Below are 55,404 nucleotides of genomic sequence, written 5' to 3'. Positions count from 1 at the left end.
GAGCAAGCTCCACTATCTCCGCTCGACTTGCATGTATTAGGCACGCCGCCAGCGTTCGTCCTGAGCCAGGATCAAACTCTCCATTATAGAGTAGTATTGATTGCTCAATAGTTGCTGGCGCATCGCCGTCTCGAAAGACGCGCGATTCGCTTGATCTGCCGAAGCTGATCAGTAAGTTTGCCGCGATCACTCGCGGCTGTATTGTTGACGTTTTGCTGTTCAGTTTTCAAGGTTCAAAAATAATGTTGGAGCGGGTGAAGGGAATCGAACCCTCATCATCAGCTTGGAAGGCTGAGGTTTTACCACTAAACTACACCCGCATATTATATAGAAGATAAATGGCGCGCCCGAGAGGACTCGAACCTCTAACCGCTTGATTCGTAGTCAAGTACTCTATCCAATTGAGCTACGGGCGCAAGTAATTGAATATGTATGGTGCGGCCGAGAAGAGTCGAACTTCCACGGGATTTCTCCCACTAGGCCCTCAACCTAGCGCGTCTGCCATTCCGCCACGACCGCAAATAATATATTTTTTTGAGACAAATTCTATTATATAACTTCAGTTCTTCTTTGTCAAGAACTAATCGTTCAAGTTGAAGTTCGTCTCAGTAACCCTAAAATTGGCTGGGGTACCTGGATTCGAACCAGGGCATGACGGGATCAAAACCCGTTGCCTTACCGCTTGGCTATACCCCATTGAAAAAATGGCGGTCCCGACCGGGATCGAACCGGCGATCTCCTGCGTGACAGGCAGGCATGTTAACCGCTACACCACGGGACCATTTGGTTGCGGGGGCAGGATTTGAACCTGCGACCTTTGGGTTATGAGCCCAACGAGCTACCGAACTGCTCCACCCCGCGACAATAATAATATTTTCAATTGTACCGCACACAAGTATTATATTAGAAAAAGTAATTCAATATATGTATGGTGACCCCTACGGGATTCGAACCCGTGTTACCGCCGTGAAAGGGCGGTGTCTTAACCGCTTGACCAAGGGGCCAATTAAATGGCTCCGAAGGTAGGACTCGAACCTACGACCATCGCATTAACAGTGCGGTGCTCTACCACTGAGCTACTTCGGAATAATGTTTAAGTACTTGTCGACTTTTTCTATTATAAAGAGCCTTACAAGAATCGTCAATACTTTTATTCATCATTTTATATTTTAATTTGAGTTCAGTGTTTCGTTTAGCAATATACTTCAAACGATTAAGCTCAGAGAACAATTAGTTGGCCCACTTTACTAGTTTGCCGAAAGACTCTGAACGGCCGAGAACCTATGAAGGTTTGATTAGAATGAACGGCGGGTGACCCTTGCCCCCGTTTACCCTTCTTCTATATGAATACGAATCACAGTATTTTCTTTTGCTCATTTCCGTCTAGTGTAACTTTACCGCAAGCTGCTAGACATAAAAGAAGAGCCGCTTCATCAGCGGCTCTTTCTTTTATAAACTCTTTTCTCTTTTCACCCGCAGCTTGCCGCTACAGCGTCCGCATCTGTACTTGGCAGTGTTCATACGGATCTTTCTTGGAAATTCCGTTTTGCAAGAGATGCATTCATACAGATGAAAGCCAGTTGTCTTCCGCCGCTTCTCTACAAGAAGAGAACAAAAGCGCGGAGCCCCTGTCTCTTGTAGCAACTCTCGGAAATCCTTGTCCCGATGCTTGTATCCTTTTCCTTCAAGGTGGAGGTGATAATGGCACAGCTCATGCTTAATGATGCCCGTCAGTTCATCACCGCCGAACTTCTCATATGAAGCCGGGTTGATTTCAATGTTATGTGAACCCAGTAAGTAACGGCCCCCTGTTGTCCGGAGGCGTTTGTTGAACACGCCTTGATGGCGGAATGATTTTCCGAAGGTGTCGCGGGAAATCTCTGCAATCAACTTCGTCAATTCTTCGTTCGTCATCTTATCTCTCCTGAAAATCCGGTTGTTGTTCTTTTGGCGGCAGCATCGTCAAAGCGATCCGGCCTTTTTGTTTTTCGACCTGATCGACCCATACGGTAACGATATCTCCGACTGCCACGACATCAAGCGGATGTTTAACAAACCCCTTTTTCAATTTAGAGATATGGACCAACCCATCCTGTTTCACGCCAATGTCGACGAAAGCTCCGAAATCGACGACGTTGCGCACCGTTCCTTGCACTTCCATGCCGGGAGTTAAGTCTTCCATCTTTAAGACGTCACTCTTCAGCAATGGTTGAGGGAACTCATCTCGCGGGTCGCGGAAGGGTTTCTTCAACGCATCCACAATGTCTTTGAGTGTCACTTTGCCGACTTCCCACTCCTGGCTTAATGTCTCTAGGTCCAAGTCTTCCAGCTTCGCGAGAATTTCTGGGCGGCCAATCATTTTTTTGTCCGCATCGATCAACTTGAGGATCCTCTCAGCAGCTTCATAACTTTCTGGGTGAATGCCGGTAGCGTCGAGCGGATTCTTCCCTTCTGTTATGCGCAAGAAGCCGACAGCTTGTTCATAAGTCTTGGCGCCGAGGCGAGGGATTTTCTTTAATTGGACACGGGAAGTAAAACGGCCGTTCTCATCACGCATTTTAATGATGTTCTCAGCAACGGTCTTGCTGAGTCCGGCGACGTATTGAAGGAGAGAAGCTGAAGCAGAGTTAACATTTACACCAACTTGGTTGACTGCGGTCTCAACAACGAAGGTCAATTGGTCTGCCAGCTTTTTTTGCGAGACGTCGTGTTGGTATTGCCCAACGCCTACTGCTTTCGGGTCAATCTTCACGAGTTCCGAAAGCGGGTCTTGGAGACGGCGGGCGATAGAAGCTGCACTGCGTTCTTCGACTTGTAAGTCCGGAAACTCTGCGCGGGCTACATCGGAGGCCGAGTACACACTGGCACCTGCTTCGTTGACGATGACATATGACGCTTTGTTCGCAGTTTCCCCAAGAAAATCGGCAACGAATTGTTCGGTTTCACGTGACGCGGTGCCATTTCCGATTGCCATGATTTCAATTGGGTAGTTGTCCGTTAGACGCTGTAAGATTTTCTTCGCGCCTTTTTGATCGGATTTTGGGGGATGCGGATAAATGACCGCCACTTCCAATAGTTTCCCGGTCTCATCTATCACTGCCAATTTGCAGCCTGTGCGGTACGCTGGGTCAATACCTAACACCATTTTATCTTTCATGGGAGGCTGCAATAACAGATTGCGAAGGTTTTCCGAAAAAATGTGTATGGCCTGCGTTTCACCTTTTTCACTTAGTTCCGTACGGATTTCGCGTTCAATAGATGGCTGGATCAGGCGTTTGTAGCTGTCTTCTATGGCTGCTTCGACTTCTTTCGCGGCAGGGCTTCCTGTTTTCATCCATTTATCTTTCATTAAACGAATGATTCGGTCGACTGGAGGTGTGACCGTTACTCTCAACACACCCTCTTTTTCGCCGCGGTTGATGGCGAGTATACGGTGCGGGACAATCTTTTTGATCGCTTCGCTGTATTCATAATACATTTGAAAGACTTGTTTCTCGTCTTCGTGGCCTTTTTTGGCGGCCGTCTCCAGCAAACCATTATCGCGAGTCATGCGACGAGCTTTTTCACGGATATCCGGATCATCCGCAAAAAGTTCAGCTAAAATATCCTGTGCTCCTGCAAGCGCTTCTTCCGCTGTTTCAACACCCTTTTCAACACTGATATACTGTTTCGTTACCGTTTTGATCTGCTCTTTTCCTGGTTTCAAAAGCCAATCTGCCAGTCCCTGCAGCCCTTTTTCTTTTGCGATGATCGCTTTCGTGCGGCGTTTTTGTTTATATGGGCGGTATAAATCTTCTACTCTTTGAAGCACGGTGGCTCCTTTGATGGCTTTTTCAAGCTCGGGAGTCAGTTGTTCCTGTTCTTCAATTGAACGGATTACATCTGTTTTTCTTTGCTCCAAATTCTGGATATATGTATAACGATCTTCTACTGCCTTTATCTGGACTTCATCCAATGAACCAGTCGCTTCTTTTCGGTAACGAGCGATAAAAGGCACCGTGTTGCCACCTTCAAGAAGTTCAATGACTTGTTTTGCCTGATCTGGTTTAACGCCGGCATCCTTGGCGATCAATGCGTGCAATTGCTGAGTATCCATTGTATGCACTTCCTTTCTGCTTCTCTATTTTAACATGCCTGTTGATAATGGGAGAAACAAGCCACTACATTGCTTTTTCCATAAAAAAGAAGCCTCTCCCTAATGGAGAAGGCTTCCTGAAATTAATGTAGCATCGTCGCCTGTTTGAATGGATGCAAGAATATCTTCGTACAGCCGTTTCGGTGCTCCCGCTCTTCTCATCATCGCTTTTGGATTACGCAAATCCACGCCATCTGAGTGAATCAGGAACAAATCATTTTCCAAATACGTGTAAAGCTGGGTTTTCAGCTTTTGGGGCCTTCCCGAGAGATAGCCCATTACAGGTAGCGGATAAATCACTTCGTCAGTTTCTCTTCTATAAAGATAGAAACGGATATTGCCGACACAACTGTACTCCAAGGTGCGTTTCTTAAAGTCTACTTTAAAAATAGCGACCGCTGCGCCACGTTTTTGCATCATTAAACCATTGAAGCGGTTCATCAATTGATCGATTGTCTCATGATGATATTCTTTCAGGATTTGCGGGATGACCTGTGACGATTCGCGTGCTACAGGCCCACTTCCCAAACCATCGGCTACGGAGCAAATAAAGTATTCATCCGTCAATACAGTGAAATAACTGTCGCCAGATTCGTAATTCCCTTTTTTTGCTGCGTTGTAGGCATAGGCTTCCACATTCTCATGGCGAATTTCTTCCACTAGGAAACCCCGCCGGCGGCCAAAATGGCTTCCTGAAGCTTTTTGATGGCTTTTCGTTGAAGGCGCGAAACGTGCATCTGGGAAATACCCAGGCGGTCGCCCGCTTCCTTCTGGCTCAGCTGCTCTATGTAGGTGTATTGGATGATCTGCTTTTCCCGATCGGAAAGGACATTCATCGCTTCCGCCACGAGCATGCGCTGATCCGCTTTTTCGTATCCATCATCTTCTTGGCCGACTACGTCAAACAATGTAACCGTACTGCCGTCCGAATCCGCCTCGAGAGAATGGTCCATGGAAAGCGCTTGATAGCTTTTGCCCATCTCCATCGCTTCCAAAACGTCGTCTTCATCAACATCCAGATATTCAGCGATTTCCCACACTTGTGGGGAACGCTGAAGTTCTGTTGTCAACACTTCAACCGTCGCTTTGATGCGCGGCCCCAGTTCTTTTATGCGGCGCGGCACATGGATAGCCCATGTTTTGTCACGCAAAAAGCGCTTGATTTCGCCGATGATGGTCGGCACCGCGAAAGCTTCGAAGCTACGGCCATAGGATGGGTCATAGCGCCGGATCGCACCGAGCAAGCCAAGCATGCCCACTTGTGCGATGTCTTCGTGGTAAGATTTGCCGTTTGAATACTTACGGGCAATCGATTCCACGAGACGGCGGTAATTAAGGACAAGGTTTGTCTGTGCTTCCTCGTCCTCTGTTTTTTGATAAGCTTCAATCCATTCCAGTACCTGTTCTTTCGTTGGCTGATTAGGATGAGATTGTTTCGACATCCTCTTCCACCCGCTCTCCTTCAACATGCTTGGTCATAAAGACAGTTACGCCTTCCTGATGATGTACTTTCACTTCATCCATAAGCGTTTCGATCAAATACAGGCCGAGACCTCCTTCGCGCAGGAACGCCCCTTCTTCCTGATCGTGATAAGGGCCTACTTTTGCTTTGGTTTCTTCAAAGTTGAAGCTTTGGCCGTGGTCGGCTACCATAATTTCAATTTTATCTTCATATAATGCACACCCGATGACAACTTCACCTTCTTCGCCTTCTGAATAAGCGTGTTGGACGGCGTTTGTCACTGCTTCACTTGAAGCGATCTTCAAATCTTCAATATCATCAAATGAAAACCCAATGCGGCTTGCAAGGCCTGAAATCGTCAGACGGGCAACGCCTACGTACTGGGATTTGGCCGGGACTCGCATCTCTACATAATCGAAAGGACGCATGATTAATTCCCACCCTTCCCGACTGCTGCTTCAATATCCATAATGTCGCCTAGGCCCGTAATATCGAAAAGGCGCTTCAAGCGGCTCGAGAGGCCAGTGAGTTTCAAATGGCCGCCTTTTGCATTGATGGATTTATAGAACGCGACAAAAACGCCCAAGCCTGTACTATCCATGTAGTCGACACCGGATAAGTCCAATTCGGCATTCAAGCCCTCTTGCGCCTGGTACGCTTCTAATTTTTCGCGGAGTACCGGTGCTGTATGCGCATCGATTTCCCCGTGAATATCGCCTTTTAATTTATTGTCATTTTCTGTCAAATTAACTTGAATATTCATCTCTATATGACACCCCGTTTTGTATGATTCAATTCGGCTGAAAAAAAGCCATTCTAAGCTTTCTTACCCGCTATCCAATGACTTTAAACATCGAATTAAACCTTCTTGTAAACCACTAAAGTGAAATCATCCTGTAGTTCTGCATTTTGCATTCGTTCAAGTTCATCGTAGACATGTTGGACAATCGCCTGAGCCGGTTGCTCTTTCTTTTGCTCAATCAATTTATAAATGACTTCGCGCTCGATAAAGCCTTCTTCCGTACGGCCTTCTGTCACGCCGTCCGTCATCATGATGACCATATCGCCTTTTTCCAAGGTGACGGAATGCTCTTCATAAACCGCGGCCGGAGAAACGCCGAGCAGCAAACCTTTTGCTTCGAGTTCATCAAATTCCCCTGTATTTGCACGATAAAGAATGGCAGGTTCATGCCCGGCCGACCCGTAAGTGAGGCTGGCTGCTCCTGCATCGTAATTTGCATAGAACATCGACACGAACATCGAGTCGTCGACACTTTTTTCGACGATCCGGTTGATGACGCCGAGCACGTCTTTTGGCAGGGCATGTGAGCTGTTCAAGCTGTCCATTCCGAATTTGATCATCGACATGCAAAGAGCTGCCGGCAGGCCTTTACCGATGACATCGGCAACGGCTACGCCGGCGTAGCCATCGTAATCACTGACAAAATAAATATAATCCCCGTTCATCTTTTTGGCCGGGATCGACAGTAAGCCGATATCCAGCCCGTCAAGCGACGGCAATTTTGTCTTGAGCAATGTTTCCTGCACATTGGCTGCCAAGTCCATTTCCACTTTCAGCTCTTCCTGGCGCTTCAGCAAACTTTGGCGTTCTTGCAGGGCCAATCCGTAATTGATCATCATTTCGATCAGGAAATCGAATGAATGCCAAACAACATCCGGGAGATCGCTATAGAGCTCCCGGATGGCTGCTTTGTGCATACTGATCACTTCTTCCGGAGAAATGTTCTCCAGAATCAGTTGCCTGCTGAAATTTTGGCCGACGTACAAATTTTGCTCCGTCTGCTTTTTTACATATTCGTTCAGAATTTCCTGATACTGTGCTTCAATGTGTTGAGGCATTTAGCGTTCCCCCTAGCGGAGCCACTTCGTAGCCCGTATATCTGTCCCTTCGCCTTGGATCGTTTCGATTTTGAAATCGTCCATCAAGCGCTTGACACCCGGCAGGCCTGCACCCAATCCTCCTGATGTCGTAAAACCGTCTTCCATTACTTTTCTGACATCAGGAATTCCCGGACCGCTATCGGCCGCGATGATCAAGATTCCCTTCATGCCATTTTCGGTCAGTTGCTGGATTTCAATCCTGCCCTGGCCGGCGTATAAATAAATATTGCGGGCAAGCTCGCTGATGGCTGTCGTGATCCGCGCTTGGTCCACTGTGCCGAAGCCGAGCTCTTTGGCGACATTGCGCCCGAGCTGCCGTGCCGCTACAATATCCCATTCCGTTAAGATTTCCACTGAGGATTGGTCGCTCATCTTCAAGCCTCCAATTCCAGTTGAAGTTTCTCCAAGCCGTTCTCTAGGTCAAGTGCCGTCATAACATCTTCAAGTCGAATTCCGAGCTCGATCAAAGTGATGGCAACTGCCGGCTGGATACCGGTAATAACCACTCTTGCCCCCATCAGGCTGGACATGCTGATGACATCCCCCAGCACTTTGGCAATGAATGAATCAATAAAGTCAATGGACGTCAAATCAATGACCACCCCGCGGGCGCTGGTTTCGTGCAATTTAGTCAAAAGATCTTCCTGGAACTGCAAAGCTGTCTGGTCATCCAGTTCCCATTGGATCGAAACAATTAATGTATCTTTCGGTTTTAGAATTGGGATTCTCACATTCATACTTCCTCAACCTCCACAATTTTTCGGTTTGTCCAAGCCAACGCTTGTTCTACCCCGCGCTGCAATGTGCTTGTTGTCGTAAAGTCGTTCAAATTGATGCCGAGCGTTACGATTGTTTGGGCAATTTCCGGGCGGATCCCGACGAGCATGCATTTCGCCCCTACTAAGCGTACGGCATCTGCGGCTTGGATAATGTGGTGAGCCACCATCGTATCGACGACCGGCACGCCGGTAATATCCAATAACACCACTTCTGCACGATGTTTGACGACACCGTCGAGCAGGTTTTCCATAATCAATTTCGCCCGTTCCGTATCAATCGTTCCGACGAGCGGCATGACAGAAACTTTGTCGAAAACCGGGATCAAGGAAGCAGACAGTTCCTGCAATGCAATCTTCTGCAGGCTGACCGTCCGCTCCCAGGTTTTAGAGTACGTGTCGATCATACTGTTGCGGATCGGCGTGGCCCAATTCGCAAATTCATGGATAAATCCATCCATGTTGTTTGGATGGATGGTACCGGCATCACGCATTCCTTCGTAGACGATTTCAGCAAAATGATCGATTGCTTTCGTCATGAACGTGATGGACCAGCCAAGGCGAACCACTTTCTCGGCAAAATCCTGCAAGCGGTTTTCATAGACCTGATGGCTTTCGAGAAGACTTGAAGTCATCAGCCCAGCGAATTCACGGCTCGTCTGGTTCACCATCTCTTCCGACATCACCTGGAAAGAAGGTTCGTCCTTCTCATCTCTCATCATTTGCTGCCATTCGGCAATGATGTCGGTCATGTTTTCTTGTATATATGTAGCCATTTGTTTGTTCATCTTGTCGTAAAACCCTCCCGGTGACCCTTGCAGCCACAATTTCATACTTGTCTATCCATTGTATCGGAAAACGAAGCATTTCACATCTTTTTTGATGAACCGTCCCAATTACGATGATTTTCTATACGAAAACACCCCGAGAAAAGCCATCTCGGGGTATTTCCATGGAGTATGTATGCTAAAATTTTACAAGTCCGACACTGATTTCCAAGGCTTCGTCCACCTTTTCCATCAACGCATCGTCCAGCTGTGTAATCTTATCGGTCAGACGCGATTTATCAATCGTCCGCAATTGTTCAAGCAAAATAACAGAATCACGCTCAAAGCCGTATTTTTTGGCGTTGATTTCCACGTGCGTCGGCAACTTGGCTTTCTGGATCTGGGCGGTGATCGCCGCAATGATCACTGTTGGACTAAACCGGTTCCCGATATCGTTTTGTATCACCAAGACCGGACGGGTCCCGCCTTGTTCGGACCCGACGACCGGTGATAATTCTGCGAAAAAAACATCCCCGCGTTTTACAATCAAGTTGTCACCCTCCGCTTACGAGTTGCACTGTCGTGTGCTCCGCTTCGTACTCAGCGTGCGAACATTCGCAGGCAATCGACAGGTTGATCTGCGACATTTCCACGTAGCCCTTGATCATCGCTTCCCGAATATGATATGAATCGTAGACATTTTTTGTTACCCGTTGAGTGGATACGTAGATGAATTCACCGTTCTCCTCAATGCGTTCATCTGAATGGGCAGTAAGCTCCGACATGAATTGCTTCGGCAACTTGACCACCACTTCTTTCGTCTTTGACTTCTCGTACACAGCCGACACCTCCGAAAATCCCGATCTCTGTCTAGTTTACCTTCTCATCTTACCATTGAATCGTTCGACTGAAAAGGCGATCCGGCATTTTTGGTGCCATTCACATAGACGCGCGGAACCCGCTTTGTCAAAATACAAGGGATCTCATAGGGGATTGTGCCCAGCTTTTCGGCCCATTCGTCGATCAAGACTTCCTCTTCCCCTTGGCGGCCGATCAATTGGACCGGTTCTCCGACCGGAAGCTGTTCTTTCAAGCGGATCATGCATTGATCCATGCAGATGCGCCCGACAATCGGTGCCCGCTCGCCGCGCACCAGCACTTCCTGTCCTTGCAAACCGCGCAACATACCGTCCGCATAGCCAACAGGAAGCGTGGCGATCCACTCTTCTTCTTCACTCCGGTAAGTAGCGCCGTAGCTGATCGTCGCACCCGGCTGTACTCTTTTTATGTGGACGATTTCCGTTTCCAGACCCAGTGCCGGCTCAAGCGCGATCGGCGAATGTTCGCCGACATAAGGCGAGGGCGCGATGCCGTAGAGCGAGATGCCGATCCGTACAGCATCGCAAGCGACAGATGGATGCATGAGTGCGGCCGCGCTGTTCGACACATGAACCATGACGCCTTCCGGCAATTGCTCCAAGACGCCATTCATACGTTCAACCTGCTGCTCAAAAAGTGTCGGGTCCTCATCGTCTGCTGCAGCGAAATGAGTGAAGATGCCATCGAATGAAAACTTTTCCGAAGCCAGTTTGGCAAATGCCACCTGCGCTTCCTCAGGCTGTATGCCAAGACGCCCCATTCCGGTATCGACTTTCAAATGGACGCGCAGCGGCTGCCCTGATACAGCGGATTTTTCAGCCGTCTCGATCCACTCGAGCGACAGAGCGGTAACGATGATATTTTCGCGCTGCGCGACAGGCACGAATGCAGCAGGTACTGCCCCCATTACGAGGATATCCTGTTCAATTCCCGCACGGCGCAATAACACCGCTTCGTCTGGCGTCGCGACCGCGAGCATGCGGACGCCGTGTTCAATGGCGGTGCGGGCAATTTCTTCTGCCCCGTGGCCATAGCCGTCCGCTTTGACGACTGCGATCACTTTGGCGTCGCCAGCACGTTTTTGGAATGCCGCCAGATTATTGCGGATCGCTTCTAAGTTGATAACTGCTTTTGTCGGTCGATACATTTCCATAGTCTACACATCCTGTTCATTCGGTTTGCAAAACAACTTGCGCGGCGGCAAATTCTTTTGAATGGGTGATCGAAACGAACCCGCATTCCGCACCGCGGAAAAACATGCCGGGTTTGCCATTTTCATCTTTTCTGATTTCCATATCCGAAAAAGGGCATGCTGCGCCGATTCCGGTGCCACGGGCTTTGGCGAATGCTTCTTTCGCCGCAAAACGCCCCGCCAAAAATTCGATTCTGCGTTTATTCTTCAATAGAAGATATTCGGCAAGCTCCGATTCGGTCAGGACACGCTCGCGGAATTTCGAAGATCTTTCATCGAGCTTGCGGATTCTCTCCAGCTCGACAATATCAAGACCGATTCCTGTTATCATAAAGGTTTCTCCTTTCATTCGCAAATGGGTAACGGGTATAATAAAGCTATGAAATTGAGGTGACCTTATTGTTTATCAGAAGAGAAAGCTTTTCACAGTACCTAAGAATGTATCCCGTCGTCTCGACCTTGATTGCGTTGAATGTCCTCATTCACTTGCTGACATTTTTGCCGATGCTTGGCGAATACATTTACTATTATGGGGTGGGGTCGAACTTCCACATCGCAAACGGCGAATGGTGGCGCTTCGTGACGCCGATCTTCCTCCACGGCGGATTTATGCATTTGCTGTTCAATATGTTCTCGCTGTTCCTGTTCGGGCCGGAACTTGAGCGTTTGACCGGCAAGATGCGTTTCATCACCATTTATATGCTGGCCGGGCTTTTCGCATCGGCAGCCACATATTTCCTGCAGCCGCTCGATTATGTACATGTTGGAGCAAGCGGCGCGATTTTCGGGATCTTCGGTGCATTCGGTGCGCTCGTCTATTACGGCGGCCGTGCGTTGCCGCAGCTCAAACAAATTATACTCCCGATTATCGTCATTAGTATAGTCATGACATTTGTGACGCCGAACATCAATGTCACGGCCCACATCGCCGGCATGATTACCGGTTTCCTGATCGGCCTTAGCTATTTCCACCCAAAACGCATCGTCAGCTGGCGCGCAAAAAACCGCCGCTGATTCTCACAAAAAACCGCCGCTGATTCTCACAAAAAACCCTCAGCCGAGTTCATTCGGCTGAGGGTTTTTCGCTGATTGCTGATCCATTGCCTGGCGCTGCCTGGACGGTTCATACCAGGCAAGAATGTGTTCGGCATCTTCCCGCGCCAAATTCGGCACGAGCGCCGTGGCTCCGAGCATGCCAGATTTGATCGTTGCATGGACAGACGCGACATCGCGGCGGCGCTGGAAAATGGTCCGCGTCACCGCAACCACTTGGATGCGTTTTTTCAGCATATAGAAGCGGTGCAGACTAATGCCGCGGAACTGCGCCGTCAATTGGCGGCCAGAGATGGCATAACCCGCTGAACGGTGCTGCCAGAGGCCAATGGCAATGATGACCGGCACGACCGCAGTAGCCCATAGGCCATAAGGATAGAAGAAATAGCCGAGCGCCGCGAATGCCGGAACGAGCCAGCCGATCGACAGACGGTAAAAGAACGGGCGGCTTCTTTTCGGCAAGCGGGTCAATTCGGGAGACCAGTCGAAATCGGGGAACAGTTCATCCAGGACTGGCTTCATCTTCTCTTGCTTCACCAGCGGGAACAAACGGATTTTCTCATCTTTATCGGCCAATGTGCCCCCCGCACTTTCGACCGTGACGTTGACATAGCCGAATAATTGGCGCAGCGGGTTTTGCGTCATTTTAATGCCTTGCACGCGGTTGAATGGCACAGAGACTTTTTTCTTCTCCAATAAGCCGCGTGTAATGTAGATCCGTTCATCATCAGCATGGATGGTGAATTGATAATTGGCAATGAGTGTCATGGCCACCGAAATGACCCACGCAAGCAATAGCCCGGCAAATACGGTCAATGCAACGACTAGATAGCCGAAACGCATGAACAGCATGACTTCTTCGTAGATTGCGTCGTAAGGAATCAATTCAGCAAACTGCGACAGGAATAAAGCGACACCGGAAATGACGACGCCGATCCCCCCGGAAGTCGTGGCGAGCACCAATAATTCCTTCATGCTCATCCGGTACAAGACGCGTGCCGGTTCTTCAGCGACTTCTGCTTGCAGCGGCTCTGCTTCGGCCGGCCCGTAGAGTTTTTCATCCCCCTGCGCCGCGTAGCCCCGCTTCGCCATATGCATTTCCTGTTCGATACGGTCGGCTTCCGCACGGTAAATGGCGGTCAGTTCTGCCTCCGACTGCCCCGCTTTTCCGGATCCTGCCGTTTCGACTTTGACTTTAACAAGCCCAAGCGGCCGGTGGAAAATCCCTTCCGTATAATTCAGGCTTTGAATGCGCTCAAACGGGATGTAGCGTTTCTTTTTGACGAACAACCCGTATTCGATCCGCAGCTCCCCATCTTCAAACCAATAGACAAAGCGTTTCCATTTGATGATGCCCGCAATCAGCATGAACAACAGCACCACGCCACCGATGAGCAGCGGCAATAAACCTTGCCAGCCTTGGTTGAACATGCCCGAGATCCCGTCCTCGCGGAATAAGTTTGCGCCGAAGATGATAACAAAAGGCAAGATCAATTCTTTTAAGCCTTTCAAGAAATTAATGAGTGCTGAAATCGGATGCAGTTTATAGCGCGTCTCAGACATCATCTTCCGCCACCCTTGCGAGCACGGAAATACGGGAGCGCAGTTCATCCGCTTCTTCTGTAATCAATGCTGGAATGGTATGGGTTGTCGCCGCAGTCGAAATGGAGATCTCCGACAGGTCGTATTTGCGGAGAATCGGTCCTTGTTCGGTGTCGACATGCTGGACGCGGACCATTGGCACAAGCGTCCGTTTGACGATGAACAAGCCGTGCTGCAATTCGATTTCCTGGTCGCGCACTTCGTAGCGCCACCTTTCCCAACGGATTTTCGGGAATAAATAAACGAATAGAAAAGCAAACAGCACTAATAATCCGCCCGCTGCGGCATAGATCCAATTTGGCCAGTCGAAAAAATATGTAAGAGTGCCTACACCGGCCAACAGCACTGCGACGACCACTGTCTCGATCATTCCATAGAGGCGCCAGACAGTCAGCCCTTTTCGAGAGATCCGGTTTTTCGGTTGATGGTTCATTATGTCATCTCCAATCAAGAGTACTCTCTTCATCTATACGTTTCATGAACCGGAACGTTTCATTTCATTGTACCTTATTCCGAAACGACAAAAAAGACGGAGAATCGACAGTTGCTGCCGGTTCTCCGTCTTGTTATCTTATTGATTGGATTTTAGGATTCGTGACGGCGAGTGCGTCCTGGACGCCCTCCGCCTGAAGGACGGCTTGAGCTTGATGACTCGCGACGGCCTTTGTAGCCACCGCCAGACGAGCGTCCGCCGCCGCCTTTGCCTTTATATCCGCCGCCGGATGAACGTCCGCCGCCTTTACCTTTGTAGCCGCCACCGCCACGTGATGGCAATGGGCGCTCTTCAGTAATTTGGACTGGAGCATCTTCCGGATCTTTCGTTAGCGTTTTAAGTGCTGCTGCAATCAAATCAACTGCATCGTGCTTGTCCAACATTTCTGTTGCAAGTTCACGATAGCTGCCAAGATTGTTTTTCTCAGTCATTGTTTCCAATTGTTCCATCGCAACACGCTGAAGTCCGATAACCGCTTCGTCAGCAGTCGGAGGAACTAGAGCTTCCATTTTCTTCTTCGTCGTTCTTTCAACGATTGACAAGTAGCCCATTTCGCGTGGTGTAACGAACGTTACTGCTACGCCTTTTTTGCCTGCACGGCCAGTACGGCCGATACGGTGAACATAGCTTTCAGGGTCTTGCGGGATATCGAAGTTGTATACGTGTGATACGCCTGAGATATCAAGACCGCGTGCTGCTACATCAGTTGCAACAAGGATGTCGATTTTGTTTGCTTTGAATTGCTTCAAAACAGACATGCGTTTCGCTTGGCTAAGGTCGCCGTGGATTCCTTCTGCAAGGTAACCGCGGAGGTTCAAAGCTTTCGCCAATTCGTCGACGCGGCGCTTCGTACGTCCGAAGACGATTGCAAGTTCCGGCTGTTGAACGTTCAACAAGCGGGAAAGGATGTCGAACTTCTCGCGTTCTACGGATTTCACATAGAACTGCTCGATGTTCTCGACAGTCATTTCTTTCGACTTGATTTTAACGATTTCAGGTGTCTTCATGAATTTTTCTGCGATGCGGCGAATCGGATCCGGCATTGTTGCAGAGAACAGAAGCGTCTGACGGGTTTCAGGGACATTCGACATGATTGACTGAATGTCTTCGATGAAGCCCATGTTCAGCATTTCATCAGCTTCATCCAACACGAGTGTATTGACGTTTTCAAGCTTCAGCGTGCGGCGGTTGATGTGGTCAAGCAAACGACCAGGCGTGCCGACGATGATTTGAGGGCGGTTTTTCAAAGCGCGGATCTGGCGGCCGATTTCCTGGCCTCCGAATACGGACAAGATGCGCACGTTTTTGTCTTTACCTAGGTTGTAAAGTTCTTCAGAAACTTGGATCGCCAATTCGCGTGTCGGTGCAATGACCAAACCTTGCACATTTCCGTCGCGTGTGTCGATTTTCTCGATCAACGGAATACCGAAAGCGGTTGTTTTACCAGTACCTGTTTGTGCTTGCCCGATAATGTCTTTGCCTTCCATGCCCAGGCGGATTGTGCCTTCCTGGATAGGTGTCGCTTCCTCAAAGCCCATACGTCTTACGGATTTCAATGTTGTTTCGCTGATGTTTAATTCTGTAAATTTAACCAAATTTTTTCAATCTCCTTTTGTCTTCATCTTATTTACAAATGGTACACATTTTAGATGAATTTATGACAAGGTCGAGCCTTTATTAAGAACTTTCACGTCGAAAATCATGCTCTGGAGTTTTAAGTCAGAGGGGATGTGTGAACAGGAAAAGCTCGGTCGTTGCCGAGCGGTCTGCACAGCGGGGGTTGTCTTCCCCATTAAGTAGAACAAACCGTTTATGCTCAAAAAAAACCTCTTCACGAAGGAAGAGTGTCTCAAAAATGTATCCATTGCTCTAAACAGAATAACACGCTTTACCTGCACATGCAATTGATATGCAAAGGTTCCAATTATCAGTTTACTGTCCCTGACGCATGAATTCCAAGGCTTTCGGAAACCATTCGGCAGCATCGTCGCTATAGCAGATCAAATGCTTGCCGGTCTCCGAGTGATAAAGATGCTTTTCTTTTGAACCGAGGTGATCGTATATATGCTGAGCCGCGGACGGCGGGACGACACTGTCCTTTTCGCCTTGGACGATAAATGCCGGTACATCGATCAAATGATAATAAGGTTCTACGGTCTTGACGACGCGCAGGAATTCAATGGTCGACCGGATCGGGGTATTGCGGAATTTGTATTCATAAAGATGGAACAGCGCATTTTGATTGATGCGCCTGCCGAGCACATCACGTATCGCTTCCCGAACTTCTTCCCGGATCTGTATCGGGCTGATGTATTTCACGGCCGCACTCAATAACACAAGCCGGTCGATTTTATAACGCATCGACAAGTAAAGCGCGATCAGCCCGCCCATCGAGAAGCCGACGATGATGACACGGTCAACTTTCGCTTTCAAGCGTTTCAGTGCCAGCTCCGCTTCCATCATCCAAACTTCCGCGCTTTGTGCACCGAGTTCGAGCTTTTCGCCATGCCCCGGCAATGTCGGAATCTCAATGACCCAATCCGTTTGCTCGTTCAAGTAATCGGCAAACGGCTCGACTTCAAACGGCCCGCCAGTAAACCCATGGATGCACAAGACGCCGGTTTTCATTGGCCGGTGAACGGTTCGATGACTTTTTCAAGCGCCATGCCACGCGAACCTTTGACGAGAACAGCTGTATCTTTCTTGACGTTTTTCTTCAAAAGGTCGATGATCGGGCCGTAATCGTCTTCGCTCCACAATAATTTCCCTTCATAAGAAGTGGCCAGTTTGTCATACAGCCATTTCATGCGCGGGCCATACAAGCAGACGCCTTCGAGTTCCGGACCGATCGAATTTGCCAGCTCCTCGTGGAAGCGCTGTTCGTGTTCGCCAAGTTCCAGCATATCGCCGAGCACTGCCCATTTCGTTTCTTTCATTGTCGTCTCACGGATGAAGTTCAGTGCCGCTTTTACGGAAGTCGGCGCCGCGTTGTACGCATCATTGATGAAGACCGCACCGTTATCAGCTGGGACCAGCTGCATGCGCATATCGGTCAGCGCAGCATTTTTCAACGAGCGGCGGATTTCTTCTTCCGTCAATCCAGCTTCTAGGGCAATTAAGATCGCAGGCAAGGTGTTTTTTACCTGATGTTCGCCAAGCACAGGGATGGCGAACTTCGCGTCGATGATGCCATTGACCAAGAAACTGCTGCCGTCTTCGGTCGCTTTAATATCAGTCACGCTCAATTCATTGTCCGGCCCGAAGCCGAACGATACCGCTTGTGTGAAATCTTCGACAAACGGCAGTAATAGCGGCTCATCGCCGTCGTAGAAAAGCTTGCCATGCTGTTCGAGCCCGGCGACGATTTCGAACTTCGCTTCGGCGATGCCTTCTCTCGATCCGAGGTCCTGCATATGCGCTTCGCCGATATTGGTAATGACCGCATAGTCCGGGCGTGCAAGCTCCGACAAGAACTGAATCTGCCCGAAGCCGCTCATGCCCATTTCGAGGACCACATATTTGGTGTCTTCATCCAACGACAGGATCGTCAGTGGCAGCCCGAGTTCATTATTAAAATTGCCTTGCGTTTTCTGGACTTTATAGTATGGCTTCAAGACGCTCGCGACCAGATCTTTCGTCGAGGTTTTGCCGTTGGATCCGGTAATGCCGATCACGGTCGCCTTCAATTCATTGCGGTAAGCGCGCGCCATTTCCTGCAATGCCTTTTCGCAATCGTCAACGATCAATAAAGGCAAATCGGACGGCGGCTCCGGTTCGTCGCTCTGCCATAATGCAGCAGCAGCCCCCGCTTCGATCGCATAGCGGACATATTTATGCCCATTGGCATTTTCGCCGCGGAACGGAATGAACAAATCGCCCGGCTTCAGCGTCCGCGTATTGATCGACACGCCAGTCACTTCAATCCCTTTTAAATTCGTCTTGATGTCCAGCCAATCGGCTATCTGTTCAATCGTTTTTTTCATAGGTTCTCCCCACTCAATCCATTTTAAATTGCAATAATTGTTTTTCTTCAAAACGTTCAATAGCAAGCGCGATAAGTTTCTCGATTAAGTCTGGATACTCAAGGCCGGTATGCTGCCACAACAATGGGAACATGCTATACGGCGTAAAGCCCGGCAAGGTATTGACTTCATTGATGATGATTTCATGTGCATCTGTCACGAAAAAGTCTGCGCGCATGAGTCCCGTACAGTCGAGGATCTTGAAAGCTTTTTTGGCGGAATCGACAAGTTCTGCATAAACCGCTTCCGGCAGTTCTGCAGGGATGATCATCGCCGTGTTGCCGTCTTTGTATTTTGCCTGATAGTCATAGAAAGCTTTCAACGGTTTGATTTCGCCTGCCACCGAGCATTCCGGCTCATCGTTTCCGAGCACGCCGACTTCGATTTCACGGCCGACGACGCCTTGTTCAATGACGATTTTTCGGTCGAATTTTAGTGCTTCCTCCACCGCGGCAATCAGTTCTTCGCGCGATTCGGCTTTGCTGATGCCGACACTTGAACCGAGGTTTGCCGGTTTGACGAATACTGGCCACGTTAACTCCTGCTCGACCTTATCCAACCACTGGTCCTGGCTGTTTTTCCAATCGCGGCGCAGGAAATAGACGTAAGGCGTCTGGTGCAGACCGGCTTGTTCGAACAATTGCTTCATGACCACTTTGTCCATGCCAGCGGATGAAGCAAGAACGCCGTTTCCGACATACGGTAAATTCATTACTTCAAGCAAGCCTTGTACCGTGCCGTCTTCTCCGTTCGGCCCATGGAGCAGCGGGATGATGACGTCGAGCGCCGGCTCTTTGCCAGTTGGAAGGAAACTGGAGATATCATTTTTACGTTCCGCTTCCCCTTCGATTTGAAGCTCTTCTATAGAAGAAACAGGCCCAGCTAAAGGAGTACCTTTTCGCCATTCGCCTTCTTGTGTGATGTAGATCGGGTAAACTTCGTATTTATCAAAATCAAGCGCTTTTGAGAATGCGCTCGCTGTTGTCAACGACACTTCGTGTTCAGCGGATTTGCCGCCGTATAAAAGCCCAATTCGTTTTTTCATTAGTGACCCTCATTTCGTTTTGCATATTGCTTAGTTTATCACGAACGTTGTCAGCCGAAAAATCTTTTTGTCAGCGGCTGTAAAATCGCACTGAATTAAGTTAGGTTGTAGAATTAGATAGCGTAAAAGAAAGTAGTTAAATCGCTCTAGGCGGACGCTTTCGGGCCCACAGGATGCGGGTCATGCAGCTGGTGCGACAGGACGTCGCGCTTCCAGCTGCCAGGGCATGGACTCAGCCTCTTTTTTCGCTAATGGTTTACTTTAAAACTCAGCTATTCCCTCAGCTGCTCTCACATTTGCGAGCAAATGCGTCGCAAATGAACAAGCTCAAGTACCTTTCGCTTATTCATTAGTCGCCGCCTTCCACTCTTTCGTCTGACCTATTTGAATAGGCATGTCACGAATCCTTTTAACTTTGGCAAATAAAAATGATACCCGCGTCTTACCAGGTATCATTTCCAGCCTTTTTGTTTTCGGTCGTAGACAATCCGTCCCGATAGCGGCTTGCCGATCGTTTCCCCGAGATCTTCCCAGAACTCATCCATGAAATCGATCTCGCCGACGGTCCGGACGTGGAGTTCAATCGTATTTTTCGTTTTTTCAGGGTCAGCCAGCGACAGCAGCACCCCTTCGCCCATGTCCATGCGCAATTTATGGAATTGCTCTTTCGGCAACTCCGGTATCAAGTCCTTCATCCGGCGGCGGAAAAAATGTTGGCCGTTCGTTTCTTTGCGGATGATTTGCGTAAAATGATTGGCGATCAATGCACCGAGTTTTTCCATGCGCCGGAAATAGATCTTGGTCCATTCCTTTTCCTCGCCCGCCAAATATACATACTCGTTTTGCAGCGTTGTGAAGAATGGGCTTTTCACCGGTTCTTTTTTATGCCCTAAGTAGAGAAGTTCCGCCTGCTCCTGCGCAGTCAGTGAATTCAATTGCTTTTCACTTCGAAAATCCACCCAGCAGAACTCACTTTTCCGGTTAGAGCGGGCCCTTTTCAATTGACTGTATTCTTCTCTTGTTGCGAAGTCCAGATGGGTGTGCATATTAAAAGAAGCTTCCTCATACGGATGCTTCAAAAGCAAAAGATTCTCCGGCATGTCGACCGCTTCGAGAAAATGCCCGAAGCCAAAACCGCTAAAAAGCGCCATCCGGTCCGCTTCGCTCACATAGATATATAAATGCTGTATGTAAAAATCCGTCTTCAACGGCTTTTTCTCCATGTGCCCCACTCCATTTCCTATCCCATTATACGGCTTAGGCGCCCGTTAGGAAACATTCCTGTTTTCAAATCGTCATTACTTTTTGCATGCGCACAAGTTTGGCATATGCTGTATAATGATGGGCGTTATAGATTAAGAAAAGTATGGGTGAATTGATATGCAAACTAACAAGAGCTTTTCCGATCGTTTCGATTGGTCGCTCACCTTTATATTGTTCCTGTTTTTCATCGTCAGCTTGGTCGCGATCTCTTCTGCCCAGACTTCGGGGCAGTACTTGACCAATTTCGTCCCGCGCCAGGCGCTATTCTATATCGTGTCGGCAGGGATGATCGCGGTATTGATGTACTTCGATACCGATCAATACAAGAAAATGGCGTATTATTTATACGGAGCGGGCATTTTGCTCTTATTCGCCTTGATGATCGCACCGGACGGGCAAGGCCAGATCGCACAGCCGATCAATGGCGCAAAAGCTTGGTTCCACACGCCATTCGTCAATATCCAGCCAGCCGAGTTCATGAAAACCTTCTACATTTTAGCGCTCGCAAAAATGATTTCTTCGCATCATGAACATCATTTGCTGAGCAACATCAAAACCGATTTATTATTGCTCGGTAAAATTGCGGCGATGCTCGCTGTACCGCTCGGCTTTATTTTGTTGCAACCCGACCTTGGAACGGCGCTCGTATTTATCGCCATTACATTGGCTATTGTGGTCGTCTCCGGAATCTCATGGAAAATCATCTTGCCAAGCTTTGGCGGCGTTGCGCTCATCGGCGTCACTTTATTGTGGATGACGCTTAATATGCAGGAATTGCTGGGACGCTTCGGTTTGAAGCCGTATATGTTCGAGCGGATCTACACCTGGCTTGATCCTTACTCCTACGCGGAATCGGGCGGCTATAACTTGATCGCTGCCTTGAATGCGATCGGTTCTGGGGAAGTGTTCGGAAAAGGCTATCAAGGCCGCCAAGTGTATGTGCCGGAGAACCACACCGATTTCATCTTTACCGTTATCTCGGAAGACTTCGGCTTTATCGGGGCAAGCGCCGTCATTATTTTGTTTTTCATGCTCATTTATCATTTGACGAAAATCACGATCCAGTTCAAAGATACTTTCAGCACCTATGTGTGCGCCGGTATCATCGCGATGATTACTTTCCACGTCTTCCAAAATATTGGCATGACAATTCAATTGCTGCCGATCACCGGAATTCCTCTTCCTTTCATCAGCTACGGTGGCAGTTCCTTAATTGGTAATATGCTGGCGCTCGGCGTCGTATTCAGCATGCGGTTCCATCATAAGAACTACATGTTCGACCGCTCAAGCCAAAATTCATAAGCAAAATAAAAAACTCCGGCGCATTGGGCGTCGGAGTTTTCTTATGAAGAATGCGATGAGGCTTGCGGCGGCTGAGGCAATGATAGGGTTTTGCTCAGCTCTACACGGGATTTTGTTATCTTCGCTTGGACGCCAAGTTTTGCAAGGTTTGATACAATGTTGCGGATCTCTCCATTTTTAATCATCCATAATCACCTCTTCGGGGAGTAGTTGTTGCTATTTGGACGTGTGCAGATCTCGCTGATGTGACTGTTCCGTTCGAAATAGTTGACTTTTCTTTATCTACGTATATAATACCATCATTTCAGAGTTTCAAACGTATCAATTTGATGACAAATGCAAAGCTTGAGTTAATCTCTTGAAGCTCATACCCCCTTAAGGTATACTCGGGGTGTAATCGAAACTGTTCACTTATCGATTGGATCAAGCCGGTGAACGATTCGCTATCCGAATAATTGGAGGGGTTTTGAATGAGTGAAGCAATCGAAGAAATGCCATCCCCAGATGCCTGCAGAAAAAGCCACCATCCTCCTTCGGTCAAACGTGATTTGACGAATCGGCTGAATCGCATCGAAGGGCAAGTGCGCGGCATCAAAGGCATGGTGGACCGGGATGTCTATTGCGATGACATCATCACGCAATTGGCAGCTACCCAGTCCGCATTGAACAGCGTGACGAAAGTGCTGCTCGACGGGCATTTAAAAGGCTGTGTCAAAGACCGCCTCGCTTCAGGCGACGAAGAGATCCTGGATGAACTGCTCGTCACTTTTCAAAAGCTGATGAGGAAATAATATAAAGGAAGCGATTCGCTTACCTTACAACAAGGAGGAATTTTTCATGAAAGAACAAGTTCATTTGCAAGTAAGCGGCATGAGCTGCCAACATTGTGTTAAATCCGTAGAAGAAAGCGTCGGCGCATTGTCCGGCGTTGAAAAAGTCGATGTGTCACTCGAGCAAGGCGCAGTGGATGTCACATATGACAGCGCGAATGTCGATGTCGCACAAATCGCCTCGGCTATTGAAGATCAAGGCTATGATGTAGCGGCATTAAGCGAATAACTGCGGAAACGCAGTTATTTTTTTCAAAACAATATACCCCTACAAGGTATAAAGGTGGGATTATACATGGCTACTAAGCAAACGGAATTGCCGATCACCGGAATGACCTGTGCCGCATGTGCAAACCGGGTCGAGAAAGGCTTGCAGAAACTTCCCGGCGTATCGTCGGCGACGGTCAATTTTGCAACCGAAAAAGCATCGGTCAATTACGATGATGAACAATCCAAACTGAGCGATCTGCATCAAAAAGTCGAACAGCTCGGCTATGGCATCCAGCAAGAAGAAGTCGACTTTTCGATCCAAGGCATGACATGCGCGAACTGTTCGGCGCGCATTGAAAAGGCGCTGAATCGAATGGACGGCGTTGAACACGCGACGATTAACTTGGCACTAGAAAGCGGCCGCGTTGTCTACAGTCCGGGAACCTTAACGCCTGAGGCTTTCGTTCAAAAAATCCAATCGCTCGGCTATGACGCCGTGCTTGAGCAGGACCAACAGGAAGCGACCGATTACAAGGAACAGGAAATCAAGAAAAAGACCCGCCTATTCTGGATATCTGCCGCTTTCTCGTTGCCGCTCCTATGGACGATGTTCAGCCATTTCACGTTCACGTCTTGGATGTACGTCCCGGAATTCCTGATGAATCCGTTCGTGCAATGGGCGCTCGCGACACCGGTGCAATTCTGGGTCGGCGCGACCTTCTATAAAGGCGCCTATTTCGCATTGAAAAACAAAAGCGCCAATATGGATGTATTGGTCGCACTCGGTACCTCGGCCGCCTATTTCTACAGCGTCTACCTGGTCCTCGCCAACCTAGGCATGGGCCACAATATGGGCTTGTATTTCGAAACGAGCGCCGTCTTGATCACCTTGATCGTTCTCGGCAAAGTATTTGAAGCGCGTGCGAAAGGCCGATCGTCCGACGCCATCAAGAAACTGATGAAGCTGCAGCCGCAGCATGCACTCGTCGAACGCGGCGAAGAATTCGTCAGTGTTGCGATCGCAGACGTCAAAGAAGGCGATATCCTGTTGATCAAACCAGGCGCTTCGATCCCTGTCGATGCAGCGGTTGTCTCCGGCAGTTCCGCCGTTGACGAATCGATGCTGACAGGTGAAAGCCTGCCGGTCGATAAGTCGGCTGGCGACGCCGTATACGCCGCGACCGTCAATGCCAATGGTTCGTTGAAAGTACGCGCCGATAAGATTGGCAAAGACACGGTGCTCTCGAATATCATCCGGGTTGTCGAGCAAGCGCAAGGGTCGAAAGCGCCGATTCAACGGCTTGCCGACCAGATTTCGGGCATTTTCGTTCCGATTGTCGTCGGCATTGCGATTGTGACGTTCTTGATCTGGTATTTCCTCGTCTCCCCTGGAGATTTCGGGTCAGCATTGACCAGCACGATTGCTGTGCTCGTCATCGCCTGCCCGTGCGCGCTGGGGCTTGCTACACCGACGTCGATCATGGCCGGTTCTGGACGCGCCGCTGAACAAGGCGTATTATTCAAAACGGCGGAATCGTTGGAGACGACAAAGCATATCGATACGATCGTGCTCGATAAGACCGGTACTATCACTAACGGCAAACCGGTTGTTACCGACTTTATCCCAGTGCCGGATGTCGATGCCGAACAAGTCAAACGGCTTGTTGCCAGCGCAGAAAGCGAATCCGAGCACCCCGTTGCACAGGCAATTGCAGACTTCGGGGCTGCAGGGTTTGCTGTCAGCAGATTCGAAGCAGTTCCTGGACACGGCATCAAAGCGCATGTCGATGGCCAGGATGTTTGGATCGGCAACCGCCGCTTGCTCGATGGCATTACAGTGGACGAACAAGCGGCCGAACGATTGGAACAAGATGGCAAGACCGCGATGTTCATTGCCATCGATGGAAAATACGCGGGCCTTATCGCTGTCGCTGACACGATCAAGGATTCTGCAAAAGCCGCCGTCGAAGAAATGAAACGCATGGGGCTGCGCGTCGTCATGCTGACCGGCGACCAGCAGCGCACCGCCGATGCCATCGCCAGACAAGTCGGCATCGATGAAGTCGTTGCCGGCGTCCTGCCGGCTGAAAAAGCAGGACACGTGGCGAAGCTGCAAGAGCAAGGGCGCAAAGTCGCGATGGCTGGAGACGGCTTGAACGATGCACCGGCACTTGCGACTGCCGATATCGGCATGGCTATGGGCACTGGCACTGCGATCGCCATGGAAGCAGCCGACATCACTTTGATGCAAGGCGATTTGATGCGCGTCGCGGATGCCGTCCGCATGAGCCGCCTGACCGTCCGCAACATCAAGCAGAACTTGTTTTGGGCGCTCGCCTATAACTCGGTCGGCATTCCGATTGCTGCTGCCGGATTCCTGGCCCCTTGGCTTGCAGGCGCCGCGATGGCGTTCAGTTCCGTTTCCGTTGTCATGAACGCATTGCGTTTGCAGCGCGTGAAATTAAATAAGTAAACGATTCCCAAAGCTCCCGGCTGCCATCAGGCAAGCGGGAGCTTTTTCATTGTCCATCTTTTTTCGGCTGCCGTTGTTCTGAGTGGCAAACAAGAGTAAAATGAAAACACCAGTCTTTGCAGAAAGCAGGAATTCCTTTATGAAGAAAACCATTTTATTGCTCATGTCCGTCCAGTTTTTCGTCTATCTTGGCTTCGGCCTAATCATTCCGATACTCCCTGAAGTGATCGTCCAGCAAGGATATGCGGACATCCACGTCGGAGGATTAATTACAATATATGCCCTCTCGTCCTTTTTCACCGCGCCGTTATGGGGCAGGTTATCCGACCGCACCGGCCGCAAAAAGCTGATCTTGGTCGGGCTTGCCGGATTCGCGCTCAGTTTTTTCCTGTTCTCGCTGTTTCTCGATAATCTTATCCTGCTGTACATGTCTCGCGTTATCGGCGGCTTGTTCTCGGGTGCGCTTTATACAGCCGTTACGGGATATGTTGCGGATATCACGACCGATGAAGAGCGCAATAAGTACATGGGCCTTCTCGGCATGTCGATCGGTCTTGGCTTCATTTTCGGCCCGGCGATCGGCGGCTTGCTCGGCGCGGTCTCCTTATCCTTGCCATTCACCGCCTCAGCTGCCCTTGTGCTATTGTTGATGGTTTATGCAAGCATCGTCTTGAAAGAACCGGTCCGCAAAGGCGAAGCAGTCAAACGCAAGCTGTTGCCAAAAGGCGCCAGCACGCTTTGGCATTACCGTATCCGTTATTTGTTCCTGTTCTCCTTCATGGTGACGTTCCTGCTCGCGGGCTTGGAGTCGACATTCCAATTGTTCCAGATTGACCAAATCCAAATTACCCCGCTCCAGCTCGGCTATTTGTTCATGGCCTCTGGCTTTGTGGATGCCGCGATTCAAGGCGGCGTTGTCCGCCGTGTGAAAAACGGCACCGAGACGCAATGGATCATCGGCGCACAGATCGTCACCGCGCTAGGCTTGGTGCTATTGCCGTTTACAACCAGCTTGGTGTTTGCAGGTGTCGCACTCAGCATCTTCACTGCTGGCAATGCCCTCGCGCGCACCGTGCTCGTCTCGCTCACTTCGAAAGAAGCGGGCGGCAAATACGGCACAGCGGCCGGCATGACTTACTCGATGGACAACCTCGGGCGCATTATCGGCCCGCTGTTTTTCACCTGGCTGCTCACGATGCAATCCGGCGCCATCTATTATCTTTCAGGCGGATTGGCCATTTTCAGCATCATCTTGATTGTCCTGTTCAAAGCTTCAAAAAAATCGTTGCGCTATACAGAACAACAAGCCGGCCAGACCCCGGCATAGGAAATCCCCAGACAGCTCGGCTGTCCGGGGATTTTTTCATAGATACAATAAAGCGATCCAAATGACATGGAGCGACAATATGCCGGCATACACAAAATTGGCAGCCAGCAGAAAGTAGCGCCAGACCCTGGACTCGAGCCGCACGAGCGGGGTGAAGAGGAATGCGGCAAGGCAGGCGGATAACAATAGCTTAACCGAAAAGATCGCAAGCGGCGTCAACCCGCTGAGCAAGGGATTCGCTTCCTCGATCGCTCCTGCCAACAGCCCCCAATAAGTTAAAAAACCATCCGCTAAATTCAATACGACCAATGTCCAGATCGGTTTCTTTAGCGGCGTTCTCAATTGCTCGGACATGTCACGCACCTCTCCTCCCTGTAAATTAATTTTTTTATGGATAAAAAAGACATTCGATCAATTGGACTGATCGAATGCCTGAAAATGCTTAATATGGCGTACCTCCATTGATGTGGAGTACTTGTCCTGTAACATAGGATGAGTCGTCTGAAGCCAAATAGACATATCCCGGGGCCAGTTCATCCGGCTGCCCTGGCCGCCCGAGCGGCGTGCCGCTTCCGAATCCTTCAACCTCTTCCGCTGGGAAGGAAGCCGGGATGAGCGGTGTCCATATCGGGCCGGGGGCGACTCCGTTAACCCGGATGCCTTCTTTTGCGAGCGATCCGGACAAAGCGCGGGTGAATGCCAGAATCGCGCCTTTTGTAGACGAATAATCAATTAAGCTTGGCTCGCCGCGGAATGCTGTAATGGACGTTGTATTGATGATCGATGCACCAGGTTTTAAATGGTCAAGTGCCGCTTTTGTCAGGTGGAACATGCTGAAGACATTGGTACGGAATGTTTTCTCCAGTTGCTCTGCTGTGATGTCCTTTAGCGACTCCTGTACATGTTGCTCTGCGGCGTTGTTGACCAGCACATCGAGTTTCCCGAATTTCTCGATCACTTGTGAAATGACTTGTTTGCAGAATGCTTCGTCGCCGATGTCTCCAGCGATGAGCAGGCATTTGCGCCCCTCTTTTTCGACGAGCTGCTTCGTTTCCTCGGCATCTTCGTGTTCATCCAAATAGGAAATTGCTACGTCTGCCCCTTCTTTTGCAAAAGCGACGGCAATGGCGCGGCCGATTCCGCTGTCGCCGCCGGTTATGAGTGCGGCTTTTCCTGGCAAACGCTGCGAGGCACCTGCCAGATTCCCTTGGAAATCCGGGTGCGGTTTCATTTCATTCTCAAATCCAGGCTGGCGCTCCTGATGCTGCGCCGGCACTTTTTCCACTTTGTCTTTCATCGTTCATCTCCGCCTTTCTCGGGTTTTATATCTCCTCCGCTTTTCCCTTTCTGCGTTCTCCTAAAACATGGAACTTCCAGGACGCAAAAAAACAGCCGCCTACTGGAAATAAGGCGGCTGTTGCAGATTCAGGACAAAACTTTATCAAATGGCTTTTCCGCAAGCTCGGGATAAGCTTCGCGAATGATGGCCGGGCGCATACTATAAGCCGTCAAGATCAAGAGGCATAGGCTGCAGGCCCATAACACATATTGAGCAGGCACCAGGTCATAGAGCAAGCCGAACAGTAAATAGCCAAGCGGCATCATGGCCATCGCCATCGATTCCAGGATGCCGAATACGCGGCCGCGGTATTCTTCGTCAACGTCTTTTTGCATCATGACCCCGATTGGCGTGTTGACGAAGACATTGGAGATGCCGAACGCCAGCATCAAGACGAGCAAGTAAATGACATTGCCCCAATAGGACAATCCGGCAATAAGCGGCAAGGAGACCGCCGCAAGGAGCAGCGACATGACGATGATAGCACGCTTGGAAAATTGCAGCGGGAATTTGACTTCTTTGCGCACCGAGAAATAAATCGATGCCAGCAGCATGCCGAGCGCAATCATCGCTTCGATGAAACCGAAATGCGTGGCCTGTACTTTTAATTGCTGGACGGCGATGAACGGCAAGCCAATCATCAAGGCGGAGAAGAAGAAATTCAATCCGACAGCCGTTGTGACAATGACGGTGATGACGCGGTTTTTCCGTAGATAGACTGCGCCTTCTTTCATGCCCTGCCATACGCCTTGTTTGTCTTCCGCAGACTCTGTTTCGGCGCGTCTTGTATAGAGCCGGAAGTTCATCGTCGCTTCGAGTGCCGCAGCAAGTGCATAGGCGATCACTTGGATCAGTAGGAAAACGTTCATCGACACAAAGCCGAACAGCATGCCGCCGATGACCGGCCCGCCGATCGTGGCGATGGCAAGTGCCGATTGGTTATAGCCCATCGCTTTTTGGATACGGTCCGGGTCGATCAAATTGGCAATGGAAGATGAAAAGGCGACGCTTGTGAACATGGAACTGACGGAAATCAATGCGGTCGCCGTGTAAATCGCTGCCAGCGACAAGCCGTTCGACATACTGTAGAGCAATAGCCCGCCGACGGATAAGACGCTCGCTGCCTGAGACAGCAGCACCACGGCTTTTTTCGGGTAATTATCCGCGACATAACCGGCAAACGGCGCAAACAAGGTCCGGGGCAGAATGCTGCAGATCAAATTGATGGCGAAACTGGCGGCGGAACCGGTCAAAGCCAGGACGTAGAGGCTGATGCCGAATGCGTAAACCGAACTGCCGAATGTGGAAATCAGTTTACTGATGGTGAACGTATACAGATGGTACGTAGCCTGTTTGATTTTACCCGCTTCGTTCATGTTACTCGCTCCCTTTTCAATAAGTTTAATTTAATTAAACAAAATATATCATGCTTTTATTCGCATTACAAGAAAAAGTTTAATATAATTAAACTATATTTTTAATTCCATTCCGGCGCGTGGCATCCAGCTGGTTTACAATGAAAGTGAAAATCACATTTTCAAAAGAATCGGCGCATGCATGAAAGCATGGCGCCACTAAATATACTAAAAAAGCAGGTGAGTTTATGGCATCATTGGGGGAACGGATTAAACAGATACGAAAACAGCAAGGCCTAACTTTGCAAGCACTTGCCGGAGATCAACTGTCGAAGGGCATGCTCAGTTTGATCGAGAACAACAAAGCGAATCCGTCGATGGAGAGCCTTTCCTATATCGCGGAGCGGCTTGGAATCGAGCGCAATGAATTGCTCCAGGAGATGCCAACCGCGGAGCTTCGCGCTTTGCTCGATGAAATTGAAGAAAAGCGCCGGAACGTTTCGGGCACAAGCGACGAGATGATGTCGGGCTTTGAGGAAATTGCAGAACGCATTCATCCTTACGTAGAGAAATTGCCGTTCCGCTACGAATCGGCGCGGCTGCTTGAAATCTACAGCCGCTGCTGCTATCAAACGAAACGTTACGATTGGAAACCAGCGTTCGACCGGGCGGAAGCGATTTATGAACAATTGCATTTGATTAATTCTGTCGCTGATCTTCATATGTTCCGAGCGCTGATGAAATTCACTGAACACCAGTACACAGAAGCTTTGGCATCGTTACAGGCTTCGCGGAAAACCATCGAAGAACAAAGCGGCGTTTTGGATCCGCTGAAAAAACTGGACTTCGATTATTATGAGTCTATCCTGTACTCCGCGACAGGCGATCAAAAGAATGCCCGCCGTTTGATGGAAGAGGCGATTGAATATTCCAGGAAACATCAGATTTTCTACCAGATCAATGCGCTTTACCGGCTTGCCGGTTTTGAAGCTTTGCTCGCAGGAGATTTGGAACGCAAAGATTATTATGTGGGGAAACTTAAACTTTTCGCGGAATTTTCGGATGATCCGGAAATCAACGCCTACGCCAATGCCATCGAAATCCACTACTTGAACTCTTTCACTCATGAATACGAAAAGGCAGACCAGCTGCTCGAGGAAACACGCAATCTGCTGGATGAAGAGGATTTTTATTTCCTCGAAAAAGGCAAGGCACTTTTCGGCATAGGTCGGATTGAGGAAGCGCTAGACTGCTTCAAGCAACACCGCATGAACAGTTTCATCCACCACCCGTATGATTTATCGATGCATTACGAAAAAGAAGCCTATATGGCCTTGATCTATGAACAATTAGACGAGCATGAGCAAGCGAAAATTTATGCCCAAAAAGCAAAAGAATTGATCGAACCGATGCCGGATCTGCCGTATAAACAGTTTATCTTGGAGACGCACCGGAAAATCTGGGGCAAAGCGGGCTGATCATCAATATCCATATAAAAACGGCAGGAAAAGATAAGCTCGAACTACGTGAGAGCTTATCTTTTCGATGTAATGCTCTGCATTGTTAAGCTAAAGCAATCACGAGAAAACGCTTCTTCAAATATTGAGACACGGCTTTGATGCTTGAATGCAGAAAAGGCAGGAGACCCGGGTCTCCTGCCTTTTCTTATTTAATTTCTTCGAAAGCTTCTTTAATATCATATAAACCAATGTCGAGGTCGGTTGTTTCGCCAGTGGCAAGTTTCGCGAGCTGCATGCCGAGATACGGTCCCGCCGTAAGCCCTGATGCGCCGAGTGCGTTGGCCGCGAAAAGCTGCGCTTGCCCCGGCACTTGCCCGATGAACGGCAAGGCGCTCAGTGTCGCCGGGCGAAACCCGGTCGCGGCTCCCGTAAACTCAGCTGCAGCAAGCCCTGGTGCGACGTCCAAGGTCTTCTCCAAGATATGAAAAATGCCGCCGGCGGTCAGTTTGTCGTCGAAACCTGTATTGTTCTCGTGTGTCGCACCGGCAACGATGCGCCCGTCCTCAAACGGCACGATGTATTGCCCGAACGGCACCATCGCAACCGGCCATTCGCCTGTTCCAGTGTCGGCAGATTGCAAATGCAAAATCTGCGCTTTTTGCGGAACGACTTTCAAGTGAAGCCCGAGCGGTTTGAACAGCTCCGCTGCCCACGCACCACCGGCAGAGATGATCCGGTCAGCAGCCAAGCTCTCCCCGTTCACTTCCACGCCAGTCGCCTGCCCTGCTTCGATCAGCAGCTTGGCGTCACCTTGGATGAACTTGGCGCCTAATCGCTTGGCGGAACGGATCAGTGCATCACGGATGGCGCTGCCGTCGACACGCGCCGCCCCGCTCACATACAAGGAACCGTAGCGATCGCCCGCATATGGGAATCTGTCCTTCGTTTGTTCCGGCGTCAATCGTTCGAGTTCGCCCATCTCGGGAGAACCCGCTTGGCGTTCGCGCGCTTTTTGTTCCATCTTATCGAGTTTCGATTCTTCGTGGATGCTGACGATGCCCACTTGTTTATAGCCGGTCTCTTTCTCCCCGAGCGCTTCGAGTTCCTGGATCAGCACGGGATAATAGGCGGCGCCATTCGAAGCGAGACGGTACCAGGCCTGGTTGCGCCTTTGGGAGATCCACGGGCAGACGATGCCTGCCGCCGCGCCTGTCGCCTGGCCGCGATCCGCACGGTCGATCAATGTGACGCTATTTCCTGCTTTCGCTGCGTAATACGCCGCGCTTGCCCCGACGACACCGGAGCCGATGATGATAATCGATTTCATTTTCTGCACCTTGCTTCCTTGACAATCTTCTTTCCATTCTATCGAATTGCGGCAGGAGACTCAAACACCGCTAGGATTTGAATTCTGCATAGCGGGTAAACCATTCATATGAAGAAAATCCAGCAGTCAATCGCTAAGGAGGAATCAATGTTTATGGAACGCAGCACTGAAACTGAGGCAATCATGCCGATGACATCGATCCGCAGCGGCTCGGGCATCGAAATCGCTCCGGATACGTATTGCTACACGACGAAAATCTCCAATGTCTTCTTGATCGGAAACCCCTCTATCAGCCCGCGCTGGGTATTGGTGGACGCTGGCATGCCGCATTCCGCCGAAAAGATATTAAAGGAAGCCGAGAAACGTTTCGGCCCGGATCAGCAATTGCAGTCAATCTTGCTGACACATGGCCATTTCGACCATGTCGGCGCCCTCATCGATATTCTTGAAAAGCACCCGGTCCCTGTCTACGCACATCCTGAGGAATTCCCGTACTTGACCGGAAAAGAAGATTATCCAGAGCCCGATTCCACTGTAGAAGGCGGAATGGTCGCGAAAATGTCCAAGACCTTCCCTGTAAAAGCCATCGATATTTCCGAGCATTTGGTCGAGCTTCCGGCAGACGGGAGCATTCCCGATTTACCGAATTGGCGCTGGCTCCACACACCCGGCCATACAAAAGGCCATGTCTCGTTCTTCAAGGATGTCGGCCGCGTATTGATCGCAGGGGACGCGTTTGTCACGGTCAAGCAGGATTCACTTTACAAAGTGATGCGCCAGAAAAAAGAAGTGCATGGCCCGCCGGTTTATTTAACGACCGATTGGCGCGCCGCCTGGGAATCAGTGTCCAAACTGGTCGACTTGAAACCTTCTTTCGCTGCCACCGGGCACGGCAAACCGATGAAAGGTTCTGTCTTGGCTAAAGGCCTCGTCGAGCTGGCAGATCATTTCCCTGAGGTCGCTGTTCCATCTTATGGAAAGTTTGTCCATACGAAATGAAAAATTAAAAGAGCGCTTACATAAGCGTTCTTTTTTTATTGCCCATAAAAGTTTTGAAACTTTTCAGAAATCACGTTTAGCATTTCCTGAATATGGGTATATATAATATGCACTCCCGCCTTTTTTTCAGGGAGGAACTAACGAACGGAGATGAACGACAATGACTAAACAAGTGCTTTTTGTATCAGACCATGGCGATCCTTTGGCAAAGCTCGGCGGGAAACAAGCAGGCGGCCAAAACAATTACGTCAAGCAACTGGCACTCGCTCTTGAAAATAGAGGGTGGCAAGTTGATGTCGTCACCCATTGGTGCGATGAAAATGCCCCACAAATTGAACATTTCGGCGAACACTGCCGAGTGATCCGTGTCGAAGCAGGCTATAAAGGATTCGTTTCAAAAAATGAAATGTACTCTATGCTTCCGGCTTTTTATGAAGAAATGAAGCGCTTATTGCCGCTTTCAAATTATGATATCGTCCACACCCATTATTGGCTGTCAGGATTGATCGGCAAGAAACTCAAAGAAGAGTTCGGCTTGCCTTACATCCATACTTCCCATTCGCTCGGCTGGGCTAAAGAAGAAGCGACCGGCACCCATGATGCCCGCCGCGAAAAAGCGGAAGAAACCGTACTCGCCCACAGCGACCGCATCCTGGCGACAACCAATACAGAAAAACAAGTGATCAAAGAAAACGTCCCTGCCGCTTCTCCCATCTCAGTAATCCCCATCGGAGTCGACGAGGCGTTCCGCGTCCGCGGCAGCCGTCATCATATCCGGAAAAAATTCGGCTACGAAGACCCTCTCTTCGTCTTTGCAGGCCGTCTCGAAGCGACCAAAGGCATTTTCACTTTATTGAAAGCCTTCAAGCTTCTTGCAGAAAAAAGCGGAGACCGCTATACGCCTGAATTAGTGATTGCCGGCGGCGAACCCGATGCGATCGATTCGAAAACAGGTTTGCCGAAAGACCCGGAACTGCGCCAAGCAGTGAAAGGCATCGAACAGCATGTCCGCTTTGTTGGGCCTAAAGATCAGGAGCAGTTGGCCTTGCTGTTCAACTCAGCTACCGCTACCATCGTTCCGAGTTTCTACGAATCATTCGGCATGGTCGCAGCCGAAGCACAAGCTTGCGGCAGTCCCGTCATCGCCTCGAAAGTCGGCGGTTTGAAAAATGTCGTAGAAGATGGCGTCAGCGGCTTGCTCGTTAAAGCACAGAACGAAATCGACCTGGCGATTGCCATGGAAGTGCTATCCGTCAACTCGTTGCTGGTTGAGCGCCTGAGCCGCCAAGCGGTGCGCATCGCCCGCAAAGATTTCAATTGGGAAAGCATTTCGAAAAAAATAAATACATTGTATGAGGTGATGATCCGTGAACGGAGCAACGCACTTGCTGGCGACCGACCTGGACGGAACCTTAGTCGGTGATAGAGCTGGACTGAAGGAGTTGCTGGACTTTTATGAGCAGCAGCCTTACGAAGTCGGCTTGATCTATATTACCGGCCGCCATCTCGCTTCGGCACGCCAGCTGATTGCAGATGAAGGGCTCCCGATTCCCAAAGCGCTCGTCACCGATGTCGGAACCGAAATCTATATGGGGACCGGTTTTTTGAAAGACGAACATTGGGAAGCCCATTTGATGGACGATTGGGCTCCCGAGCAAGTCGAAGCGCTAGCGAAGACAATCGACGGCTTGGCCCCGCAGGATTTGCCTGTGACAAGCCGGCGCTCCTACCATGTCACGGATGCACAAGCGGTCGAACAATTCCGCAATCTGCTCGAAGCAGAACAAGTGCCCCATAAGCTGATCTTCAGCGGCGGCAAGGATTTGGATATCCTGCCTCCGAATAGCGGAAAAGGCCAGGCGCTCCGCTATTTATTGGAACGCCATGAAATTTCCGATGCTAAACTGCTGGTCGCGGGTGATTCCGGAAATGACTTGGAAATGCTGACGCTCGGCTTCCCTTCCGTCATCGTCGGAAACGCCCAGCCGGAACTCAAAACCCATGAAGAACATCCGCTCATTTTCCGCGCGAATCGCCATTGCGCCGGCGGAATTTATGAAGCGTGGAACCATTTTCATGTAGACTGAACCCTTTGGAGAACTTGTTTCTTCCAAAGGGTTTTCTTGTGGTGCTATGGGTAATCATTTGTTTTTTCAGCCATTTCGTTTATATTTAGTAGGAAGACATTTTACGAATCAAGTGGGCCTCGCCCATACATAAGCACGTTTAAAATCCACATAAAGGAGGACTGAAGATGAGCAAAGTCGCCAATCTGCAAAAAGAATCACTCGCGATGCTGAAACAAACGAGCCGGACCTTTTTCATTCCGATCAGCTTTTTGGATCCTGTCCTGAAAAAAACCGTTGGCTCCGCCTATTTGTGCATGCGCGCAATCGATGAAATTGAAGATCATCCCGAGCTTCCAGCTGAAGTGAAAGCGTCTCTTCTGCGCTCCATCCAACATATGCTCGAAACCGATATTGACGAGATGGAATACGCGGCACTCGTCGCCCCATACGCGGACTATTTGCCATCCGTGACGATGCGGCTTCCAGACTGGGTCGAAGTATGCCCGCCCGAAATCCGCGGAAAAGTTCTTGAATCGACAGCCATCATGGCTGGCGGCATGGCCAAATGGGTCGAAAAAGACTGGGTCATCCATACGCGCGAAGACCTGGACGATTACACCTATTATGTGGCTGGGCTCGTCGGCGTCATGCTTTCCGATCTTTGGAGATGGCATGACGGCACTGAAACCGATACAGAACTCGCCATCGGATTCGGCCGTGGTTTGCAGGCCGTCAACATGCTGCGCAATTACGATGAAGATTATGAACGCGGCGTCACGTTCGTCCCGGACGGCTGGACGCGCGACGATATGTTCAGCTACGCACGCGAAAATCTGTCGCAAGCTGACCAATATGTAAAATCCATCAAAAATAAACGCATCCTCATGTTCTGCAAAGTGCCGCTCGCCCTGGCCCACAGCACCTTAAAAGCTCTCAAGTCCGGCAAGGAAAAAATGAGCCGTCAGGAAGTCGAGGGCATTGTCGAACAATTAAAAGAAGAAGAACGCCTCAGCTAAATAAAACTGCACTCGCATCCGCAGAGTGCAGTTTTTTTGTAGTCAATGAAGCAGGGAGCCAGCTAATGACAATAAAATTTATAATAAGGAAATAACATCCACCTAACTCTTTCTTTCTTTCAATTACACAACTAGTCTATACTAGAGGCAATAAACAATTATCCACAAAGGAGAATGGCCATGACCGTCACCATTATCAGTGTGTTGACTGCTGCAATTTTCATCTTGAATATTTTCCTTGCAGCAGCGCTGGTGTTTTTGGAACGCCGGGATGCTTCCTCCACTTGGGCATGGCTATTGGTTTTGTTCTTTATCCCGATTGCCGGGTTCTTCATTTACCTATTGCTCGGGCGTAAGTTGCGGCAAAAAAAGCTCTTCAAATGGGAAGAAGGCCGCAAACGGATCGGGATCGAAAGCCTGATCGCCCATCAAATGAATGAAATCCATGATGGCACTTTTCCTTTTCAAGATGTCAGCACGAAAGATTACAGCAATTTGATTTACCTGCATTTGCGCAATAACGGTGCTTTGTTGACCCAAAACAATCATGTGAAAATCTTCAATGATGGCCGGGAAAAATTCGATGCCCTCATTCGCGATATCGAACAGGCACAGGACCATATTCACATCCAATATTATATCTTCCGGCTGGACCAGCTCGGCAATCGCATCATGGATGCTTTGCTCGCCAAGGCGAAAGAAGGCGTGAAAGTACGCCTGCTATACGATGATATGGGTTCCCGCAGTTTAAGCAAGCGCCATTTCAAGGAATTTTCAGCAGCTGGTGGCGAAGTGGAAACCTTCTTTCCTTCCATCATGCCGATCATCAATCCGCGGCTGAACTACCGCAACCACCGCAAAATTGTCGTCATTGACGGAAAGGTCGGCTATATCGGCGGTTTTAACGTCGGGGAGGAATATCTCGGGCTCAACCGCCGCTTCGGCTATTGGCGCGATACGCATCTCCGCTTGGAAGGAAACGCGCTTTACCCGCTCCAGACGCGCTTTATCCTCGACTGGAACCAGGCTTCCGCGCGGCGTGACATCGTGTATGATGAAGCGTACTTCCCTCCACAACCCGAAGAGGGCTCGACTTCGATGCAGATTGTCTCCAGCGGCCCGGACGAGGAATGGGAACAGATCAAGGACGGCTATTTAAAGCTGATCCATTTGGCGCGCGAATACATTTATATCCAAACGCCGTATTTCATTCCGGATGCGAGTTTCTATGATGCACTGCGGATTGCGGCGCTGTCCGGTATCGATGTGCGCATCATGATCCCGAATAAGCCGGACCACCCATTTGTCTACTGGGCGACATATTCCTATGCCGGTCAAATGTTGCGGGCCGGAGCCCGGGTGTTCATCTACGATAATGGCTTCTTGCATACAAAAATGATCGTCATTGACGACGAAGCGTCGACGGTCGGTACAGCGAATATCGATGTCCGCAGCTTTAAGTTGAATTTCGAAGTGAATGCCTTTATCTATGACGAGAAGGTGTCGATGGAGCTCGCTGATATGTTCAGGCAAGATACGGAATTGTCGTCAGAGCTGACGTATGAGATGTACATGGCGAGAACCCGCATGATCAAATCGAAGGAATCCATCGCCCGCCTATTGGCACCGATTCTGTAATCAAACCCGTGAACGCCCTTTCTATATGGAAGGGGCGTTTTTTCGTTTGGTGAGTTGCATATATGGTGGATTCTTTTCATCGGAAAATGATAGAGAAAATGTATGGAGGTGGAGATTACGCTCCAGGGAGGACGCTTGGGGCTCGCAGGATGCGAGTCATGCAGCTGATGCGACAGGACGTCGCGCTTTCAGCTGCCCGAGGGATGGGGCGGGTGTTGAGCCAATGTGCTGCAAAGGACGCAGCACATTTGTCTCGCCAGCCCGCGCAGTCCCCCAGGCGTCGCCTCCCTTCCGCTTCATCTCTAGTTTTAGAGAGGCAATGAAATTCATCACACATTGAAGTAAGTATAAAAAATTTTGGTCAGTTTCGTAACTCAAAATTAAATAGCCACAGCAGTTTCATAACTATCAAGTCTAAATAAGCGTTCTCACAAGTTGATGAAGAAAACCAACAGTGACACGTCTTCGCACTCAATATTCAATGAAATCTAAAGCCGATCGGCGCACACGGGCGAGCCGGAGCCATAAGACAAGTGCTCTTCTTGGCTTATGGTGGGAGGCATGCCCAAAGCGGGAGGCGACTATCTCACGATAAAATACTCAACGAACGTTTCACCTCACTATCAAGTCTAACTAAGCGTCCCCGTCAGTGGATGAAATTAACTAACTGTGAAACGTCTTCGCACGCAACATCCAATGAAATCTAAAAGCCGAACCGCGCACAAACCCGTGCTCAACTTTCGCTTTGCTCAAGCATCGCAAAAAAAGAGCTGCTCCCACATCTGCGAGCAGATGCGTCGCAAATGAATCGGCTCAACTTCCTTTCGCCTATTCATTGGCTAGCCGGAGCAATAAGACAAGTGTTCTTCTTGGCATATTGCGGGAGGCATGCCCCAAGCGGGAGGCGGCTATCTCGCGATGAAACACGCAATGAATAACAAATCTCGCTTTCATGTCTAACTAGGCTTTCTCTAAAACAAAAAACCGGCCGCTCTCCCTTTCAGGAAAACGACCGGTTCTATTTATTCGTTGCTTAAATTCCCAAATATTCTTCCAAGGTGATGTTTTCGTTGTAGATCGCGGTGGCGGCTTCTTTTCCGACATAGCGGAAATGCCAGGATTCGTGCATATAGCCGGTGATCTGTTCTTTTCCTTGCGGGTAGCGCAGGATGAAGCCGTAATTATGGGCGTTTTCTTTTACCCATTTGCCCCCTGCCGTGTCACCAAAGGAAGAGGAGGCCCAGTGCTGTTCCTGGCCGGCTTCGCCGATATCAAAAGCGAGGCCTGTCTGGTGTTCAGAGTAGCCAGGGCGTGCGCTGTAGCGGTCGGCTGCTGCTTGGCCATCTTTGGCGACATAGCCTTCGTACAATTGTTTTTGGCGTGCAAATTCGCGGTATGTGCTGAAGGCGACTAATTGCAAGCCATCTTTGGCAGCTGCTTGTGCCATCGAGTCAAATGCTGCGCGGGCCTCCGCGTTTTCGCCAGGTGCATACGTTTCAGGCAGCGGGTGCTGTTTATTCGCCAGCAGGATGCCGTTCACGATTGTAGGTTCTGATGGCAATTGGTCGATCTCCGGATAGACAGTGGCGTCTTTCGGTGCTGGTGCAGGCGTTTCTTCTTGTGGCTGCTCTTCCGGTTGTGTTTCAGGCTGTTCGGTTTCTTCTGTCGCTTCTTGTTCTTCTTTCACTGCCGGTTCCTCCTGTTCTGCCGGAGCTTGCTGTTCGGTTTCTGCCGGTTGTTCGGTAAAGGCCTGTGCCAATGCTTTCATGCTTTCTTCTGTATCCCAATTATGCATAGAGAGCCAGACTGCGGCAATTGCTGCCCAGATTGCTGTCATTGCGATCACCATCCATTTTATATAAAATTTCTTGTCGAATTCGTTTTTCTTTTTTGTCGATTTCATGGGCTGGCCAACTTTCCTGTCAATTCCTTTTCCATTCTATCATTTTCTTTCAGGAAATTCCCCTGGCGCGAAAATATTTCGGTATACTTTAATCAGACTTCTGGAAAAGAGTGGAGATTTATTTATGCACAATCAAAAATGGCTATCATTGAACTTTTTTGCGTTTTTCTTTACATGGGGCGTCTTTTTGCCTTACTGGACTGGCTGGCTGACAAATGAAAAAGGGCTGAGCGTTTCGGCGGCCAGCGTCATCATGGGGACCGGCATGGTCGCGCGGTCGTTGTCGACTTTGTTTTTCTTCCCACTCCTGACGCGGCTTTTCTCGCTTGGGCGCTTGATGCAGATTCTCGCCATCGCTTCGTTTGTGGTAATGGCGTTTTATATCCCGGCCAATTCCTATACCTTGCTGTTCATCATCACATTTGCGTTCAGCTTTATCTATCCGAATCTATTGCCTGCGATGGAAAGCGGCGCGACCGTATTGATGCAGACCGACCGCATCCATTACGGAAAAAGCCGCTCGTACGGATCGCTCGGCTATACGATCGCTTTATTGATCGTCGGAGCAGCGACCGCTGTCTGGCAGGAAAATGCGATTTTATGGATCATGCTTTTGGGTTTGCTGTTCATGGCGGTCACTCAATCGCTTGCTTCTCCGGTCCCGCTGCAATCGAGGCCCGCACCGCGAACAAAGAAAGGGCCGAGCGCCACGGCGGAGTTGCTGAAATCCAAAGGGTTTATGACAGTCCTATTAATTTCCATCCTGCTGCAGGGAGCGCATGCGTCGTATTATAATTACGGCTTCATCTATCTTCAGGATATCGGCGTCAATAGCTTTTACATTGGCCTGATCTTGAATGTGGCCGTGATTTTTGAAATCGTCTTTTTCGTCAAAGCCGATACATTATTCGAGAAATGGTCTGTGTCGTCGATGTTCTTGCTGGCGGGGATCGGCTCAACCGTCCGTTGGATCTTGATTTTTCTGTTCCCGTCGGTCTGGGTGTTTATTTTGGCGCAGACGCTTCACGCTTTGTCTTTCGGCGTCGCGCATTTCGCTTTTATCCGCTATATCTTTAAAAAGCTCGACCCACTCAATATCCCCGCAGCGCAAGGCATGTACGCTGCACTCGGCATGAGCTTGAGTGTCGCACTTTTGACTTTCGCGGGCGGCTACCTATACGAAATCGCCCCGGGCTATTCATTCCTTGGGATGGCGGCGTCTTCGTTCCCAGCCGTAGTGCTGGTGTTGTTGACACGCAAACGCTTTGCTTATTAAAAATATTTAAAAATAATGTTCTGACCCCCTTAACGGCCGCCACTGCTGCGAATACTTTGGCATAACTGTTAAGGGAGCTGGGAATTTTGAAAGAGATATCAAAGCATGACCTGCTGACCCTCATGAGTCAGTTGGACTTTCTTCTGGAAGAACGCAAAAAAGATAAACACCATCATACAGAAACAGCACAGGCTAATTAGCCTGTGCTGTTTTTTCATTAGATGAAGATCGTGCCCAGAACGACGAAGAACAAAATGCCGAAAATGATCGCCATGCCTTTCATCCATTTCGCTTCGCGGTCCATGCCGCGCTCTTTCATTTGTCTATAGCGGAACGTGTTCGTCAAGACGAACAAGAGCGTCATGAACAATACGGCGATTTCCATGCTGCCCATGAACAGGAAGCCGATCGCCAATATGCTGAGTAATAAAATCAACACGCCTTGCAAAACCTTTGGATTCATAATAATCTCTCCTGAAAAAAAAGCCGGCAGTTGCGCCGGCTTTTTTGTTTATTTGTTCTTGTCGGCTGTTTCAGTTTCTTCAACAGCTTCCAACGCTTTTTCCGGATGTTCCGAATAGAATTTCCGGCCGATGAATGTCTGGATGATCAACAAGATCCCGCCGACTGCCCAGTAGACTGGCAGTGCAGCCATCGATGTGAACGAGATGAACATGATCATGATCGGAGACAGGTAGATGAAGAATTTCATCTGTTTCTGCTGCTGTTCCGGCATGGTCCATAGCGACACTTTCGCCTGGAAGAAATACACCGCACCCGCAATCAGCGTCATGGCAATATCCGGCGAACCGAGGTTGAACCAGAGGAATTCATGCGAACGCACATCGGGCGAATAGAGAATCGCAAAATACAAGCCCATGATGATCGGCATCTGGATGACGACCGGCAAACAGCCCATATTGAGCGGATTGACGTCATGTTTCTTATACAGCCCCATCATTTCCTGCTGGAGCTTCATTTGCTCTTCTTTATCCTTTGTTTCCTTCAAGCGCTTCTGGATGTCTTCCATTTCCGGGCGCATCTTATCCATCTTCACTTTCATGCCTTGCTGGCGCTTATACGTGCGCAGCATGAACGGCATCAAGACGAGGCGGATGATGATCGTGATGACCACGATCGCCATGCCGTAGCTTCCCCCGAAGAGGTTTCCTAAATAATCGAGCGAGAAATCAAATGGCGCTACAAAAATCGTGTAGAAAAATCCTTCTTTGTTTTCAACTGCTGAACAGCCGCTCAAGAAAGCGATCGTTGCCGCAAGCATGAGCAGTAATGTAAGTTTCTTTTTCACGTTTGTCACCTTCACCTTTTTGGACTACTAAGAAGTATAACGATATGGCCGCAAAAATTCAATGCACTGTCCCGGGACTGGCTGCTTTTTTCATTTCTTGTGACAAAAATTAGGCATAAGAAAAAAGGAGAATTGCTTCTCCTTTACTTGGCATTCGGCAAGGTATAGCGGAAATAAGGAATATGCTGGCTGTCGCGGAATTGCTTTGGCGTCACCGAGGTATATTTTTTGAAGATCCGCGTGAAATAGCTCTGGTTGCAGAAATGGAACTGCTTGGAGATTTCCGAAATCCCTTTATTGGAATGGCGCAAATAATATTGCGATTCTTCCACGCGCCGCACATTCAAGTATTCCACCAATGTAATCCCTGCATGTTCGCGGAAAATGCGCGACAGGTGACTGGTCGAAATATTGAAGTGTTTGGCGATTTCCTCTACCGACAAATCGCGTTCGACTTCGTCGTTGATGAAAATGACGACTTTGTTGACGGTTTGGTGGCCGAATGACGGCTGTTTGCGTTCCGAGATGATCGATGTGAAAAACTCGATCAGTTCATCAGCAACATACATGAATTCCGAATCGTTCATATGCTTATCGACCAATTCGACACAAGCTGCATTGAACGCGAACGCTTTTTTCGGCGGTACGCGCATTTCATACAATTTACGTGCCATGACGGACGATAAAATGATGTAATAATTGCGGACGGTACGGATGATGTCTTTTCCTGCATGAAGGGCGAGCATATCAATCAATTCACGCAATGTTTCTTTGGCACGGTCTTTCTCCAGGTTGTGGATTTCGTGCATCAATTGAGTTTCCACTTCAAAAAAACGTTCGAGCCCCTCCAGCTGCGCGACGTTTTCTGTTTCGTTCATAAAGATTCTGGAAATCGTTTCCTGAATGGATGGTGTTTCGAGTATATTCATCTTCTCCCCGGCTTTCTATGTAAAAAATTTAACGAACTTATTCATTTAATGAACTGCTTGAATAAATAATAATAATAGCGTTTTACAGATAAATTTACAAGTTTTTAAGTAAATTGAGCTAATTTATTTTTCAAACATATGACATCGGTAACAGTTAAAACCAATTATACACTTAACTGTACGTTTCAGCGACGAAAAAGTTCCAATTTCCAATGTTTTTACAAAAAATTCAAAACAGGCCGTCGATGATACACGGCCTGTTCTGTGCTGCATTTATATCCGATTGAATGTGCCCTGGGACATTTTTAGTCGGTTTCCCCAGGAACGACCGCCCGTATGTGGCGCGGCATGATTTCAATATCAAATGGCGTGGTGCTGCCTTCATCGCCGTCGATATTACACGACAAAGGTTCGCTCGTACGGATCGAGACCCGCTTCGTATGGATGGCTTCCACCGACGGGTCTTCTTCGAATTTGCCACGCACCAAAGCCGTCGCCATGCGGACAAATGCCGGAAGCGCAGCATTTTCGACAATATACAAATGGAGCAGGCCGTCGTCGGTCAATGCTTCCGGCGCCAGCTTTTCAAACCCGCCCACCGAATTGGTCAATGCCACCAGGACGAGCTTCGCCTCCCCTTCCCAGGTGCCGTGGTCATGTTCGATAACGAATGTCGTAACTTCATCGGAAGTGACTGCTTTGACTCCTTCGACGAAATAAGCAAAAGCCCCGAGCTTGGTCTTTTGTTCAGGCTCCACTTCATAGGTGGATTCGGCAATTTCACCGATTGCCAGGATATTCATGAAGTATTGATCCCCCACTTTTCCGATATCCACGCGTTTTTCACGTCCCGTTTTCAAACCTTCTATCGCTTCTTCCGGATCCAATGAAATGCCGAGCGCACGGGCGAAGTCATTGACTGTGCCGAGTGGAACCAACCCGAAAAGCGGTTCATGTTCTTTTTCCGCCAAACCCGACACCGCTTCGTTGATCGTCCCGTCCCCGCCCATCGCCACAACGAGGTCATAGTGCTTTTCGCAGGCTTCTTCAGCAAAGAGCGTGGCATCTCCGGGGCCTGTCGTTTCACGCGTATCGGCTTCATAGCCCATCTCGATTAATGTCTTTTCCGCAAAATCTTTATAATCTGCCGCTTTTTCCTTCCCTGAGGAAGGATTCCATATGAACATCGCTTTTTTCATCTTTTCCCCTCCGGTGCTATAATAAGGTCATGTATTTCAATACCCTAAACATCGCGGAATGTAATCCACCTTGCCGCATTTATTTCATTCCAATCAGGCGCCTGCTCCGGCCCTGGTGAAAATGCGCCGCTAAAGTTGGAAGTGCTATACATCATCACATCTTAAAGGAAGTTGGGGACCCCCTTGCGCTTTTTCATCTATCTTATCATCTTCTTCGCATTTTTCGATTTATTTGCTCAATTGCCGATCATCAGCCCGTTTGCCGTATCACTCGGTGCGGGACCGTTTTTGGCAGGGCTTGCTGTCGGGATGTACTCATTGTCGAACACATTCGGCAATATCATCTCAGGTATCTTCTCCGACCGCAAAGGGCCTTTTGCCATCTTGCTGACGGGGCTTGCTTCGACAAGTGCGGCGCTGTTCATCTACGGTTTGGCGGACGGCCCTTACAGCCTCCTCGCCATCCGTTTTTTACATGGCTTAGCGGCCGGGTTGACGGTACCGGCCGCGTTCACTTATTTAGCGAACCGCACCGACCATAGCCGCCGCGGTAAAAATGCAGCGATTTCCGGCGCCTTCGTCGGGCTTGCGGCAATCATCGGCCCCGCTTACGGAGCGATTTATACAAGCCGCGGCAGCGTCCCAGAGACCATGGCCGTCACGGGCACCTTGATCGGCTTGCTCGCGATTGCTGCGTTCTTCCTGTTGCGGACGCATCAAGTGAACAAGCAAACGGATCGTTCACCTGCCAAACGTCCAGCTTTCCAATGGAACGCGGGGCTTTGGCGATCGTTTTCAGGCGCATTCTTCCTGATGTTCTCCCAAGGCGTGCTCGCTTATATGCTGCCGCTGAAAGTGGAAGCGCTCGGGCTTCCCACTCAATTGAGCGGCTTATTGCTGAGTGCATTCGGTTTAGCGGCCATCCTGGTCTTCCTATTGCCGATCAACCGGCTGTTCGATGCCGTGCGCCCGATCATCACGTTAATCATTGGCTTTGCGGTCATGGGCACTTCGTTGTTCGCACTCGCCAATATCTCAACAGAACCGCTATTATATGCGGCAATGTGTACGTATGGATTCGGTTTCGCGCTGTTGTTCCCTTCGATCAATTCCTTATTGATCGATGCTACAGAACCCGCATCAAGAGGGCGTGCTTACGGATATTTTTACGCCTTCTTCTCCATCGGCGTCGTCGCAGGCTCTGGAGTCACCGGGGCTTTGGCACTCACTGCAGACGGCGGTTTCCTGTTCAGCGGCTCGCTATTGCTGTTGATCGCTTTGGCCAATTGGCTGACGCTCAAACGCTGATTTTCTTGGCCATGAAAAAGACCGCCTCGGCACAGGTGCCAGGGCGGTCTTTTAAAGTTTACAGTTTATCGGTATTCAAACGCGGCTCGGCTGAAACCGAATCGGTATTCTCTGATTTTTCTTCGCTATCATCGTTTGACGAAAGCTTCACATCGTCGTTAGCTTCCTTCTTTTCTTTCTGTTCTTTTTCATTGTAGTACTGGACAGTTGCTTGTGTGCCGCCTTCTGCTGTCATCTTGTTTTCCTGCAGGTCGGTCTTGTCCAAGCCTTCAGTCTTTTGGTCTTGCTGATTTTTGTTCTGGTCCAAGTTTTGGGATTCCATATACTCGTTCACCTTCGCTTTCACGTCATTAAATGCAACAGTTGCTTTCTCGCGGTTTTCCGGTTTTTTGAAATATGCGTATGCACCGGCTGCTAGCCCTGCCAAAAGCAGGCCTCTGCCGCCACCTTTTTTCCTAGCCATTTGCAGCACTCCTTTTACTTTTCTTGTTATTCCTTGTTTACCCTAATCGCCTAAAGCTAATCATGAATCATCCAGCTGTTTCGGCCGCAGATCGTTTCATATCGATATGCGGGATGCCATCCTCATCGTAAACTTCCGAAATCGCTTCAAAACCGAATGAGCCATAAAAATCTTTCAAATACTCTTGCCCTTGCAATTGGATCTCGGGTTCTTTCCATTGTTCGTCAATATAGCGGATCGAGCGCTCGAGGAGTTCTTTTGCCAGCCCGCGGCCACGCGCCTCTTTCCGGACGATGACGCGGCCGATCGATGGCGCATCGTATTTTTTCCCTGCCGGCACCAGCCGGGCATAGGCAAGCACCTTGCCGTCTTCTTCATACACGATATGGGTCGAGACTTCATCCAAGCCGTCCAATTCCGGATACGGGCAATTCTGTTCTACAACAAATACTTCGACACGAAGCTTCAATATATTGTATAATGCTTGTGCTGTGAAATCGTCAAATTGATAACTTTTCCACGCCATAATCAATCGCCTCCTGTGATTTCATTATTCCACATCAATGGCTATTCAGGCTAGAGTTTGATATGATAGCAAAAATAATTCCAGAGGTGATCGCATGATTCGCACAGGTACACCGGCAGATATCGAATCTGTACGGGAAATCGCTCACATCAGCTGGAATGATACGTACGAAGGGATCATTCCATCTCCCATACAACAGAAGTTTTTGGAGCAATCTTATTCAACCCCGATGCTCGAAATGCGCATGGAACGGACGATCCTCCTGCTTGCCGAACAAGACGGGCAGGCTGTGGGCTTTGCGAACTTCACGAAAGTCGATGAAGACGGCGACGCCGAATTGATCGCCATGTACATGAAGCCCGAGCACCAGCGTTCAGGCTTCGGTAAGAAGCTGCTGTCGGACGGCTTGTCGCGCTTAAAAGGCGGGCAGCAATTATTCGTCTACGTTGAAAGCGAAAACCAAAAAGGCCGCAACTTCTACGAAGCGAACGGCTTCCTCTTGCTTGAAGAGTTCGAGGAATTGTTTGAAGGTCACCCCCTTCAGACAGCTAAATATGTTTTCGATCTTTCTGGCCAAGCGCAATAACCAAGAGCCAAACAAAAACCCCTCGAATTCGCTTCGAGGGGTTTTTTCTGCTTGAATCGATTTGGCCTTTCTTATAAAGGGCGGTATGGCGTGTCGTCTTCACGTGTTACCGCATCACTTCTTGTGGCCGGTTCATTGCTGCGGCTCATCAATTCATCTTCACGGAGCGGCGGCTTGCGCACGAAGCACATGATCGCAGCGATGTAGAAGAGGATGGACGTCAGTGACAAGATCCCGGCGAAGATTCCGGCAAGGATGAAGAAAATGCCGGCCGTGCTTGCCTTATCGAATGATTTCAATTTTGTCATAGCCAAAATGGCGAAGACGGTACTGATTACCAATAAGATGACCAACACCCAACCCACGACATCGAATCCTGCAATAAATGCATTGAATGTATCGACTGCCATTTGTGCTTCCTGCGGGCTTGTCATCATGGGGTCATTGCGCAAGTCCTCTTCCATCTGGCGGTGCATATCGCTGTTTTCGAACCCAACCAAACTGGTGATGAGGATGATCGACAAAATAATGCCGATTACATTGAAAACGATGCCGATGATGCCAAGAGCTTTTTCCCCTGTCCTTTTGATGGACCCGTAATTCTCTGGTGCCTGATTCATAAAAAAACCTCCTATTTCTGTTTCGGATACTCTGCTGCAGTGCATATTCCACATTGCGCGCAGCCTCTCCGCTTTCCTTATTATGTTTCTACCCTCATACATACGCTTTCATGCCGTTTAAGTTTCGCATTACTTTAATTCCCGCCAAAAAATTAATAAAACTTGTTTAAGTTTTATTAAGCTGGGTATTTTATTACTATCAGCAACAAAAAGACAAATTATAAAAGGGGTTCTAAAAAATGGAAAATAAACTAATTTTTAACCAAGCAGATTTCATGTACGGAGTAGGCGGCGCATCCATCCTTACAGCCATCGTGTTCTTCATGACAAGCCTGTAAGAAGGAGTGAGCTTATGAGTCAAACATTCATCAATACATAGAAAAGCAATCCATCTCAAAGAGGAGACGGATTGCTTTTTTTGCGTCTTGCTATATGCGGTTAGCTGGATCAGGCTTTGACATCGTTGTATTCATCAGAACGCTCGAACGCTTCCGCTACATACGAACAGACCGGTTGCATCTTGAACTGATTTTCACGCGCATAAGCTGCTGCATGGTCGACCAGTTTCTTGGCAAGCCCTTGATTGCGCAGGCTTTCTTCGACATAGGTGTATTCCATAACCATCAAATCAGCCAGCTGTGTCCAGGTGATTTCCGCTTTCACTGTATCGCCTTCTGTCTCACGAAATGCAAATTCATCTTGCCCGAGTTCTGTAAATTTCAATTCCATCGGTCCAATTCCTCCTTATGTCCACTTTATCTCTGCAGGTGAATCGAAACTTCATGCCGCTAGAGCTTCCCCGCCAGTTAGCGGTTGATTTTCAACGGGCGAAGAGAGTCTTCGATTTCCTTGCGCCTTGGCTCAAGGAATGGCGGTAAGGCCAAGCCTTCGCCAAGTTCGTCTGCGTTTTCATCAGTCGCAAAGCCGGGCTCATCTGTCGATAACTCAAACAGGATCCCGTTCGGCTCCCTGAAATAAATCGCTTTGAAATAATAGCGATCCACTTCACCCGAAGTTTGGAAGCCATTGGCGCGCAAATATGCGTTCCATTCATTATATTCTTCGTAAGTTTTCACGCGGAACGCTACATGATGGACGCTTCCTCGGCCGGGACGTTCTGGCGGGAGATCTGAGCGTTCCTCTAAATGTATTTCGCCGCCAGGGCCGCCTTCTCCTGTCGTGAAAACGATTATTTCAGGCTGCCCTTCCACTTCGGGCGCATAAGCACCGGCTTTTGAAAAGCCGAGAATATCCGTCAACACCTTGGCTGTGCGTTCCGCTTTCCGCACTGTCAGCCTGACAGGCCCGAGCCCACGAATCGCGAACTCTTCCGGAACACTCGCTTGTGTCCAAGGCTCGCCGAATGGAATGCCTTCTCCATTGTCGACGACAAGCATCAGGCGAGATCCTTCAAAGTCCTGAAATTCTACGGTATCCCGGCCGAAGCGCTGTGTTTTTTCGCTGTGCGGGACGCCAAACTCACTGAAACGTTCCAGCCAATAATCAAGTGCTTCGCTTGATGGGAGGCGGAACCCTGTATTGCTGATAGAAGTAACACCCGGGTAGGTCCTGCCTGCCATCGGAATATCAAAATAAGTCATATCGGTTCCCGGCGTCCCTACTGCGTCGGCATAAAATAAATGGTAGGAAGATGGGTTGTCCTGATTGACGCTTTTTTTGACGAGGCGCATCCCAAGAATGCGCGTGAAGAAGTCATGGTTTTTATCTGCGTTGGCTGTAATGGCTGAAACATGGTGAATGCCTGCAACTTGCATGAAAAGCACCCTTTCTTTATCTCGAATTCGAGATTGTTACTTTTAGTTTATCATTCCTTGCGGTTTTTCTGCAAGACTGCTGTTTCTGCTTTGCGCTCAAGTTGATGAAACGCAAAAAAAACTGTCCTGGAAACCATTTCCATGATTTCCCAGGACAGCATTGTTTTCTATACTTTTATTTAAAACTTCATCATTAAGCAAAGATGGCTCAGTTGAACCAACCGCGAACGGTATTGGCCAGATCGCGGAAAAACTGTTTAATGCTTTCCCAGAACCCTTCGTCGTTGACGATTGTGCCGATTTTGTCTTCAATCGTCTTGCTCAAATCTTCCAGTTCAGTCGACCATTTCGAGAAATCGATATCGAGCTGGCGGATGCGGTCCATCAAATCGACCAGCAATTGGCGGTCTTCAGGGCTTAATTCGATCTGAAGGCGGCTCAATTGCTCTTCGACAATCTGCTCCACGTCTTCACGTGTTGCCGGATTCTGCTCAGCAATCTGCTTTTTGATTTCCGTCAGCAATTCACTGACTTTTTCCTGGTCAACGCCACCTTCGGATAATTCCGTGGCGACGGATAATTCATCGTTGGCGACATCCGTCCGCTCAGGGTCAAGCTGTTCTCCGTTCACTTCATAGGCTTTGTAGATCCCGACAAGCGCAGAATGCCCCGTTACCGCTTTCGGCGCAGCCACTTCCACGGTGGCGTTTTCAATACCTGCCGTCAGCATGGCATTGGCGTACATTTCTGTCGTCACTTGGGTGATATTGTCGGGCGTGGCGATTTCGATGACCAGGCCTTCACCTTCGTCAGTGCGTGTAATTTTGGCAGAGGAATACATACGCGCACGCGCGTCACCGTCTGTGATGTATTTGACCAGGTCCTGCCCGGTTACTTCAATTTCTTCCACTTCAGCTTCTCCTGCAACGTCCAGGCTTTCAGCGACTTGCGCCTTTTCATCTGCAGACAAATCGCCTCCGTAGACGACGATCGGCAAGCCGAATTTCTCATTTATCCCGACATTCGCGGATGCTGCACCGGCAAAAGCCAACACGAAGGCAAGCGCCAAAGCGGCAAGTGTCATTGTTTTTTTCATCTTTTTTTGCCCCTTTCTTCAAATATTAGTACGCATTTGAGGCAGAAAGGTTCCTTAACCGAGCAATTTTGTCCAGCCGTCTTCTTGCACGATGCGGCGTTCTTTGTAAAGACGGCCGAGCGCACGCTTGAATGCTGCTTTGCTCATGCCGAACATTTCCATGATTTCATCAGGCGACGATTTGTCCGTAAACGGCATTTGGCCGCCTGCATTCTCCAAATAGCGCAGGATTTCTTCTGCATCATCCGACAGGCGTTCCTGTTTGCGCGGCAAGAGAGACCCGTTGAGCGTGCCGTCGTCTTTGACATCGATGACGCGCACCGTTTTTTCTTCGCCGAGGCGCGGTTCTGCTTCGCGCTCTGTTTCATGGACAAAGACACGGTAGTTTTCCGGCACTGATAGCATGAATGAGCCGACTGGCAACAGGCGGTAAGCGCGTGCTTTCAAATCTTTGTTATAGACTTCAGCAGGCGCACGCTCACAAAGTTCAAGCACCTTTTCTTCTGTCGCCAGGCGTCCGTATAGATCACCGTAGCGGTCTGTGCGAAGCGTCATGAAAATATGGTCGCCTTGAGCTGGCCATAGTTCCTGCACCGGCGGTAAATCAGCCGGCAGGACGTAAACTTCGCGTGTCGTTCCGATATCGACCACTGCGCCTTCGCGCGGAGAAACCTTCAATACTTTCGCCCAGCCATATTCACTCGGCAAAATATGCGGGATCATCGGCGTGGCGGAAATGCCGCCTTGGCGGTTGCGGTACAAGAAGACTTCAATCTCCTCGCCGACCTCTTGTCCTTCTTCAATTTCCGATGCGTTCATTGTCACTTCATCCCCGGAACCATCCGTTAAGATCCACTGGGAAGTGGAACGGTCTTTTATGTGCAATAATGCTTTCAATCCTGGATGCAAAGCCATGCTGCATACCTCCTTCTATTTAGGTTAGTTGTTTTTTTGCTCATTGCTTAATTTCTTCAATTTTTCTGCTATGTCCTTATCTTCTTCAAGCAACTGGACCAAGTCAGCGATGCGGTCGATGGAATTCCAGCTCAAATGATGCTCGATTCCTTCTACATCGCCGTAGATCTTATCTTCATCCACGCCGATCAGCCGCAAAAATTGCTCAAGCAAATCATGGCGCTGCAGCAAGCGCTTGCCGAGTTTCTGCCCCTTAGGCGTCAGCATCAGCCCTCGGTAGCGTTCGTAGATTAAATAGCCATCCTTATCGAGTTTTTGCACCATCTTCGTCACCGATGATGGCAGCACCGATAGCGCCTCGGCAATATCCGAGACGCGTGCGTACCCTTTTTGCTCTATTAATGAATAAATGATTTCAATATGGTCTTCCATACTTGGAGTAGGCAAATTCCGTTCCTCCCTCGCGTCGCTATGTTCAGTTTACTATACTGCTGCCCTGTGAACAACTGAGCACGGGCGCTTCGCACGCGCGTTTTCAAAGCGCCGAATAAAGGCAATTTTCCAACATTCACAAAAATGGTATTGAGGGCATAACGAAAGGTTTAGCGGAATTTCGCTCAGGGTAATGATAGATATAACACAAAAGATAGATATAACTGAAAGGCAGGTGGAGAACATGGGACGTATTCTTTGGATTATTTTGGTAGTAATTCTTGCGGTATGGGTGATCGGATTCTTATTAGACGTAGCAGGCGGACTTATTCACATTCTTTTGATCATCGCGGCAATCGTCTTGATCGTTAACTTAGTGACAGGCAGGAAAGGTGTTTAGATAAACACCGGACCCTAAAAACCCCGTGAAAGCAGAGCAATCTGCCTTCACGGGGTTTTTTCATGCTCTCACTTTCGCATAGACGCATGTATCGCGGATTTTTCCATCATGTCTCGACAGGCTGTCCTTACGCAAAATGCCTTCGAGTTCAAAGCCAAGACGCTCCGCTACTGCACGGCTCCTGACATTGTCCGGGTCACAGCGGATTTCGACACGGTTCGCTTGCAACTCTTCGAACGCAAAACGCGTGATGCGCTCTACCGCTTCCGTTACATAGCCTTTGCCTTCAAAGCGGCTGTCCACCCAATAGCCGATTTCAAATTTGCGCACTTCCCAGTCGATGCGGTGCAATCCGCTCGAACCGATGAACTGCCCGTTGTTCTTATCGAAGAAATGCAGCCGCAGGTCTTTGCGCAACGTGAAATCAGTTTCCGCTTGAATTAAATTCGCCGTCATTTCCGCGAGATTCGGCTCGTTTTGCGCAAATGGCATCCACGGGCGCAGCGCTTCCAATGAGTGGCGCACTGCTTCAAAACTAAGCACGGCATCTTCCCTTTTCGGTGCACGGATCAATAAACGCTCTGATTCGAATGTTTCCGGAAATTCCAGCAACAACGGATTGAAAGGAGGTTCTGCCGGCGTTTTGACCGCGTCATCCCACATGACAGGCGTCGTCACGCCTGCTTCCCAGTCTTCACGGGTCATCCCGTAAGTTACCGCATCATGGTAACGGTTTTGTTTCGGCGAAAACCACGCTTGGCGCAAATGCGCTTCCTTCACGAAACCGGTTCGTTCGAACGCTTTACGCATCGCAAAATTATCGTGGCGCGTATGGCCTTCCAGGCGGATTTTCTTCTCCGGCAAGGAAAAGACGAAATCAGCGATCATGCGCAATGCTTTCGGGCCGTAGCCTTGCCCCCGGTACGAATCGGCGATCCGCAAATCGAACAGCGGAATCTCATCCTGCAGGTCAAAGATTTTCACCAAGCCCACTTGTTCGCCTTCGTCGTTTTCGATCCAAAAGGTCTTGACCTGATCCGATTTATAGCCGCCTTCTACGATCGTCTTTTCAATCAAAGCGCGCACCGGGTGCTCATGGCCATGATAAGGCCATGAGTTGGTCGTCATAAACTCGATCAATTTCTCGTGCTCTTCCATGGTCCATTCTGTTAACTTCAAATCGCAACCTCCAAACGCCTCTTACTTCTGGACTTTCACCAAGCGCAATGCATTCAAGATAACCAATAGCGTAGCTCCCATATCCGCAAAGATTGCGATCCATAACGTGAGCCAGCCTGGAATGATCAATAGCAGAGCCAAGATTTTCAGTGCCAGTGCAAAGATGATATTTTCCTTTATTATACGCAAAGTTTTTCTGCTTAGTCGAATGGTATATGGAAGTTTCTCCAAATCATCCGCCATCAAGGCGATATCTGCCGTCTCCAGCGCTGCGTCCGTTCCGGCCCCGCCCATGGCAATGCCAATATCGGACGCCGCGAGCGCCGGCGCGTCGTTAATTCCGTCGCCGACCATTGCCACGCGGCCATACTTCGCCTGCAGCTCTTTAACGGCCGCTAATTTATCTTCAGGCATCAAGCCGGCGCGAATATCCGTCACGCCGATTTCCGCAGCAATCGCTTTTGCTGTTGCAGGGTGATCCCCCGTCAGCATGATCGTGCGACTGATGCCGATTTCCTTCAAGCGCTCGATGATGGCCGGGCTTTCTTCCCGAATGGCATCCGCAACGCCGATCACCCCGAATAGATGCTTGCCGGAAAATACCGCCATCGCAGATTTTCCGCTTTCCTGCAGGCGATAGGCAGCTGCCGGGGCATGGAAGCCGTGCTCCTCTGCCCATTTCAAGCTGCCGACACGGATGCGCGTACCGCCGATTTCTGCATGCACGCCTTTACCGGTCAAGGATTGAAAGCGTTCGGATGGGTATAATTCGGGCGCTTGTTTCGTGATGGCACGGGCGAGCGGATGCTGTGACAAGGCTTCAACTGACGCCGCGAGCTTGACCACTTCCTCACGCGTATAGCCTTCTTCCGGCAACACATCGGTCATTTCCGGATAGCCCTTGGTCAAGGTGCCGGTTTTGTCGAATGCGACAGCCTGTAGGCGTCCTGTTTCTTCTAAATGGATGCCGCCTTTGATGAGCACTCCCTGCCTTGCCGCATTGCCGATCGCCGTGACAATCGCGACAGGCGTCGATACGACGAGCGCACATGGGCAGCCGACAACGAGCACGGCCAGGCCTTGATACACCCACAGCTCCCAATTACCCGTGACAAATCCCGGAACGAGCGCGACTAGAAAGGCGACAGCGATAATTGCCGGTGTATAGTATTTCGCGAAGCGGTCGACAAATTGCTGCGAAGGCGCTTTTTCCGCCTGCGCTTCTTCCACTAAATGAATGATTTTCGCGATGGTCGTATCTTCCACACGTTTGGTGACGGTTACTTCCAATGCGCCTTCTTCGTTCATCGTTCCGGCAAACACTTCATCCCCCGGCTGTTTTGTCGCAGGAATCGATTCGCCGGTGATCGCCGCCTGGTTGACAGCCGATTCACCGCGCAGCACCGTGCCGTCCATTGCGATTTTTTGACCGGGCTTGACGATCAATACGTCGCCGATGCGGATGTCTTCCGTTTCAAGTTCAATCAATTCGCCGTCGCGCTGGATCAATGCCCGTGACGGGGCCAAGTCCATAAGCGAACGGATCGATTGG

57 protein-coding genes, 8 tRNA genes and 1 rRNA gene (1 of these 66 running past the window's edge) are annotated in these 55,404 nt (G+C 49.5%); 16 read left to right on the top strand and 50 right to left on the bottom strand.

Annotation, left to right across the window (positions count from 1 at the left end; all coding sequences use genetic code 11):
- From DFR62_RS14245 to acpS, 23 genes are all read right to left on the bottom strand, one after another.
- Positions 1 to 87, bottom strand: a 16S ribosomal RNA gene (locus DFR62_RS14245); the annotation flags it as partial.
- A gap of 159 nt (positions 88 to 246) precedes the next feature.
- A tRNA-Gly gene (locus tag DFR62_RS14240) sits at positions 247 to 320 on the bottom strand.
- A 19-nt stretch (positions 321 to 339) separates the two neighbouring features.
- Positions 340 to 416 (bottom strand) — tRNA-Arg (locus DFR62_RS14235).
- 17 nt (positions 417 to 433) lie between these two features.
- A tRNA-Leu gene (locus DFR62_RS14230) sits at positions 434 to 519 on the bottom strand.
- A 102-nt stretch (positions 520 to 621) separates the two neighbouring features.
- A tRNA-Gln gene (locus tag DFR62_RS14225) sits at positions 622 to 696 on the bottom strand.
- A 9-nt stretch (positions 697 to 705) separates the two neighbouring features.
- Positions 706 to 781: transfer RNA gene (locus DFR62_RS14220), tRNA-Asp, on the bottom strand.
- Between the two features lie 3 nt (positions 782 to 784).
- Positions 785 to 861: transfer RNA gene (locus DFR62_RS14215), tRNA-Met, on the bottom strand.
- Positions 862 to 929: 68 nt separating this feature from the next.
- A tRNA-Glu gene (locus tag DFR62_RS14210) sits at positions 930 to 1,004 on the bottom strand.
- 7 nt (positions 1,005 to 1,011) lie between these two features.
- Positions 1,012 to 1,086, bottom strand: a tRNA-Asn gene (locus DFR62_RS14205).
- A gap of 363 nt (positions 1,087 to 1,449) precedes the next feature.
- Complete coding sequence (locus DFR62_RS14200; protein ID WP_121300977.1) at positions 1,450 to 1,914, bottom strand: SprT family protein; 465 nt, start codon at positions 1,912 to 1,914, stop codon at positions 1,450 to 1,452.
- A 1-nt stretch (position 1,915) separates the two neighbouring features.
- Positions 1,916 to 4,096, bottom strand: coding sequence for a Tex family protein (locus DFR62_RS14195; RefSeq protein WP_121300976.1), 2,181 nt, complete (start codon positions 4,094 to 4,096; stop codon positions 1,916 to 1,918).
- A 99-nt stretch (positions 4,097 to 4,195) separates the two neighbouring features.
- Positions 4,196 to 4,795 (bottom strand): PP2C family serine/threonine-protein phosphatase, encoded by a 600-nt coding sequence (locus DFR62_RS14190; protein ID WP_121300975.1) that lies wholly within the window; start codon positions 4,793 to 4,795, stop codon positions 4,196 to 4,198.
- Entirely contained in the window at positions 4,795 to 5,577 is a 783-nt protein-coding gene (sigB, locus tag DFR62_RS14185) for an RNA polymerase sigma factor SigB (RefSeq protein WP_058381769.1), read from the bottom strand. The genes DFR62_RS14190 and sigB overlap by 1 nt, the downstream gene beginning before the upstream one ends.
- Complete coding sequence (rsbW, locus tag DFR62_RS14180) at positions 5,555 to 6,025, bottom strand: anti-sigma B factor RsbW (protein WP_058381770.1); 471 nt, start codon at positions 6,023 to 6,025, stop codon at positions 5,555 to 5,557. Before rsbW ends, sigB begins: the two co-directional genes overlap by 23 nt.
- A gap of 2 nt (positions 6,026 to 6,027) precedes the next feature.
- The gene (locus DFR62_RS14175) at positions 6,028 to 6,360 is read right to left on the bottom strand and encodes an anti-sigma factor antagonist (RefSeq protein ID WP_058381771.1); all 333 of its coding nucleotides are present in this window, start codon (positions 6,358 to 6,360) and stop codon (positions 6,028 to 6,030) included.
- A gap of 95 nt (positions 6,361 to 6,455) precedes the next feature.
- Positions 6,456 to 7,457: a PP2C family protein-serine/threonine phosphatase gene (locus DFR62_RS14170; protein WP_121300974.1), complete on the bottom strand. Its 1,002-nt coding sequence runs from the start codon at positions 7,455 to 7,457 to the stop codon at positions 6,456 to 6,458.
- A gap of 12 nt (positions 7,458 to 7,469) precedes the next feature.
- Entirely contained in the window at positions 7,470 to 7,871 is a 402-nt protein-coding gene (locus tag DFR62_RS14165; protein ID WP_058381773.1) for an anti-sigma regulatory factor, read from the bottom strand.
- A gap of 2 nt (positions 7,872 to 7,873) precedes the next feature.
- Positions 7,874 to 8,236, bottom strand: a complete 363-nt coding sequence (locus tag DFR62_RS14160) for an STAS domain-containing protein (RefSeq protein ID WP_121300973.1) — start codon at positions 8,234 to 8,236, stop codon at positions 7,874 to 7,876.
- Complete coding sequence (locus tag DFR62_RS14155; protein ID WP_121300972.1) at positions 8,233 to 9,063, bottom strand: RsbT co-antagonist protein RsbRA; 831 nt, start codon at positions 9,061 to 9,063, stop codon at positions 8,233 to 8,235. Before DFR62_RS14155 ends, DFR62_RS14160 begins: the two co-directional genes overlap by 4 nt.
- 178 nt (positions 9,064 to 9,241) lie before the next feature.
- Positions 9,242 to 9,592, bottom strand: a complete 351-nt coding sequence (locus DFR62_RS14150; protein ID WP_058381776.1) for a type II toxin-antitoxin system PemK/MazF family toxin — start codon at positions 9,590 to 9,592, stop codon at positions 9,242 to 9,244.
- Between the two features lie 4 nt (positions 9,593 to 9,596).
- On the bottom strand, positions 9,597 to 9,881 hold the full coding sequence (locus DFR62_RS14145; RefSeq protein WP_058381777.1) for a hypothetical protein: 285 nt from the start codon (positions 9,879 to 9,881) through the stop codon (positions 9,597 to 9,599).
- Between the two features lie 44 nt (positions 9,882 to 9,925).
- A complete protein-coding gene (gene alr / locus DFR62_RS14140) occupies positions 9,926 to 11,074 on the bottom strand; it encodes an alanine racemase (RefSeq protein WP_121300971.1) in 1,149 nt (382 codons plus the stop codon).
- A gap of 16 nt (positions 11,075 to 11,090) precedes the next feature.
- A complete protein-coding gene (gene acpS, locus DFR62_RS14135) occupies positions 11,091 to 11,444 on the bottom strand; it encodes a holo-ACP synthase (protein ID WP_121300970.1) in 354 nt (117 codons plus the stop codon).
- Positions 11,445 to 11,512: 68 nt separating this feature from the next.
- Between acpS and DFR62_RS14130 the strand changes: the two genes are divergently transcribed.
- Positions 11,513 to 12,127 (top strand): rhomboid family intramembrane serine protease, encoded by a 615-nt coding sequence (locus DFR62_RS14130; RefSeq protein WP_058381780.1) that lies wholly within the window; start codon positions 11,513 to 11,515, stop codon positions 12,125 to 12,127.
- Between the two features lie 39 nt (positions 12,128 to 12,166).
- On the opposite strand, the gene DFR62_RS14125 is transcribed toward DFR62_RS14130, so the two are convergent.
- The 7 genes from DFR62_RS14125 to DFR62_RS14095 all read right to left on the bottom strand — a co-directional run bounded on the left by DFR62_RS14125 (position 12,167) and on the right by DFR62_RS14095 (position 20,551).
- A complete protein-coding gene (locus tag DFR62_RS14125; RefSeq protein ID WP_121301001.1) occupies positions 12,167 to 13,729 on the bottom strand; it encodes a PH domain-containing protein in 1,563 nt (520 codons plus the stop codon).
- Positions 13,722 to 14,201, bottom strand: a complete 480-nt coding sequence (locus tag DFR62_RS14120; protein ID WP_121300969.1) for a PH domain-containing protein — start codon at positions 14,199 to 14,201, stop codon at positions 13,722 to 13,724. Before DFR62_RS14120 ends, DFR62_RS14125 begins: the two co-directional genes overlap by 8 nt.
- Positions 14,202 to 14,353: 152 nt before the next feature.
- Positions 14,354 to 15,856: a degradosome RNA helicase CshA gene (gene cshA / locus DFR62_RS14115; protein WP_121300968.1), complete on the bottom strand. Its 1,503-nt coding sequence runs from the start codon at positions 15,854 to 15,856 to the stop codon at positions 14,354 to 14,356.
- 337 nt (positions 15,857 to 16,193) lie between these two features.
- Positions 16,194 to 16,889: an alpha/beta hydrolase gene (locus DFR62_RS14110; RefSeq protein WP_121300967.1), complete on the bottom strand. Its 696-nt coding sequence runs from the start codon at positions 16,887 to 16,889 to the stop codon at positions 16,194 to 16,196.
- Positions 16,886 to 18,244 (bottom strand): UDP-N-acetylmuramoyl-tripeptide--D-alanyl-D-alanine ligase, encoded by a 1,359-nt coding sequence (locus DFR62_RS14105; protein ID WP_121300966.1) that lies wholly within the window; start codon positions 18,242 to 18,244, stop codon positions 16,886 to 16,888. The genes DFR62_RS14110 and DFR62_RS14105 overlap by 4 nt, the downstream gene beginning before the upstream one ends.
- A 13-nt stretch (positions 18,245 to 18,257) precedes the next feature.
- Positions 18,258 to 19,328 (bottom strand): D-alanine--D-alanine ligase, encoded by a 1,071-nt coding sequence (locus DFR62_RS14100; protein WP_121300965.1) that lies wholly within the window; start codon positions 19,326 to 19,328, stop codon positions 18,258 to 18,260.
- 452 nt (positions 19,329 to 19,780) lie between these two features.
- A complete protein-coding gene (locus DFR62_RS14095; RefSeq protein ID WP_101189507.1) occupies positions 19,781 to 20,551 on the bottom strand; it encodes a hypothetical protein in 771 nt (256 codons plus the stop codon).
- A 157-nt stretch (positions 20,552 to 20,708) separates the two neighbouring features.
- Here DFR62_RS14095 and DFR62_RS14090 point away from each other — a divergent pair, with 157 nt between their 5' ends.
- Positions 20,709 to 21,893: an FtsW/RodA/SpoVE family cell cycle protein gene (locus tag DFR62_RS14090; protein WP_121300964.1), complete on the top strand. Its 1,185-nt coding sequence runs from the start codon at positions 20,709 to 20,711 to the stop codon at positions 21,891 to 21,893.
- 41 nt (positions 21,894 to 21,934) lie between these two features.
- On the opposite strand, the gene DFR62_RS17590 is transcribed toward DFR62_RS14090, so the two are convergent.
- Positions 21,935 to 22,078 carry an Lmo0850 family protein gene (locus DFR62_RS17590; protein WP_180958518.1) on the bottom strand — a complete coding sequence of 48 codons (144 nt, stop codon included), beginning with the start codon at positions 22,076 to 22,078 and terminating at the stop codon, positions 21,935 to 21,937.
- 285 nt (positions 22,079 to 22,363) lie between these two features.
- On the opposite strand from DFR62_RS17590, the gene DFR62_RS14085 reads away from it, so the two are divergent.
- From DFR62_RS14085 to DFR62_RS14070, 4 genes are all read left to right on the top strand, one after another.
- Positions 22,364 to 22,684: a metal-sensitive transcriptional regulator gene (locus DFR62_RS14085; protein WP_058381787.1), complete on the top strand. Its 321-nt coding sequence runs from the start codon at positions 22,364 to 22,366 to the stop codon at positions 22,682 to 22,684.
- Positions 22,685 to 22,730: 46 nt separating this feature from the next.
- The gene (copZ, locus tag DFR62_RS14080) at positions 22,731 to 22,952 is read left to right on the top strand and encodes a copper chaperone CopZ (RefSeq protein ID WP_058381788.1); all 222 of its coding nucleotides are present in this window, start codon (positions 22,731 to 22,733) and stop codon (positions 22,950 to 22,952) included.
- A 66-nt stretch (positions 22,953 to 23,018) separates the two neighbouring features.
- Positions 23,019 to 25,406 carry a heavy metal translocating P-type ATPase gene (locus DFR62_RS14075; RefSeq protein ID WP_121300963.1) on the top strand — a complete coding sequence of 796 codons (2,388 nt, stop codon included), beginning with the start codon at positions 23,019 to 23,021 and terminating at the stop codon, positions 25,404 to 25,406.
- A gap of 139 nt (positions 25,407 to 25,545) precedes the next feature.
- Positions 25,546 to 26,733, top strand: coding sequence for an MFS transporter (locus tag DFR62_RS14070; RefSeq protein WP_121300962.1), 1,188 nt, complete (start codon positions 25,546 to 25,548; stop codon positions 26,731 to 26,733).
- Between the two features lie 36 nt (positions 26,734 to 26,769).
- Here the strand turns inward: DFR62_RS14070 and DFR62_RS14065 are convergent, their stop codons facing one another.
- The 3 genes from DFR62_RS14065 to DFR62_RS14055 all read right to left on the bottom strand — a co-directional run bounded on the left by DFR62_RS14065 (position 26,770) and on the right by DFR62_RS14055 (position 29,448).
- On the bottom strand, positions 26,770 to 27,087 hold the full coding sequence (locus DFR62_RS14065; RefSeq protein ID WP_121300961.1) for a DUF5658 family protein: 318 nt from the start codon (positions 27,085 to 27,087) through the stop codon (positions 26,770 to 26,772).
- 88 nt (positions 27,088 to 27,175) lie between these two features.
- On the bottom strand, positions 27,176 to 28,030 hold the full coding sequence (locus DFR62_RS14060; protein ID WP_121300960.1) for an SDR family oxidoreductase: 855 nt from the start codon (positions 28,028 to 28,030) through the stop codon (positions 27,176 to 27,178).
- 128 nt (positions 28,031 to 28,158) lie between these two features.
- Positions 28,159 to 29,448 carry an MFS transporter gene (locus tag DFR62_RS14055; protein WP_121300959.1) on the bottom strand — a complete coding sequence of 430 codons (1,290 nt, stop codon included), beginning with the start codon at positions 29,446 to 29,448 and terminating at the stop codon, positions 28,159 to 28,161.
- A gap of 227 nt (positions 29,449 to 29,675) precedes the next feature.
- On the opposite strand from DFR62_RS14055, the gene DFR62_RS14050 reads away from it, so the two are divergent.
- On the top strand, positions 29,676 to 30,905 hold the full coding sequence (locus DFR62_RS14050; protein ID WP_121300958.1) for a helix-turn-helix domain-containing protein: 1,230 nt from the start codon (positions 29,676 to 29,678) through the stop codon (positions 30,903 to 30,905).
- A gap of 187 nt (positions 30,906 to 31,092) precedes the next feature.
- Here DFR62_RS14050 and DFR62_RS14045 read toward each other — a convergent pair whose 3' ends face one another.
- Positions 31,093 to 32,256 carry an NAD(P)/FAD-dependent oxidoreductase gene (locus DFR62_RS14045; protein WP_341867767.1) on the bottom strand — a complete coding sequence of 388 codons (1,164 nt, stop codon included), beginning with the start codon at positions 32,254 to 32,256 and terminating at the stop codon, positions 31,093 to 31,095.
- A 105-nt stretch (positions 32,257 to 32,361) separates the two neighbouring features.
- Here DFR62_RS14045 and DFR62_RS14040 point away from each other — a divergent pair, with 105 nt between their 5' ends.
- The 5 genes from DFR62_RS14040 (at position 32,362) to cls (ending at position 37,936) form a co-directional block, all read left to right on the top strand.
- A complete protein-coding gene (locus DFR62_RS14040; protein WP_241663059.1) occupies positions 32,362 to 33,213 on the top strand; it encodes an MBL fold metallo-hydrolase in 852 nt (283 codons plus the stop codon).
- A gap of 160 nt (positions 33,214 to 33,373) precedes the next feature.
- Positions 33,374 to 34,636 carry a glycosyltransferase gene (locus DFR62_RS14035; RefSeq protein ID WP_121300955.1) on the top strand — a complete coding sequence of 421 codons (1,263 nt, stop codon included), beginning with the start codon at positions 33,374 to 33,376 and terminating at the stop codon, positions 34,634 to 34,636.
- The gene (locus DFR62_RS14030; RefSeq protein ID WP_241663058.1) at positions 34,581 to 35,300 is read left to right on the top strand and encodes an HAD-IIB family hydrolase; all 720 of its coding nucleotides are present in this window, start codon (positions 34,581 to 34,583) and stop codon (positions 35,298 to 35,300) included. Before DFR62_RS14035 ends, DFR62_RS14030 begins: the two co-directional genes overlap by 56 nt.
- A gap of 167 nt (positions 35,301 to 35,467) precedes the next feature.
- Complete coding sequence (locus DFR62_RS14025) at positions 35,468 to 36,298, top strand: squalene/phytoene synthase family protein (protein WP_121300954.1); 831 nt, start codon at positions 35,468 to 35,470, stop codon at positions 36,296 to 36,298.
- 180 nt (positions 36,299 to 36,478) lie between these two features.
- On the top strand, positions 36,479 to 37,936 hold the full coding sequence (gene cls / locus DFR62_RS14020) for a cardiolipin synthase (RefSeq protein WP_121300953.1): 1,458 nt from the start codon (positions 36,479 to 36,481) through the stop codon (positions 37,934 to 37,936).
- A 1,033-nt stretch (positions 37,937 to 38,969) separates the two neighbouring features.
- Here cls and DFR62_RS14015 read toward each other — a convergent pair.
- Complete coding sequence (locus DFR62_RS14015; protein ID WP_121300952.1) at positions 38,970 to 39,839, bottom strand: M15 family metallopeptidase; 870 nt, start codon at positions 39,837 to 39,839, stop codon at positions 38,970 to 38,972.
- Between the two features lie 124 nt (positions 39,840 to 39,963).
- Here DFR62_RS14015 and DFR62_RS14010 point away from each other — a divergent pair, with 124 nt between their 5' ends.
- Entirely contained in the window at positions 39,964 to 41,115 is a 1,152-nt protein-coding gene (locus DFR62_RS14010; RefSeq protein ID WP_121300951.1) for a 3-phenylpropionate MFS transporter, read from the top strand.
- 217 nt (positions 41,116 to 41,332) lie between these two features.
- Here the strand turns inward: DFR62_RS14010 and DFR62_RS14005 are convergent, their stop codons facing one another.
- The 4 genes from DFR62_RS14005 to DFR62_RS13990 form a co-directional block, all read right to left on the bottom strand.
- Complete coding sequence (locus DFR62_RS14005; protein WP_121300950.1) at positions 41,333 to 41,578, bottom strand: hypothetical protein; 246 nt, start codon at positions 41,576 to 41,578, stop codon at positions 41,333 to 41,335.
- Between the two features lie 48 nt (positions 41,579 to 41,626).
- Complete coding sequence (yidC, locus tag DFR62_RS14000; protein ID WP_058381803.1) at positions 41,627 to 42,424, bottom strand: membrane protein insertase YidC; 798 nt, start codon at positions 42,422 to 42,424, stop codon at positions 41,627 to 41,629.
- 143 nt (positions 42,425 to 42,567) lie between these two features.
- The gene (locus tag DFR62_RS13995) at positions 42,568 to 43,353 is read right to left on the bottom strand and encodes an AraC family transcriptional regulator (RefSeq protein ID WP_058381804.1); all 786 of its coding nucleotides are present in this window, start codon (positions 43,351 to 43,353) and stop codon (positions 42,568 to 42,570) included.
- A 305-nt stretch (positions 43,354 to 43,658) separates the two neighbouring features.
- Positions 43,659 to 44,552, bottom strand: a complete 894-nt coding sequence (locus DFR62_RS13990; protein WP_121300949.1) for a diacylglycerol/lipid kinase family protein — start codon at positions 44,550 to 44,552, stop codon at positions 43,659 to 43,661.
- A 183-nt stretch (positions 44,553 to 44,735) separates the two neighbouring features.
- On the opposite strand from DFR62_RS13990, the gene DFR62_RS13985 reads away from it, so the two are divergent.
- Positions 44,736 to 45,860 (top strand): MFS transporter, encoded by a 1,125-nt coding sequence (locus DFR62_RS13985; protein WP_121300948.1) that lies wholly within the window; start codon positions 44,736 to 44,738, stop codon positions 45,858 to 45,860.
- Positions 45,861 to 45,918: 58 nt separating this feature from the next.
- On the opposite strand, the gene DFR62_RS13980 is transcribed toward DFR62_RS13985, so the two are convergent.
- The gene (locus DFR62_RS13980) at positions 45,919 to 46,323 is read right to left on the bottom strand and encodes a hypothetical protein (protein ID WP_121300947.1); all 405 of its coding nucleotides are present in this window, start codon (positions 46,321 to 46,323) and stop codon (positions 45,919 to 45,921) included.
- Between the two features lie 67 nt (positions 46,324 to 46,390).
- Positions 46,391 to 46,849 carry a GNAT family N-acetyltransferase gene (locus tag DFR62_RS13975; protein WP_101189487.1) on the bottom strand — a complete coding sequence of 153 codons (459 nt, stop codon included), beginning with the start codon at positions 46,847 to 46,849 and terminating at the stop codon, positions 46,391 to 46,393.
- Between the two features lie 94 nt (positions 46,850 to 46,943).
- Here DFR62_RS13975 and DFR62_RS13970 point away from each other — a divergent pair, with 94 nt between their 5' ends.
- The gene (locus tag DFR62_RS13970) at positions 46,944 to 47,435 is read left to right on the top strand and encodes a GNAT family N-acetyltransferase (RefSeq protein ID WP_101189486.1); all 492 of its coding nucleotides are present in this window, start codon (positions 46,944 to 46,946) and stop codon (positions 47,433 to 47,435) included.
- A gap of 71 nt (positions 47,436 to 47,506) precedes the next feature.
- Here DFR62_RS13970 and DFR62_RS13965 read toward each other — a convergent pair whose 3' ends face one another.
- The 6 genes from DFR62_RS13965 to mntR all read right to left on the bottom strand — a co-directional run bounded on the left by DFR62_RS13965 (position 47,507) and on the right by mntR (position 52,288).
- The gene (locus DFR62_RS13965) at positions 47,507 to 48,055 is read right to left on the bottom strand and encodes a DUF4064 domain-containing protein (protein WP_121300946.1); all 549 of its coding nucleotides are present in this window, start codon (positions 48,053 to 48,055) and stop codon (positions 47,507 to 47,509) included.
- Between the two features lie 447 nt (positions 48,056 to 48,502).
- A complete protein-coding gene (locus DFR62_RS13960) occupies positions 48,503 to 48,784 on the bottom strand; it encodes a GNAT family N-acetyltransferase (RefSeq protein WP_121300945.1) in 282 nt (93 codons plus the stop codon).
- Positions 48,785 to 48,861: 77 nt separating this feature from the next.
- Entirely contained in the window at positions 48,862 to 49,830 is a 969-nt protein-coding gene (locus DFR62_RS13955) for a ring-cleaving dioxygenase (RefSeq protein ID WP_121300944.1), read from the bottom strand.
- A 208-nt stretch (positions 49,831 to 50,038) separates the two neighbouring features.
- Entirely contained in the window at positions 50,039 to 50,926 is an 888-nt protein-coding gene (locus tag DFR62_RS13950; RefSeq protein WP_121300943.1) for a DUF1002 domain-containing protein, read from the bottom strand.
- Between the two features lie 54 nt (positions 50,927 to 50,980).
- Positions 50,981 to 51,841, bottom strand: a complete 861-nt coding sequence (locus tag DFR62_RS13945; RefSeq protein WP_121300942.1) for a CvfB family protein — start codon at positions 51,839 to 51,841, stop codon at positions 50,981 to 50,983.
- Positions 51,842 to 51,865: 24 nt separating this feature from the next.
- Complete coding sequence (gene mntR, locus DFR62_RS13940) at positions 51,866 to 52,288, bottom strand: transcriptional regulator MntR (protein ID WP_121300941.1); 423 nt, start codon at positions 52,286 to 52,288, stop codon at positions 51,866 to 51,868.
- A 229-nt stretch (positions 52,289 to 52,517) separates the two neighbouring features.
- Between mntR and DFR62_RS13935 the strand changes: the two genes are divergently transcribed.
- Positions 52,518 to 52,673, top strand: a complete 156-nt coding sequence (locus tag DFR62_RS13935; protein ID WP_121300999.1) for a lmo0937 family membrane protein — start codon at positions 52,518 to 52,520, stop codon at positions 52,671 to 52,673.
- Positions 52,674 to 52,733: 60 nt separating this feature from the next.
- Here the strand turns inward: DFR62_RS13935 and DFR62_RS13930 are convergent, their stop codons facing one another.
- Positions 52,734 to 53,852: a GNAT family N-acetyltransferase gene (locus DFR62_RS13930; RefSeq protein WP_121300940.1), complete on the bottom strand. Its 1,119-nt coding sequence runs from the start codon at positions 53,850 to 53,852 to the stop codon at positions 52,734 to 52,736.
- Positions 53,853 to 53,873: 21 nt separating this feature from the next.
- On the bottom strand, positions 53,874 to 55,404 hold the 3' portion of the coding sequence (locus DFR62_RS13925) for a heavy metal translocating P-type ATPase (RefSeq protein WP_277751614.1). 560 nt of this gene lie beyond the right edge of the window; only the last 1,531 of its 2,091 coding nucleotides appear in the window; the start codon falls outside the window, past its right edge; its stop codon occupies positions 53,874 to 53,876.

Source organism: Planococcus citreus (assembly GCF_003664125.1).
In the GTDB taxonomy this organism is placed as follows: Bacteria; Bacillota; Bacilli; order Bacillales_A; family Planococcaceae; genus Planococcus; species Planococcus citreus.
This window is presented reverse-complemented; position numbering and strand designations above follow the sequence as displayed.

Bases quoted from the DNA above. Each gene is read 5' to 3' on its own strand.
- DFR62_RS14160 (WP_121300973.1), bottom strand. From the start codon at position 8,236: ATGAATGTGAGAATCCCAATTCTAAAACCGAAAGATACATTAATTGTT.
- DFR62_RS13945 (WP_121300942.1), bottom strand. From the start codon at position 51,841: ATGGCTTTGCATCCAGGATTGAAAGCATTATTGCACATAAAAGACCGT.
- DFR62_RS14055 (WP_121300959.1), bottom strand. From the start codon at position 29,448: ATGAACGAAGCGGGTAAAATCAAACAGGCTACGTACCATCTGTATACG.
- DFR62_RS14035 (WP_121300955.1), top strand. From the start codon at position 33,374: ATGACTAAACAAGTGCTTTTTGTATCAGACCATGGCGATCCTTTGGCA.
- rsbW (WP_058381770.1), bottom strand. From the start codon at position 6,025: ATGCGTCCTTTCGATTATGTAGAGATGCGAGTCCCGGCCAAATCCCAG.
- DFR62_RS13965 (WP_121300946.1), bottom strand. From the start codon at position 48,055: ATGAATCAGGCACCAGAGAATTACGGGTCCATCAAAAGGACAGGGGAA.
- DFR62_RS14090 (WP_121300964.1), top strand. From the start codon at position 20,709: ATGCAAACTAACAAGAGCTTTTCCGATCGTTTCGATTGGTCGCTCACC.
- DFR62_RS13950 (WP_121300943.1), bottom strand. From the start codon at position 50,926: ATGAAAAAAACAATGACACTTGCCGCTTTGGCGCTTGCCTTCGTGTTG.
- DFR62_RS14125 (WP_121301001.1), bottom strand. From the start codon at position 13,729: ATGTCTGAGACGCGCTATAAACTGCATCCGATTTCAGCACTCATTAAT.
- DFR62_RS13990 (WP_121300949.1), bottom strand. From the start codon at position 44,552: ATGAAAAAAGCGATGTTCATATGGAATCCTTCCTCAGGGAAGGAAAAA.
- DFR62_RS13995 (WP_058381804.1), bottom strand. From the start codon at position 43,353: ATGAATATACTCGAAACACCATCCATTCAGGAAACGATTTCCAGAATC.
- DFR62_RS14175 (WP_058381771.1), bottom strand. From the start codon at position 6,360: ATGAATATTCAAGTTAATTTGACAGAAAATGACAATAAATTAAAAGGC.
- DFR62_RS13980 (WP_121300947.1), bottom strand. From the start codon at position 46,323: ATGGCTAGGAAAAAAGGTGGCGGCAGAGGCCTGCTTTTGGCAGGGCTA.
- DFR62_RS14100 (WP_121300965.1), bottom strand. From the start codon at position 19,328: ATGAAAAAACGAATTGGGCTTTTATACGGCGGCAAATCCGCTGAACAC.
- DFR62_RS13935 (WP_121300999.1), top strand. From the start codon at position 52,518: ATGGGACGTATTCTTTGGATTATTTTGGTAGTAATTCTTGCGGTATGG.
- DFR62_RS13970 (WP_101189486.1), top strand. From the start codon at position 46,944: ATGATTCGCACAGGTACACCGGCAGATATCGAATCTGTACGGGAAATC.
- DFR62_RS14070 (WP_121300962.1), top strand. From the start codon at position 25,546: ATGAAGAAAACCATTTTATTGCTCATGTCCGTCCAGTTTTTCGTCTAT.
- DFR62_RS13975 (WP_101189487.1), bottom strand. From the start codon at position 46,849: ATGGCGTGGAAAAGTTATCAATTTGACGATTTCACAGCACAAGCATTA.
- DFR62_RS14075 (WP_121300963.1), top strand. From the start codon at position 23,019: ATGGCTACTAAGCAAACGGAATTGCCGATCACCGGAATGACCTGTGCC.
- DFR62_RS14050 (WP_121300958.1), top strand. From the start codon at position 29,676: ATGGCATCATTGGGGGAACGGATTAAACAGATACGAAAACAGCAAGGC.
- DFR62_RS14025 (WP_121300954.1), top strand. From the start codon at position 35,468: ATGAGCAAAGTCGCCAATCTGCAAAAAGAATCACTCGCGATGCTGAAA.
- alr (WP_121300971.1), bottom strand. From the start codon at position 11,074: ATGGAAATGTATCGACCGACAAAAGCAGTTATCAACTTAGAAGCGATC.
- cls (WP_121300953.1), top strand. From the start codon at position 36,479: ATGACCGTCACCATTATCAGTGTGTTGACTGCTGCAATTTTCATCTTG.
- DFR62_RS14015 (WP_121300952.1), bottom strand. From the start codon at position 39,839: ATGAAATCGACAAAAAAGAAAAACGAATTCGACAAGAAATTTTATATA.
- DFR62_RS14155 (WP_121300972.1), bottom strand. From the start codon at position 9,063: ATGAACAAACAAATGGCTACATATATACAAGAAAACATGACCGACATC.
- DFR62_RS14010 (WP_121300951.1), top strand. From the start codon at position 39,964: ATGCACAATCAAAAATGGCTATCATTGAACTTTTTTGCGTTTTTCTTT.
- DFR62_RS17590 (WP_180958518.1), bottom strand. From the start codon at position 22,078: ATGATTAAAAATGGAGAGATCCGCAACATTGTATCAAACCTTGCAAAA.
- DFR62_RS14110 (WP_121300967.1), bottom strand. From the start codon at position 16,889: ATGAAAACCGGCGTCTTGTGCATCCATGGGTTTACTGGCGGGCCGTTT.
- DFR62_RS14060 (WP_121300960.1), bottom strand. From the start codon at position 28,030: ATGAAAGACAAAGTGGAAAAAGTGCCGGCGCAGCATCAGGAGCGCCAG.
- DFR62_RS14105 (WP_121300966.1), bottom strand. From the start codon at position 18,244: ATGAAAAAAACGATTGAACAGATAGCCGATTGGCTGGACATCAAGACG.
- DFR62_RS14095 (WP_101189507.1), bottom strand. From the start codon at position 20,551: ATGGAGAAAAAGCCGTTGAAGACGGATTTTTACATACAGCATTTATAT.
- DFR62_RS14065 (WP_121300961.1), bottom strand. From the start codon at position 27,087: ATGTCCGAGCAATTGAGAACGCCGCTAAAGAAACCGATCTGGACATTG.
- DFR62_RS14005 (WP_121300950.1), bottom strand. From the start codon at position 41,578: ATGAATCCAAAGGTTTTGCAAGGCGTGTTGATTTTATTACTCAGCATA.
- DFR62_RS14165 (WP_058381773.1), bottom strand. From the start codon at position 7,871: ATGAGCGACCAATCCTCAGTGGAAATCTTAACGGAATGGGATATTGTA.
- DFR62_RS14040 (WP_241663059.1), top strand. From the start codon at position 32,362: ATGTTTATGGAACGCAGCACTGAAACTGAGGCAATCATGCCGATGACA.
- DFR62_RS14200 (WP_121300977.1), bottom strand. From the start codon at position 1,914: ATGACGAACGAAGAATTGACGAAGTTGATTGCAGAGATTTCCCGCGAC.
- DFR62_RS14195 (WP_121300976.1), bottom strand. From the start codon at position 4,096: ATGGATACTCAGCAATTGCACGCATTGATCGCCAAGGATGCCGGCGTT.
- DFR62_RS14170 (WP_121300974.1), bottom strand. From the start codon at position 7,457: ATGCCTCAACACATTGAAGCACAGTATCAGGAAATTCTGAACGAATAT.
- DFR62_RS13955 (WP_121300944.1), bottom strand. From the start codon at position 49,830: ATGCAAGTTGCAGGCATTCACCATGTTTCAGCCATTACAGCCAACGCA.
- copZ (WP_058381788.1), top strand. From the start codon at position 22,731: ATGAAAGAACAAGTTCATTTGCAAGTAAGCGGCATGAGCTGCCAACAT.
- DFR62_RS14120 (WP_121300969.1), bottom strand. From the start codon at position 14,201: ATGAACCATCAACCGAAAAACCGGATCTCTCGAAAAGGGCTGACTGTC.
- sigB (WP_058381769.1), bottom strand. From the start codon at position 5,577: ATGTCGAAACAATCTCATCCTAATCAGCCAACGAAAGAACAGGTACTG.
- DFR62_RS14085 (WP_058381787.1), top strand. From the start codon at position 22,364: ATGAGTGAAGCAATCGAAGAAATGCCATCCCCAGATGCCTGCAGAAAA.
- DFR62_RS13960 (WP_121300945.1), bottom strand. From the start codon at position 48,784: ATGGAATTGAAATTTACAGAACTCGGGCAAGATGAATTTGCATTTCGT.
- acpS (WP_121300970.1), bottom strand. From the start codon at position 11,444: ATGATAACAGGAATCGGTCTTGATATTGTCGAGCTGGAGAGAATCCGC.